General features: G+C 63.4%; 58 protein-coding genes and 3 tRNA genes (1 of these 61 cut by a window edge). 24 read left to right on the top strand and 37 right to left on the bottom strand.

Features of this window, described 5'->3' with window-relative positions; all coding sequences use genetic code 11:
* Positions 1 to 728: histidine phosphatase family protein (locus JWQ24_RS00510; protein WP_299803057.1), on the bottom strand; the 728-nt coding region annotated here is incomplete at its 3' end.
* Between the two features lie 130 nt (positions 729 to 858).
* Here JWQ24_RS00510 and JWQ24_RS00515 point away from each other — a divergent pair.
* The gene (locus JWQ24_RS00515) at positions 859 to 1,644 is read left to right on the top strand and encodes an SDR family oxidoreductase (protein ID WP_299803059.1); all 786 of its coding nucleotides are present in this window, start codon (positions 859 to 861) and stop codon (positions 1,642 to 1,644) included.
* Positions 1,645 to 1,778: 134 nt separating this feature from the next.
* Here JWQ24_RS00515 and JWQ24_RS00520 read toward each other — a convergent pair whose 3' ends face one another.
* The 3 genes from JWQ24_RS00520 to JWQ24_RS00530 all read right to left on the bottom strand — a co-directional run bounded on the left by JWQ24_RS00520 (position 1,779) and on the right by JWQ24_RS00530 (position 5,122).
* Positions 1,779 to 2,690, bottom strand: a complete 912-nt coding sequence (locus JWQ24_RS00520) for a DMT family transporter (RefSeq protein WP_299803062.1) — start codon at positions 2,688 to 2,690, stop codon at positions 1,779 to 1,781.
* Positions 2,691 to 2,802: 112 nt separating this feature from the next.
* Positions 2,803 to 3,864: a phosphotransferase family protein gene (locus JWQ24_RS00525; RefSeq protein ID WP_299803064.1), complete on the bottom strand. Its 1,062-nt coding sequence runs from the start codon at positions 3,862 to 3,864 to the stop codon at positions 2,803 to 2,805.
* A 19-nt stretch (positions 3,865 to 3,883) separates the two neighbouring features.
* Positions 3,884 to 5,122, bottom strand: coding sequence for an acyl-CoA dehydrogenase family protein (locus tag JWQ24_RS00530; RefSeq protein ID WP_299803066.1), 1,239 nt, complete (start codon positions 5,120 to 5,122; stop codon positions 3,884 to 3,886).
* Between the two features lie 234 nt (positions 5,123 to 5,356).
* On the opposite strand from JWQ24_RS00530, the gene JWQ24_RS00535 reads away from it, so the two are divergent.
* Positions 5,357 to 5,995: a TetR/AcrR family transcriptional regulator gene (locus JWQ24_RS00535; protein WP_299803069.1), complete on the top strand. Its 639-nt coding sequence runs from the start codon at positions 5,357 to 5,359 to the stop codon at positions 5,993 to 5,995.
* A 16-nt stretch (positions 5,996 to 6,011) separates the two neighbouring features.
* On the opposite strand, the gene JWQ24_RS00540 is transcribed toward JWQ24_RS00535, so the two are convergent.
* Positions 6,012 to 6,299, bottom strand: coding sequence for a hypothetical protein (locus tag JWQ24_RS00540; protein ID WP_299803072.1), 288 nt, complete (start codon positions 6,297 to 6,299; stop codon positions 6,012 to 6,014).
* Between the two features lie 183 nt (positions 6,300 to 6,482).
* On the opposite strand from JWQ24_RS00540, the gene JWQ24_RS00545 reads away from it, so the two are divergent.
* The 3 genes from JWQ24_RS00545 (at position 6,483) to JWQ24_RS00555 (ending at position 8,601) form a co-directional block, all read left to right on the top strand.
* Positions 6,483 to 7,169, top strand: coding sequence for a YkgJ family cysteine cluster protein (locus JWQ24_RS00545; protein WP_299803075.1), 687 nt, complete (start codon positions 6,483 to 6,485; stop codon positions 7,167 to 7,169).
* Positions 7,170 to 7,533: 364 nt separating this feature from the next.
* Positions 7,534 to 7,607, top strand: a tRNA-Gly gene (locus JWQ24_RS00550).
* A gap of 34 nt (positions 7,608 to 7,641) precedes the next feature.
* Positions 7,642 to 8,601 (top strand): glycosyltransferase family 2 protein, encoded by a 960-nt coding sequence (locus JWQ24_RS00555; RefSeq protein WP_299803077.1) that lies wholly within the window; start codon positions 7,642 to 7,644, stop codon positions 8,599 to 8,601.
* Here JWQ24_RS00555 and JWQ24_RS00560 read toward each other — a convergent pair.
* From JWQ24_RS00560 to JWQ24_RS00635, 16 genes are all read right to left on the bottom strand, one after another.
* A complete protein-coding gene (locus tag JWQ24_RS00560; RefSeq protein WP_299803079.1) occupies positions 8,576 to 9,244 on the bottom strand; it encodes a hypothetical protein in 669 nt (222 codons plus the stop codon). The two genes, JWQ24_RS00555 and JWQ24_RS00560, sit on opposite strands and share 26 nt — an antisense overlap.
* A gap of 37 nt (positions 9,245 to 9,281) precedes the next feature.
* Positions 9,282 to 10,448 (bottom strand): M20 family metallopeptidase, encoded by a 1,167-nt coding sequence (locus tag JWQ24_RS00565; RefSeq protein ID WP_299803082.1) that lies wholly within the window; start codon positions 10,446 to 10,448, stop codon positions 9,282 to 9,284.
* 102 nt (positions 10,449 to 10,550) lie between these two features.
* On the bottom strand, positions 10,551 to 12,131 hold the full coding sequence (locus JWQ24_RS00570) for a GMC family oxidoreductase N-terminal domain-containing protein (protein ID WP_299803085.1): 1,581 nt from the start codon (positions 12,129 to 12,131) through the stop codon (positions 10,551 to 10,553).
* A 163-nt stretch (positions 12,132 to 12,294) separates the two neighbouring features.
* Complete coding sequence (locus JWQ24_RS00575) at positions 12,295 to 12,705, bottom strand: hypothetical protein (RefSeq protein ID WP_299803088.1); 411 nt, start codon at positions 12,703 to 12,705, stop codon at positions 12,295 to 12,297.
* Complete coding sequence (locus tag JWQ24_RS00580) at positions 12,689 to 12,850, bottom strand: hypothetical protein (RefSeq protein ID WP_299803090.1); 162 nt, start codon at positions 12,848 to 12,850, stop codon at positions 12,689 to 12,691. Before JWQ24_RS00580 ends, JWQ24_RS00575 begins: the two co-directional genes overlap by 17 nt.
* A 16-nt stretch (positions 12,851 to 12,866) precedes the next feature.
* Positions 12,867 to 14,276 (bottom strand): amidase, encoded by a 1,410-nt coding sequence (locus JWQ24_RS00585; protein ID WP_299803093.1) that lies wholly within the window; start codon positions 14,274 to 14,276, stop codon positions 12,867 to 12,869.
* Positions 14,277 to 14,437: 161 nt separating this feature from the next.
* A complete protein-coding gene (locus JWQ24_RS00590) occupies positions 14,438 to 15,199 on the bottom strand; it encodes an ABC transporter permease (protein ID WP_299803095.1) in 762 nt (253 codons plus the stop codon).
* A 5-nt stretch (positions 15,200 to 15,204) separates the two neighbouring features.
* On the bottom strand, positions 15,205 to 16,020 hold the full coding sequence (locus tag JWQ24_RS00595; protein WP_299803098.1) for an ABC transporter ATP-binding protein: 816 nt from the start codon (positions 16,018 to 16,020) through the stop codon (positions 15,205 to 15,207).
* 16 nt (positions 16,021 to 16,036) lie between these two features.
* Complete coding sequence (locus JWQ24_RS00600) at positions 16,037 to 17,014, bottom strand: ABC transporter substrate-binding protein (RefSeq protein ID WP_299803100.1); 978 nt, start codon at positions 17,012 to 17,014, stop codon at positions 16,037 to 16,039.
* 135 nt (positions 17,015 to 17,149) lie between these two features.
* Positions 17,150 to 18,244 (bottom strand): ring-opening amidohydrolase, encoded by a 1,095-nt coding sequence (locus tag JWQ24_RS00605; protein WP_299803102.1) that lies wholly within the window; start codon positions 18,242 to 18,244, stop codon positions 17,150 to 17,152.
* Between the two features lie 44 nt (positions 18,245 to 18,288).
* Positions 18,289 to 20,172: a hydantoinase B/oxoprolinase family protein gene (locus JWQ24_RS00610; RefSeq protein WP_299803104.1), complete on the bottom strand. Its 1,884-nt coding sequence runs from the start codon at positions 20,170 to 20,172 to the stop codon at positions 18,289 to 18,291.
* Positions 20,172 to 22,253 (bottom strand): hydantoinase/oxoprolinase family protein, encoded by a 2,082-nt coding sequence (locus JWQ24_RS00615; RefSeq protein ID WP_299803106.1) that lies wholly within the window; start codon positions 22,251 to 22,253, stop codon positions 20,172 to 20,174. Before JWQ24_RS00615 ends, JWQ24_RS00610 begins: the two co-directional genes overlap by 1 nt.
* 596 nt (positions 22,254 to 22,849) lie before the next feature.
* A complete protein-coding gene (locus tag JWQ24_RS00620) occupies positions 22,850 to 23,743 on the bottom strand; it encodes a LysR family transcriptional regulator (protein ID WP_299803109.1) in 894 nt (297 codons plus the stop codon).
* A gap of 15 nt (positions 23,744 to 23,758) precedes the next feature.
* A complete protein-coding gene (upp, locus tag JWQ24_RS00625) occupies positions 23,759 to 24,388 on the bottom strand; it encodes a uracil phosphoribosyltransferase (protein ID WP_299803112.1) in 630 nt (209 codons plus the stop codon).
* A 14-nt stretch (positions 24,389 to 24,402) separates the two neighbouring features.
* Positions 24,403 to 25,638, bottom strand: coding sequence for a URC4/urg3 family protein (locus tag JWQ24_RS00630; protein ID WP_299803188.1), 1,236 nt, complete (start codon positions 25,636 to 25,638; stop codon positions 24,403 to 24,405).
* A 19-nt stretch (positions 25,639 to 25,657) separates the two neighbouring features.
* Complete coding sequence (locus tag JWQ24_RS00635) at positions 25,658 to 26,914, bottom strand: GTP cyclohydrolase II (protein WP_299803114.1); 1,257 nt, start codon at positions 26,912 to 26,914, stop codon at positions 25,658 to 25,660.
* Between the two features lie 358 nt (positions 26,915 to 27,272).
* Between JWQ24_RS00635 and JWQ24_RS00640 the strand changes: the two genes are divergently transcribed.
* The 6 genes from JWQ24_RS00640 to JWQ24_RS00665 all read left to right on the top strand — a co-directional run bounded on the left by JWQ24_RS00640 (position 27,273) and on the right by JWQ24_RS00665 (position 33,800).
* Positions 27,273 to 28,730, top strand: a complete 1,458-nt coding sequence (locus JWQ24_RS00640; RefSeq protein WP_299803117.1) for a GH1 family beta-glucosidase — start codon at positions 27,273 to 27,275, stop codon at positions 28,728 to 28,730.
* Between the two features lie 97 nt (positions 28,731 to 28,827).
* Positions 28,828 to 29,040, top strand: coding sequence for a hypothetical protein (locus JWQ24_RS00645; RefSeq protein ID WP_299803120.1), 213 nt, complete (start codon positions 28,828 to 28,830; stop codon positions 29,038 to 29,040).
* A 123-nt stretch (positions 29,041 to 29,163) separates the two neighbouring features.
* Entirely contained in the window at positions 29,164 to 30,243 is a 1,080-nt protein-coding gene (locus tag JWQ24_RS00650) for a BMP family ABC transporter substrate-binding protein (protein ID WP_299803123.1), read from the top strand.
* A 6-nt stretch (positions 30,244 to 30,249) separates the two neighbouring features.
* A complete protein-coding gene (locus tag JWQ24_RS00655) occupies positions 30,250 to 31,755 on the top strand; it encodes an ABC transporter ATP-binding protein (RefSeq protein WP_299803125.1) in 1,506 nt (501 codons plus the stop codon).
* A 31-nt stretch (positions 31,756 to 31,786) separates the two neighbouring features.
* On the top strand, positions 31,787 to 32,863 hold the full coding sequence (locus JWQ24_RS00660) for an ABC transporter permease (protein ID WP_299803127.1): 1,077 nt from the start codon (positions 31,787 to 31,789) through the stop codon (positions 32,861 to 32,863).
* 1 nt (position 32,864) lies between these two features.
* Entirely contained in the window at positions 32,865 to 33,800 is a 936-nt protein-coding gene (locus tag JWQ24_RS00665; RefSeq protein WP_299803129.1) for an ABC transporter permease, read from the top strand.
* Here JWQ24_RS00665 and JWQ24_RS00670 read toward each other — a convergent pair.
* Positions 33,797 to 34,582, bottom strand: coding sequence for an alpha/beta fold hydrolase (locus JWQ24_RS00670; protein ID WP_299803131.1), 786 nt, complete (start codon positions 34,580 to 34,582; stop codon positions 33,797 to 33,799). The two genes, JWQ24_RS00665 and JWQ24_RS00670, sit on opposite strands and share 4 nt — an antisense overlap.
* Before the next feature lie 336 nt (positions 34,583 to 34,918).
* Between JWQ24_RS00670 and JWQ24_RS00675 the strand changes: the two genes are divergently transcribed.
* Positions 34,919 to 35,004: transfer RNA gene (locus tag JWQ24_RS00675), tRNA-Tyr, on the top strand.
* A gap of 125 nt (positions 35,005 to 35,129) precedes the next feature.
* On the opposite strand, the gene JWQ24_RS00680 is transcribed toward JWQ24_RS00675, so the two are convergent.
* Positions 35,130 to 35,258: a hypothetical protein gene (locus tag JWQ24_RS00680; RefSeq protein WP_299803133.1), complete on the bottom strand. Its 129-nt coding sequence runs from the start codon at positions 35,256 to 35,258 to the stop codon at positions 35,130 to 35,132.
* A gap of 286 nt (positions 35,259 to 35,544) precedes the next feature.
* Here JWQ24_RS00680 and JWQ24_RS00685 point away from each other — a divergent pair, with 286 nt between their 5' ends.
* Positions 35,545 to 36,084 (top strand): MarR family transcriptional regulator, encoded by a 540-nt coding sequence (locus JWQ24_RS00685; RefSeq protein WP_299803136.1) that lies wholly within the window; start codon positions 35,545 to 35,547, stop codon positions 36,082 to 36,084.
* Between the two features lie 66 nt (positions 36,085 to 36,150).
* Positions 36,151 to 38,076, top strand: a complete 1,926-nt coding sequence (locus JWQ24_RS00690) for an FAD-binding monooxygenase (protein ID WP_299803138.1) — start codon at positions 36,151 to 36,153, stop codon at positions 38,074 to 38,076.
* Positions 38,077 to 38,157: 81 nt separating this feature from the next.
* Here the strand turns inward: JWQ24_RS00690 and JWQ24_RS00695 are convergent, their stop codons facing one another.
* Entirely contained in the window at positions 38,158 to 38,529 is a 372-nt protein-coding gene (locus tag JWQ24_RS00695; protein ID WP_299803140.1) for a TonB-dependent receptor, read from the bottom strand.
* A 72-nt stretch (positions 38,530 to 38,601) separates the two neighbouring features.
* Between JWQ24_RS00695 and JWQ24_RS00700 the strand changes: the two genes are divergently transcribed.
* Positions 38,602 to 39,006 carry a hypothetical protein gene (locus JWQ24_RS00700; protein WP_299803142.1) on the top strand — a complete coding sequence of 135 codons (405 nt, stop codon included), beginning with the start codon at positions 38,602 to 38,604 and terminating at the stop codon, positions 39,004 to 39,006.
* A 103-nt stretch (positions 39,007 to 39,109) separates the two neighbouring features.
* Here the strand turns inward: JWQ24_RS00700 and JWQ24_RS00705 are convergent, their stop codons facing one another.
* From JWQ24_RS00705 to JWQ24_RS00740, 8 genes are all read right to left on the bottom strand, one after another.
* Complete coding sequence (locus JWQ24_RS00705; protein ID WP_299803144.1) at positions 39,110 to 41,152, bottom strand: hydantoinase/oxoprolinase family protein; 2,043 nt, start codon at positions 41,150 to 41,152, stop codon at positions 39,110 to 39,112.
* A gap of 2 nt (positions 41,153 to 41,154) precedes the next feature.
* Positions 41,155 to 42,825 carry a hydantoinase B/oxoprolinase family protein gene (locus tag JWQ24_RS00710; protein ID WP_299803146.1) on the bottom strand — a complete coding sequence of 557 codons (1,671 nt, stop codon included), beginning with the start codon at positions 42,823 to 42,825 and terminating at the stop codon, positions 41,155 to 41,157.
* Between the two features lie 90 nt (positions 42,826 to 42,915).
* Complete coding sequence (locus tag JWQ24_RS00715) at positions 42,916 to 44,232, bottom strand: aspartate aminotransferase family protein (RefSeq protein WP_299803148.1); 1,317 nt, start codon at positions 44,230 to 44,232, stop codon at positions 42,916 to 42,918.
* A gap of 20 nt (positions 44,233 to 44,252) precedes the next feature.
* Entirely contained in the window at positions 44,253 to 44,960 is a 708-nt protein-coding gene (locus tag JWQ24_RS00720; RefSeq protein WP_299803149.1) for an ABC transporter ATP-binding protein, read from the bottom strand.
* Positions 44,947 to 45,684, bottom strand: coding sequence for an ABC transporter ATP-binding protein (locus JWQ24_RS00725; protein WP_299803151.1), 738 nt, complete (start codon positions 45,682 to 45,684; stop codon positions 44,947 to 44,949). The genes JWQ24_RS00720 and JWQ24_RS00725 overlap by 14 nt, the downstream gene beginning before the upstream one ends.
* Positions 45,681 to 46,649 carry a branched-chain amino acid ABC transporter permease gene (locus JWQ24_RS00730; protein ID WP_299803153.1) on the bottom strand — a complete coding sequence of 323 codons (969 nt, stop codon included), beginning with the start codon at positions 46,647 to 46,649 and terminating at the stop codon, positions 45,681 to 45,683. Before JWQ24_RS00730 ends, JWQ24_RS00725 begins: the two co-directional genes overlap by 4 nt.
* Before the next feature lie 4 nt (positions 46,650 to 46,653).
* A complete protein-coding gene (locus JWQ24_RS00735; protein WP_299803154.1) occupies positions 46,654 to 47,529 on the bottom strand; it encodes a branched-chain amino acid ABC transporter permease in 876 nt (291 codons plus the stop codon).
* Positions 47,530 to 47,594: 65 nt separating this feature from the next.
* On the bottom strand, positions 47,595 to 48,746 hold the full coding sequence (locus JWQ24_RS00740; RefSeq protein ID WP_299803155.1) for an ABC transporter substrate-binding protein: 1,152 nt from the start codon (positions 48,744 to 48,746) through the stop codon (positions 47,595 to 47,597).
* A 191-nt stretch (positions 48,747 to 48,937) separates the two neighbouring features.
* Between JWQ24_RS00740 and JWQ24_RS00745 the strand changes: the two genes are divergently transcribed.
* On the top strand, positions 48,938 to 49,744 hold the full coding sequence (locus JWQ24_RS00745) for an IclR family transcriptional regulator C-terminal domain-containing protein (RefSeq protein WP_299803156.1): 807 nt from the start codon (positions 48,938 to 48,940) through the stop codon (positions 49,742 to 49,744).
* Between the two features lie 180 nt (positions 49,745 to 49,924).
* On the top strand, positions 49,925 to 50,734 hold the full coding sequence (gene rlmB / locus JWQ24_RS00750; RefSeq protein WP_299803157.1) for a 23S rRNA (guanosine(2251)-2'-O)-methyltransferase RlmB: 810 nt from the start codon (positions 49,925 to 49,927) through the stop codon (positions 50,732 to 50,734).
* 64 nt (positions 50,735 to 50,798) lie between these two features.
* On the opposite strand, the gene JWQ24_RS00755 is transcribed toward rlmB, so the two are convergent.
* The 3 genes from JWQ24_RS00755 to JWQ24_RS00765 form a co-directional block, all read right to left on the bottom strand.
* On the bottom strand, positions 50,799 to 51,419 hold the full coding sequence (locus tag JWQ24_RS00755) for a hypothetical protein (protein ID WP_299803158.1): 621 nt from the start codon (positions 51,417 to 51,419) through the stop codon (positions 50,799 to 50,801).
* Positions 51,420 to 51,465: 46 nt separating this feature from the next.
* Positions 51,466 to 51,891, bottom strand: coding sequence for a hypothetical protein (locus JWQ24_RS00760; RefSeq protein ID WP_299803159.1), 426 nt, complete (start codon positions 51,889 to 51,891; stop codon positions 51,466 to 51,468).
* Positions 51,892 to 51,973: 82 nt separating this feature from the next.
* Entirely contained in the window at positions 51,974 to 52,129 is a 156-nt protein-coding gene (locus JWQ24_RS00765; protein ID WP_299803161.1) for a hypothetical protein, read from the bottom strand.
* A 21-nt stretch (positions 52,130 to 52,150) separates the two neighbouring features.
* Between JWQ24_RS00765 and JWQ24_RS00770 the strand changes: the two genes are divergently transcribed.
* Positions 52,151 to 52,438: a hypothetical protein gene (locus tag JWQ24_RS00770; protein ID WP_299803163.1), complete on the top strand. Its 288-nt coding sequence runs from the start codon at positions 52,151 to 52,153 to the stop codon at positions 52,436 to 52,438.
* A gap of 19 nt (positions 52,439 to 52,457) precedes the next feature.
* Here JWQ24_RS00770 and JWQ24_RS00775 read toward each other — a convergent pair whose 3' ends face one another.
* On the bottom strand, positions 52,458 to 53,891 hold the full coding sequence (locus JWQ24_RS00775; protein WP_299803165.1) for a pilus assembly protein TadG-related protein: 1,434 nt from the start codon (positions 53,889 to 53,891) through the stop codon (positions 52,458 to 52,460).
* A 286-nt stretch (positions 53,892 to 54,177) separates the two neighbouring features.
* On the opposite strand from JWQ24_RS00775, the gene JWQ24_RS00780 reads away from it, so the two are divergent.
* A tRNA-Thr gene (locus JWQ24_RS00780) sits at positions 54,178 to 54,252 on the top strand.
* 64 nt (positions 54,253 to 54,316) lie between these two features.
* On the opposite strand, the gene JWQ24_RS00785 is transcribed toward JWQ24_RS00780, so the two are convergent.
* Positions 54,317 to 54,739, bottom strand: coding sequence for an Arm DNA-binding domain-containing protein (locus JWQ24_RS00785; protein WP_299803167.1), 423 nt, complete (start codon positions 54,737 to 54,739; stop codon positions 54,317 to 54,319).
* A gap of 111 nt (positions 54,740 to 54,850) precedes the next feature.
* Between JWQ24_RS00785 and JWQ24_RS00790 the strand changes: the two genes are divergently transcribed.
* The 5 genes from JWQ24_RS00790 to JWQ24_RS00810 form a co-directional block, all read left to right on the top strand.
* Positions 54,851 to 55,324 carry a hypothetical protein gene (locus JWQ24_RS00790; protein WP_299803169.1) on the top strand — a complete coding sequence of 158 codons (474 nt, stop codon included), beginning with the start codon at positions 54,851 to 54,853 and terminating at the stop codon, positions 55,322 to 55,324.
* Entirely contained in the window at positions 55,324 to 55,563 is a 240-nt protein-coding gene (locus JWQ24_RS00795) for a hypothetical protein (RefSeq protein WP_299803171.1), read from the top strand. Before JWQ24_RS00790 ends, JWQ24_RS00795 begins: the two co-directional genes overlap by 1 nt.
* A gap of 22 nt (positions 55,564 to 55,585) precedes the next feature.
* Positions 55,586 to 55,801: a DNA-binding protein gene (locus tag JWQ24_RS00800; RefSeq protein ID WP_299803173.1), complete on the top strand. Its 216-nt coding sequence runs from the start codon at positions 55,586 to 55,588 to the stop codon at positions 55,799 to 55,801.
* Positions 55,798 to 56,211: a hypothetical protein gene (locus JWQ24_RS00805; protein ID WP_299803175.1), complete on the top strand. Its 414-nt coding sequence runs from the start codon at positions 55,798 to 55,800 to the stop codon at positions 56,209 to 56,211. Before JWQ24_RS00800 ends, JWQ24_RS00805 begins: the two co-directional genes overlap by 4 nt.
* Before the next feature lie 83 nt (positions 56,212 to 56,294).
* Positions 56,295 to 56,710: the beginning of a DUF2235 domain-containing protein gene (locus tag JWQ24_RS00810; RefSeq protein ID WP_299803176.1), read on the top strand. The gene runs 748 nt beyond the window's last position; the window shows 416 of its 1,164 coding nt (coding positions 1–416); its start codon is at positions 56,295 to 56,297; its stop codon lies beyond the right edge, outside the window.

A 56,710-nucleotide genomic window follows, 5' to 3' on the forward strand; every position in this document is an offset into this window, starting at 1 on the left:
GATGCGGTCGCGATCTCCGGTCCGGCCGGCTGATGCATCGCGGCGTGCGAGGCGTCCGCGATCCACGGCTGCTGGTTGACCATCGGAATCCGCCAGCCGGCGTGACCGTCGCTGGCGAGATGATCGAGCCGCGTCACCGAGCAATTGTCGATGGTGAAGGCAAGGCCCTTTTCCGGTTGATCACCCAGCGCTACGCCGATCGCGGCCTTGATTGTGCCGCCATGCGCCACGGCGATGATGTCCTTACCCGCGTGCGCGGCGGTGATGCGCTCGATCGCGCGGCGGACGCGGTTATACAGATCCATGAAACTTTCGCCGTTCGGCGACGGCTCGTCGATCGGCGCGAACCAGTAGCTGCCGACATTGATCGGGCGGCTGGCAAAGAACGCCGCGCGGTTCATGCCCTGCCAGTCGCCGAGGTGCTGTTCGGCCAGTTCGGGCTCGTGCTGCATGTTGTCAGGCTTGGGAAATCCTGCGGCCCAGATCGCGTCCGCAGTCTGGTGCGTGCGCTTCAGATTGCTGGAGAACCACGCGGCGTTGCGCGGCAGGACCCTGCTCACCGCGTTGAATACCACGCGGTCGCTGCAGTCGCAGTCCATGTCCTTCTGACCGTAGATGTTGCCGCCGTCACTGCGCACCGGTGCGTGTCGTACCCACCACCACCTGGTCGATACAACGCCGGTGGGAACAGTGTGCTGGGCCACGAACGGTTTTTCGGCGTTGGACATCGCAATCACCCTTCAATACTGTTTCATCCGCTGTACGTCAGTGCGCGCAACGTCTCAAGCCTCTTCAGAATGCAGACGCAGGCAAATTCCACGCGGCGGCAAGCCGCGCAAAAACAACGGGAGCAAACCTATGGGCCGTCTCGAAGGCAAATCCGTGATCATCACCGGCGCCGGCAGCGGCATCGGCCGCGCCGCGGCCCTGTTGTTCGCCAAGGAAGGCGCCCGGCTGATCGTGGTCGATCGTAGCGACTCCGTGCAGGAAACCGCAACGCTGGTCGGCAATGCCGGCGGCACCATCGAAGCGGTCATGGCCGACGCCGGTTCCGAAAGCGACGTGAAAGCGTTCATCGAGAAAGCGGTCGCCAAGCACGGCCGGCTCGATGCGATCTGGGCCAATGCCGGCGTGTCAGGCGGGCTGGTGCCGCTGGTCGACCAGACCGTCGAACAGTGGCAGGAAATCCTGCGCATCAACCTGATCGGCCCGTTCCTCGCCATCAAATATGCGATGCCGCACATGATCGCACAGAACTACGGTTCGATCGTCCTTACCGCTTCGGTGGCCGGGCTGAAGTCCGGGGCCTCCGGTCATCCCTATGCGGCGAGCAAGGCCGGCGTCATCAGCCTGGTGCAGACCACCGCTTATTCGCTGTCCGGCACCGGCGTGCGCATCAACGCGGTCTGCCCCGGCCTGATCGAGACCGGCATGACCAAGCCGATCTTCGACAACGCCAAGGATCGCGGCACCGAAGGCAAGATCGGCCAGCTCAACCCGCTGAAGCGCGCCGGACAACCGCACGAACTGGCGGCAATGGGACTGTTTCTGGCCAGCGACGACGCATCCTACGTCAACGGCCAGGCAATTCCGGTCGACGGCGGGCTGACCGCGTCGATGCCGTATTCGGGCAAGCCGATCTGAGCGCATAATCGGCCCTCAAGGCCGGCGTTGCGAGCAGCGATGTGAAGCAATCCGGAAGGCCGCAAGGGCCGACCCGATTGCTTTCGCTGCAACGGCTACTCGGAACGACGCGGCCGCTACCGCGCGGTCGCTTCTTACAATCCGTCAGGCGGCATGCTCGGCGCGCTGGTGGCCTGCATCCGGTTGCGGATGCGCTCGCGGTGGAAAGCGTAGAGACCGGACAACACGATCACCGAAGCGCCGAGGATCATCGGCGCGTCCGGTACGTCGCCGAACACGAGATAGCCGAGCAGCATGGCCCACAGCAGTTGCGAATAGCGGAATGGGGCCACCGCGGAGATATCTCCGGAGCGCAGCGCCATGATCACGCACTGATAACCGATCAGCACCAGCACGGCGGCCAGCGCCAGCAGGACCGACGCGCTGCCGGAGGGCGGCGTCCAGCCGCCGAGCGGCACCATGACGATGCCGCCGACGATGGTCACAACGCACGTCGTCAGCAGCGTCACGAACAATGATGGGATTTCCTTGGGAATCCGGCTCGTCGCCAGATCGCGGACGGTGCAGAAGGCCACCGAGATCAAAGCCAGCAGCGAAAACTGGTTGAAGCCCGCGACGCCCGGCCGCACCACGATGAGCACGCCGATGAAGCCCACCGCGATCGCCAGCCAGCGCCGCCATCCCACCGGCTCGCGGAAGATCAAGGCCGCGCCGAGCGTGATCGCCAGCGGCAGCGACTGGAAGATCGCCGACGTATTGGCCAGTGGCAGATAGGTGATCGAGGCGAGGAACGTCACGGTGCCGCCGATCTCGCCAAACACCCGCAGCGCCACCGGCAATTTGAACAGGATGGTCACCGGCCGCAATGCCCGCTGATGGTAAGCGAGCGCGAACACCAGTACGCCGGCGACGAGGCCGCGGACCAGCATCACCTGGCCAAAATTCATTTGGGCTGTGAGAAATTTGGTCGTCGCGTCGTTAAGGCTGAAGCCGGCCATGGCCACGGCCATCAGCAGGCTGCCACGAAGATTGGGAGAGAGCGCCAAGGGAAATCCTGGAAAGGCTGCGGACAGCGCCGGGCGGGATCAGCGTGAGCGACGACGCTCTATGTGGACCAAAAAAGAAGCGCGAGCCAGTTGGCCCGCGCTTCCCTGCCATTCATTTCGCGCCAGCCTTCAGCGCATATTCCCATGAGGCCTTGGCCAGCGGCACGGTGCGCTTGACCGACTCCATCGCCTTGGCGGATGACGCGGTGCCATCGCGGATGCGGCCGGCGATACCCTGCAAAATGCCCGCAAGGCGGAAAAGGTTGTAGGAGTAGTACCAGTTCAGGTTCGGCACGCTGCTGCGTCCCGTCGCCTTGCAATAGATCTCGGCGGCTTCATCCATCGTCGGGATGTTGAGCGCCTCGAAATCGAGACCGGAAAGGCCCGGCATCGTCCATTGCATCAGGAGATAGGTGAAGTCGGCCATCGGATCGCCCAAGGTCGACAGCTCCCAGTCGAGCACCGCCTGCACCTTGGGCTGCGTCGCATGGAAAACCATGTTGTCGATGCGGTAGTCGCCATGCACCACCGACACCCGCTCCTGGTCAGGCACCGAGGTCGGCAGCCATTCCATCAGCCGGTCCATCTCCGGAATCGACTGTGTTTCCGACGCCTTGTACTGCTTGGTCCAGCGATCGACCTGCCGGGCAAAATAATTGCCGGGCTTGCCGAAATCGCCGAGCCCGATGGCGACGGGATCATACATGTGCAGCTTCGCCAGCGTCTCGATCTTGTCGGTGAAGATCGGCCGGCGCTCTTCTCTGGAGAGCTGCGGCAGCGCCGGATCCCAGAAGATCCGGCCGTCTTCCATCGACATGATGTAGAACGCCGAACCGATCACGTTGTCATCGGTGCACAGCGCATAGGCCTTCGCCACCGGAAAACCCTGCTTGCCCAGCGCCGCGATCACCTTGAATTCGCGATCGACGGCGTGGGCGGAGGGCAGCAGCTTTCCGAACGGCTTGCGACGCATCACATAGGAGCGACCGGGCGTGTTCAACCGGTAGGTCGGGTTGGACTGACCGCCCTTGAACTGCAGGACGGTCAGCGGTCCCTGATAACCCTCGACGTTTTCCTTCATCCAGGCTTCGAGACGAACTTCATCGATCCGATGACGTTCCTCGACCGGCTTGGTGCCCGAAAAATCGTCGTCCTTGCGCACGCTTTCAGTCACGCTGCTACCTCGTCAGTGGTTAGTGCTTGGCCGGAGCATTGGCATACTTGCGAAGCTCAAGCCGCGCAATCGCGCGGTTGTGGACCTCGTCCGGACCGTCCGCGAGACGCATGGTGCGCATCGAGGCGTAATCGCGGGCAAGGCCTGCATCATCGGAGACGCCGGCCGCGCCGTAAGCCTGGATCGCGTTGTCGATGATCTTCAGCGCCATGTTCGGGCCGGAGACCTTGATCATCGCGATTTCGAGCTGCGCGGTCTTGTTGCCGACCTTGTCCATCATGTCGGCGGCCTTCAGGCACAGCAGCCGGTTCATTTCGATGTCAGTGCGGGCTTCGGCGATGCGCTGCTCCCAGATCGAGTATTCGATAATCTTCTTGCCGAACGCGGTGCGCGACGACAGGCGCTTGACCATCTTTTCCAGTGCCTCTTCGGCCTTGCCGATGGTGCGCATGCAGTGATGGATGCGGCCGGGACCGAGACGGCCCTGTGCGATCTCGAAGCCGCGGCCTTCGCCTAGCAAAATGTTGGAGGCCGGCACGCGCACGTTTTCCAGCAGCACCTGAGCGTGGCCATGCGGCGCGTCGTCGAAGCCGAACACCGGCAGCATCTTCTCCACGGTGACGCCCTTGGCGTCGCGCGGCACCAGAATCTGCGACTGCTGCTGATGCTTCGGCGCCGACGAATCGGTCTTGCCCATCACAATCATGATCGCGCAACGGGGATCGCCGACGCCGGACGACCACCACTTGCGGCCGTTGATGACGTATTCATCGCCGTCGCGCACGATCGAGGTTTCGATGTTGGTGGCGTCCGATGAGGCGACCGCCGGCTCGGTCATCAGGAAGGCGGAGCGGATCTCGCCGTTCATCAGCGGGCGCAGCCACTTCTGCTTGTGCTCTTTCGAGCCGTAACGCATGAACACTTCCATGTTGCCGGTGTCCGGCGCAGAACAGTTGAATACTTCGGAAGCCCAACCGATGTGACCCATCTGCTCGGCTAGCAGCGCGTATTCCAGATTGCTCAATCCCGCGCCGTGGAATTCCTCGTCCTCATGAGAAGACGGCGGCATGAACATGTTCCACAGACCCTCGGCTTTCGCCTTGGCCTTCAGCTCCTCGACGATCGGGATCACCTTCCAGCGCGCGCCCTCTTCATCCTGCTGCCGATAGATCGGCTGCGCAGGACGTACATGCTTGTCCATGAAGGAAGAAACGCGATCGAGCCATTCGCGCTGACGGTTCGAGAGAGTGAAATCCATGGGGTGTCCTCATCTTTTTTTTCAGGAAGAATTTGGCGGCACTGTTGTCCTGTCGTTCGTCGTCCGCAAGCATTTTTCTGTTGTTGCAGCTGCGAGCATGGCCGACGCAAACCCGACCACGACACGTCATACTGCCCACGGGACAATTGACATCGCGGCCGGTCAAACGATAGTTTCATACACGCGTTTGAAATGCAATCACCTCGTCCCGCGCCCGGCGCATAGGGCTCTCTCATGGCGGCAGACCACACCAGGACGGCGATCCTCGAAGCGGCCGAGCGGCTCTATGCCGCGCGCGGCTTTGCCGACGTCACGATGCGCGACATCGTCGCCGCGGCCGACGTCAACCTTGCCGCGGTGAACTATCATTTTGGCTCAAAGGACGAATTGATCGCCGAGCTGTTCGTGACGCGCGGCCTGGTGACCAACCGCGAGCGCCTCAACGAACTAAAGATCGCCGAAGAGGCCGGCGGCGGCCGGGCCGAACTGGCGGCGATCTTCACCGCACTGATTGGCCCGACATTGCGCGGCTGCCTCGGCCCGGAGAAGCAGCGTTCCGACGCCGCGCGCTTCATGATCCGCGCCTCGATCGAATCGGTGCCGCCGATCCGCAAGATCAAGAACCGCGAGGTTGATCATCTCCGCCGTTTCGCAGCAGCCATGCGCCGCACCCTGCCCGACCACGACGAGGCTGACCTTTTCTGGGGCATTCATTTCGCGCTGGCGATGGCACACCAGACCGTCCGGGACAGCGAACGGCTCGGCAAGATGTCCGACGGTGCCTGCGACCTCACCGACGTCGCGGGCATTGTCGCGCGGATTGTCGGGGTGTCAGTGCTGGCGCTGACCGGGCGAGCCAAACTGCGGGCGTGACGCGAGCTGTGTCGCGTCAACCGCTGCCACCGGTCTGGTTATCGCCATAACCATAGCCGAAGCTCGGACGGCTTGGCGGCGGGCTGACGATGTAGCCCGGATAGTCACGCACGGGCCGACGGCGCACGTAACGTCGCTTCCGCGCGGCGCCGAGATCGGTGACAGCCACATGGTCGCGCGTTGCACCCAACGGCTGTCGAAGGCCGGCTGCCTCCGCCATTGCCGGATAGCTGCCTGCGGCCAGACAGATCAGGGCGGCCAGCGCGATGGCGGGGCAAGGAGGGTTCAGGAAATGCAGCCGCATGTTCGATCCTCCACAACAGCTCGTAAACATCCCCTCCCCGAGATCGTGCTCAAGCGCCTTATTGCAACCGGCCCGCGATGACAAAGCTGTGAAACGCGTGCGATTCGACCAGGCGCAGGCGCATATAGTCCGTGACGGGGCGCCCTGGCGGGCCTATGCCGGGCGCGCAACCGGACGCGCTCTATGGATTCGCAACAGGCCAGCCGCCATGTCGCCGCGGAGATCGAATCCGTCGGCACGCTGATGCGCTCGCTGTCCGGGCGCTATGAAGGCATCTTCGCAGAACTCGCCACGACGCTGCACGCCACGCTGGCGCAGTCCGGCACCATGGTAGAGGCCGCGCGCGACGCCATCGCGATCACCGAGGCCGCGGCGAACAGTTTCCGCGATAACATCCCGAACCAGCCGGCCCCCGCCTGCTCCAGCGGTTGCAGTCCGTGCTGCCATCTTTACGTTCAGGTGCCGCCCGGTATCGCCGCGCTGATCGCGGATCATATCGAAGCCAGCTTCACGGCGGTCGAACGCGCTGCCCTGCGGGAACGGCTGCGGGTCGCCAGCGATGCCTTCCGCGCGGTGCCGGACCCGGCCCGGCTTCGGCTGCGCTGCGTGCTGCTTGGCGACGACAACCGCTGCACGGTCTATGAGGTGCGCCCGCTGTCCTGCCGCGCCTTCACATCACGATCGCTGCCGCGCTGCCAGCAGGTGGTGTTCGGCGATGCGCCCGATGGCGGCGTCGAACAGAACGCCGCGCATTTCCGGATTCACACCGAGGCGACATTTGCGCTCGAACAGGTGGCCAAGGCCCGCGGTCTGCCGTCAGCGCAGATCGGACTGGTGGTGGCGTTGCTGGAAGCGATGCATGAAGGATAGCGCTGGTCTAGAGATGGAGCTGCCAGACCAGTACGACTGCCAGCAAGGTCCCAAGGCCACTTAAGGCCCACCCGGTGGCATAACTGGCGTCTTCATTCCCCCGCGCATCCAGCCTCTCCGCCATACCGCGCGTCGCTCGCCAATGGGACATGACAACCTCCGGTCAGGATGAACCAGCGAGAAGATAACGTGCCGAAGTGCCCGGAGGTTGCATCGTTGCCGACCGCACCAAAAATAAACCTGCCGGGCGCGGCCGGCGCGATCGATCGGTATCCCCGTGAGAAACCAGGCCCCTCGCGACTGCGCGAAATGCCACGCCGGAGAGGTTGAGGCGAATCCGGCGACGTGATACCTGATCGCCAACGCGGGTGTAGCTCAATGGTAGAGCAGCAGCCTTCCAAGCTGAATACGAGGGTTCGATTCCCTCCACCCGCTCCAAAAACTCAATGACTTCAGTACACTAGAGAACTTCGTGTCGCTTTCACAGGACATCGATTGCGGAACGGCTGCCCGGCAGCCCGGCACGATCTCCGCAGCGCATCCCGATCGCTCGCCCGTCGCTGTGGCAAGCATCGTGATTCCCGTGTTCAACTCGAAAGCATCGCTGCCGCGGTTGGTCGACACGATCGCAGCGCTGCGCGCGTCATCGTCCATCCGGTTTGAAATTATCCTCGTCGACGACGCCAGCACCGACGGCTCGGCGGCGGCATTGCGCGATCTGCAGAAACAGGCGGCCGATGTGGTCGTTGTCGAGATGCCGATCAATCGCGGACAATCGAAGGCGACCACGACGGGAGTTCTGGCGGCTCGCCATGACGTCGTGATCACGCTCGACGACGACTTGCAGCATCAACCGGAAGATATCCTGCGCCTGCTCGAACAGCTTTTGAATGCCACGCCGCGGACTCTGGTTATCGGTGTCGCGGAGTCATTCAAGCGCCCGCTGTGGCGCGGACTGGCGGCACTCGGCTGCAACCTGATTTCCAACCTGTTTCTGGCAAAAGCCATTCCGCTGCAATTGACGACCTTCTGCGCATTCCGTCGGCAGCTGTGTTTCCACCTCGACCCGAAAGCCGATCCCGACTTCGCCTTGATTACCGAAATGGTCCAGGCGGCGGACCGCATCGTCGCAGTCCCCGTGCAGTTGAACCGATCGGCGCAGCGGAAAAGCCGTTACACGCTGCGAACATTGCTGCGGCTCTTCCTGAGCCGGTCGAGGTGTTACAGCCTGTCCCGGGTGCTGACCGGCCTCGTCGGCATTCTGTCTGTCATGACGGTCAGCGCCGCGCTTTGGGTCGCCGACGGAGCACCTGTGTATTCTATTGTCGGCTGGACGTCGGCGTTGATGTCGGCCCCCCTGGCAGGGCTGGCGGTCAAGGTGCAGCGCGATCGTCGCACGCTCGCCGTTACACGGGCTGATCGTCCGGTGTGATGTAGTCCGTCACCCGCGCCGGGACGCCCATGACGATGGCGAAGGGAGGAACATCCTTCACCACGACGGCTCCCATACCGACCACCGCATAACGTCCGACACTGATCCCATCGCGAATGACGGCCGCAGGAGCGATGTGCGCGCCCTCCTCGATCCGGCTATAGCCGCCAACGACGCAGGCCTGGCCGAGATAGGCGAAATCGGACACCTTCACGTCGTGCGAGACAATGGCGCCCGGCCGCAGAAAGCAATGCGAACCGACCGAGCTGTCCGGTCCAATATGCGCTGAGGCCGAGATCACCGATCCCGCCCCTGTCGGGACATCGTCCGCCGTGATGGCTTGCGGATCGATGAGGGCGGTCCAGCGCGAAAGCGGGATGCCCAGCTCGACGATCCGCCGCGCGTTAGCCTGCATGCCGCCCGCCTTGTGCAACGGCGCGACAAAGCAAACGTCGTCGTCAAACCGCTGCCAGTCGTCAAACCGGCCAACGACGTCGCCGCCATACAGCGATGTTCCAACCGCGAGCTGATCGTTCAAATAACCGATGCATTGATGCGAAGCATGGGCGCGCGACAGCGCCTGCACTGTCCGGGCGGCCAGCGTGCCGCCGCCCTTGCCGCCGAAAATCAGAACCTTGATCAACGCGAACTCCGTCGCCCGAAAGCGCAGCTCCCCATGGCTACGCCACCTCGGTGCGCAGGATCGCCAGCGCCAGCGTGGTGGCGCGAGGGACGATGCTGTCGAGGTCGAGCCATTCCAGGGGCGTGTGGACGTTGCCGCCGACCGGACCCAGGCCGCACAGAGTAGGCGTGCCGACGCTGGCGGTGAAGCCGGAATCGGCGCAGCCGCCGGCGAATTCGCCATCGAGGGTCGGCAGCCCGGCGTCGCCCGCCGCGGCTCGGTAGACGGCGAACATGGCCTTCGAGGCTTCGCTCTGCACCAGCGGCAGGAATTCGCCGTTGATGTGCAGCTTCGCCGTAGTGCCCGGCACCGTCGAGGTGGCGATGATCTGCTCGATCGCGGCCAGCGTGGTGGCGCGGTCGGCGGGATCGATATAGCGCAGGTCGATCTGGCCCTCGGCGTGCGGCGCGGTGGTGTTGACCGACTGGCCGCCCTGAACCAGCCCGACATTCAGCGTAATGCCCTTTGCCATGTCGGTCAGCGCATGGATCTGCACGATCTTGTGGGCGAGCTCGCCGATCGCGCTGATCCCATCGGCAAAGTTGTTGCCGGAATGCGCAGCCTTGCCGACGATCTCGAAGCGCATGAACACGCCGCCCTTGCGGCTGGTGGTGATGTTGCCGGTCGGCCGTCCCGGCTCGGAATTGTAGACGGCGCGGGCGGCGCGGCCCTCGCGCTCGATCACCGGGCGCGACGACGGCGAGGCGATTTCCTCGTCGGCCGTGATCAGCACTTTCACCGGGCACGGCGCGCCACCGAATTTCTGCAAGGCCGCGGCAACGAACACGTTGATGACGACGCCAGCCTTCATGTCCGCGATGCCGGGGCCAAAGGCGCGGCTGCCGTCGATGCTGAACGGGCGGCGCGCAGCCTCGCCCTTGGGAAACACGGTGTCGCGATGCCCCATCAGCAGGACCGGCTTCTCGTTGCTGCCGGGCTTGGCGACCAGCGCATGCAGCGCGTCGCCATAGACATCATGCGGCTCGCGCCAGCTCTCGATGCCGTGTTCGGCAAAATGCTGCTCGAACCGCGCCGCCACCGCATCGATGCCCTCCTTGTCGTAAGAACCGGAATCGATGTTCACGACGTCGCGCAGCAGATCGATCATCGGCTGCTTTTGCGACGCGATCCATTCGGTGACGGCGGCTTCGGTGCTGGTGGTCATGCGGATTTCCTTTGAAAGTAAAATTCTGATTTGCGGCAACCCCACCTCCCTCAACCCGCTTGCCGGGAGAGGTGAAGAACCCATCGTTGCCGTTCGCGTTTCTTAAACGGCCATCGCGGGCGCGGCCCGGGCGATGTTCTGCTGCTTCATCATCCGCGCAATGTGTTCGCCGATCACCACCGTAGTGAGATGGGTGTTGGCGCGGCAGTCCGAGGGCATGATCGAGGCGTCCGCGACGCGAAGCCCGGCAATGCCCTTCACGGTGCCGTCGGGATTGACCACACCATTGGCGTCGTTGAAGCCGCTCATGCGGCAGGTGCCGGCGGCATGCTGGATGTCGCCGGTATCACGGCGAAGGACGGCTTCCAGTTCGCTGGTCGGTAGCGCGGCGGCCTGCGGCAATGTCAGGTCGGTGTCGGTGAGGCGGATCCACTCGGTAATCCCGGCCAAAGCCGGCTGCGTGGTGAGCACCGCGAGGCGCTTCACTGCATCGACCATGCGCAGCATGTCGCGCGGATCGGCCAGCATGTTCTCCTCGACGGTTGGATCGATCGAGGCGTCGGCTGACGCCAACTTCAGCGTGCCGCGCGAAAACGCGTTGAACAGGCCCGCCGCCACGGCCCCGGGCACGCCAATGCCGCGGTGATTAAAGGCGATCAGGATCATGTCGCGCTTGCCGCCATTGGCGAGGCCCGACGAATAGGTCACGCAGCAATTGGTGTGGCGGGTGTCGGGATCGGTCGGGCGAAGCTCCTCGCGCAGTTGTACGGTGGCACGGAACAACGGGTGGTCGAAGAACTGCCGGCCGACCGGCAGATCCTTCTGCACCTCGATGCCCATCGCCTTGAGTTCGTCGGCCGGACCGATACCGGAGCGCAGCAGGATCGCCGGGCTATGAATCGCGCCGGCGCACAGCACGATTTCGCGCGCCGAGATTTCCGAAGTGCCCTGCCCCTCGACATGCACGACGACGCCTGTGGCCTTGCCGTTCTCAAGGATCAGGCGATCGACCAGCACCTTGCCGCGGATCTCCAGATTGGCGCGGCCGCGCGCCGGCTCCAGATAGGCCTCGTTGGTGGTGATGCGGCGGCTGTCGCGGCTGTTGATCGGGTAGCAGGCAGCCCCTTCGCCGTCCGGCCCGTTGACGTCGTCGCACCAGCCATAGCCGGATGCCAACGCAGCGTCGCGCAGGCCGCTATCGATCGGGCCCCATTTGTCCGGCGGCGCGCGATAGATCGGCAAAGGTCCGCCCTGGCCGTGGCCGGGACGGTCGCCGAATTCAAGATCGTCCTCGATCACCGAGAACAGCGGCATCACTTCTTTGGCCGACCAGCCGGTGCAGCCCAGCGCTTCCCATTCGTCGAAAGCGTCGGCAACGCCGCGAATGGCGATCTGGCCATTCATCATCGAGGAGCCACCGAGCCCCTTGCCGCGCCAGTAGAAGCGCGCGTCCTGCCCCGCCACCCGGCGCGTCAGAAGATGCGGCCACTGCCACTTCTCCTGAAATTCGCGGTTGTGAATGATCGGAATCGGATTCGGCGTGCGGATTTCCCACGGCGCCTCATCGGCGCGCCAGTCGAGACCGGCTTCGAGCAGCAAGACGCGCTTGGCGGGCTCTTCGGAGAGACGGGCAGCCACGGCGGCGCCGGCAGAGCCGCCGCCGACAACGATTACGTCATACATCAGTGATCACTTCCAGGCTCGGCCAGTATGCATTTCTAAAACCAGCCGGGCGCGAAGACTCGCCGCCGGTCGATCGTTCAGAAAACATTATGCGTCACGGCGTTGCCCGACGCCAGCTTGCGCGCCGCGGCTCCGATATGCAGCACCGCGGCGCTTGACCGGATTACTTCGCGGTCTTGTCGGCGTAGCTCGTGTTCATGAAGGTCCCGTCCGCAGGGATCGACGGCAGGTTGGCGAGATCAACCTGGATCTGCAACGCCGCCTTCATCACTTCCGGCTTGATCGCGACCGAGGCCGCGAAAACGTTGTCCCGAATCAGGCGCTCGACCGAAGCCTTGACCACCGATGCCGGCAGATTCGGAAACAGCTTGATGCCGCTGGCAACGGCCGCCTCGAGGTTGCTGCGGATGTCCTTCAGCGCCAAGTCCATCGCCGTCACGAATTTCTGCGCGATCGCGGGATCGATGTCCTTGCGGGTCGAGATCGCCGAGAAGGTGTAAGGCCCCGAAAGCTGAGGGAACGCCAGCACCACCTTGAGGCCCCTGCGCTTCCGCCTGCTAGGCGCCTGGCTCATATATAACGCCGCCTGCCGCCTGCCCCGCCAGCAGCGGACCGACCTCGTTGCTCATCGGCACTTCCATCACGGTGAGGTCCTGCTTTCTGGATTGCCGCGTCGCTTCGCTCCTCGCAACGACGTGGAGAGGCCTGAGCCAGGTCATGCACGCCACAGCCGAATCACCCGTGCGTCGGCCAGCCCAACGGGTGGAGCTGCTGCACGATCTTCATAGCGGAGAGGATCAGCGGCTCCTCGAAGCGCGGGCCGACGATCTGGATGCCGACCGGGAGGCCGTCCGATGTCATGCCGGCAGGCACCGCACCGCCGGGCAGGCTCATCAGGGTGATCAGGAACGAGCCAGCGATCCAGTCGGTGTAGTTGTCGAGCTTCTTGCCGTTGATCTCGGTCGGGAAGTTCATCTCGACCGGGAATTGCTTCACGGGGGATTGCGGCGTGATCAGGAGATCGTAGCTCTCGAAGAATTTCGCAAAACGCAGAAACAGTTCCTGCCGCTTCTGCTCTGAGGCTGCAAAATCCAGCGGTGTCACCTTGAGTCCGGCCTTGACGTTGCCCTTGAGGTTGACGCCGAACTCCTCAAGCTGGTCGAGATTGGCGTATTGCTGGCCGACCATCCACAGCCCGCGCCACGCCTGATACGGCTCCTTGCCGTCAGCGATATCGAACTTGATTTCTTCGACGCTGGCTCCGGCACTCGCCAGCGACATCGCGCAGGCGCGGCAGATCACGTCGATTTCGGGATCGACGCCGATGCCGGAAATGTCGGAGACGTAGGCGATACGCAGGCCCTTGAGATCTTTCACATCCGCCACGATAGCGCGCGCGCTCTTCCACGGCGGCGCGACCGAGATCGGCGACATCCGGCTGTAGCCGACCAGCGCGTCGAGCATCAAAGCGGCATCTTCCGCGGTGCGCGCCAGCGGGCCATGCACCTGCCCGGGATCCCACGCCATCGGCATCGGCCAGTTCGGCGTCAGCCCCGGCGTCGGGCGAATACCGACGATGCCGTTGAAGGATGCGGGCATGCGGATCGAACAGCCGAAATCGGTGCCCTGCGCCAGCGGCACCATGCCGGTGGCGACCGCAACCGCCGAACCACCCGACGAACCGGACGGCGAGAGCGCCGGATTCCAGGGATTGCGGGTGACGCCGAACACGTCGTTGAAAGTATTGGCGCCTGCGGCGAATTCCGGCGTGTTGGTCTTGCCGAGCACGATCGCACCATGGGCCCTGAGGCGGCGCACCGCTTCGGCATCCTCCGTCGGCACGTGGTCCTTGAAGCGCGGCGAACCGTAGGTGGTGCGAATGCCCTTGGTAGGCGTCACATCCTTGATGACGACCGGCAGGCCGTGCAGCGCGCCGAGCTTGTCGCCGTTCATCACGGCGGCTTCGGCCTGTTTCGCCTGTTCACGCGCGCTGTCCGCAACCAGCGTGACGATGGCGTTGAGCTTCGGGTTCACCCGCGCGATGGTCTCCAGATGGGCGTCGAGCACCTCGACGGGGCTGACGGCCTTGCTGGCAATCAGGGATGCGAGTTCACAGGCGGTCTTGCGGGAAAGATTGTCGGTCATGAAAGTCTCTCGTTCGTCATGGCGAGGAGCCCTTGCGACGAAGCAATCCAGCTCTTGCAGAGCTTGTGCTTTCTGGATTGCCGCGTCGCGGAGTTTATCATCGGGCAAGCGAAGCCGGACCCGTTGGCTCCTCGCAATGACGGGGTTAGGTCTGAGTGCTTCTACTTGCCGGCCCAGTGCACGAAGCGGCGTTCGATGGTGAGGAACAGCAGGTTGAGGCCGTAGCCCAGCGCGCCGGCGGCGAAGATGGCGGCGTACATGTCGGGCATCTCGAACATCTGCTGCGCCTCGAACACGCGCTGGCCGAGGCCATCGACCGAGCCGATGAACATCTCCGCGACCACGACGATCACCAGCGCCAGCGACACGCCGTTGCGCAGGCCGACGAAGGTCGCCGGCATCGATTCCATCAGCATCACGTCCCACAGCACGCGAACGCGCGAAGCGCCCATCACCTTTGCAGCAAGGATTCGCGTCTTGCGCGCGTTCATCACGCCGTAGGCGACGTTGAACAGGATCACCAGCGCGGCGCCGAAGGCCGCGACGGAAATCTTGGTACGATCGCCGACGCCGAACAGCACCAAAAACAGCGGGAACATCGCCGAAGCCGGCGTCGAGCGGAAGAAATCAATCAGGAATTCCACCGAACGATACAGCCGCTCCGACGATCCCAGCAGGATACCAAGCGGTATCGCGATGATCGCGGCAAAGAAGGTCGAGTAGATCGTGCGCTCGACGGTCTTGAGGAAGTCGATGCCCAGCTTGCCGTGGAACATGCCGGCCCACATCGCCTTGAAGGTGGCGAGCGGCGACGGCAGCAGCACAGGATCTACGATGCGCAGCCAGGTCGCGAACGACCAGATTGCCAGCAGCACGGCTACTCCGACCAGCGGCAACAGGAATTCGAGGCGCTTCCAGATCATCGCATTCACCCCTTGCGCACTTCGCGCTGGAAGATTTCCAGGCAATGCGCCTTGGTACTGATGAAATCAGCTTCCGTCATGGTCTTGTCGGTACGCGGCCTTGGTGCGTCGTAATGCACGAATTCGACGGCGCGCGCCGGATGGCGCGACAACAGCAGGATACGGTCTGACAGATACACCGCCTCCTCCAGATCGTGCGACACCAGTACCGTCGTGGTCTGCGTCTCCTGAAACACCCGCTGCAACTGCTCGCGCATGAACAGCGTCATCTCGTAATCCAGCGCCGAGAACGGCTCGTCGAGGAACAGGATTTCCGGATCGACCACCAGAGCGCGCATGATCGAGACCAGTTGCTGTTGCCCGCCGGACATCTGGTAGGGATACAGCTTGAGATCGATCTTGACGTTGAGGGAGGCCACGATCTTCTCGACCTGAACGACGCGATCCTTCTTCGGGATGCCCATCACCTTCAGCGGATAGGCGATATTGTCGAAGGCGCTCAGCCACGGGAACACGGCTTCGCGATAGTTCTGGAACACGTAGCCGAACTTGATCTTGTTCAGCGGCCGGCCGTCGAACAGAATCTCGCCTGTGTCCGCCGGAAACAATCCAGCGATCATATTGATCAGCGTGCTCTTGCCGCAACCGTTCGGCCCGAACACCGACATCAGCTTGCCGCGTGGAATGTCGAAGTCAAAATTGTCGTAGATCGTGGCGTCCGAGAACTTCTTGCTGAGGCCCCGGATCGTCACGTGCGGCGCGGTCCGCGTTGCTGCGGCCCGCGCATTGTCCGACAATTCGATCTTTGCAGCTGGCTGCAAGGCGTTCACTGCGACCTCAATACTTGTAGATGTATTTGGTGACGTCGAGCTTCTCGGGGACGACACCGATCGAGGTGCCGAAATCCGACAGCTTCTGCAGATCGCCGATCTGCTTCGGCGTCATGTCCTTGGCCATCGTGTAGCCGAGCATCGACACCATATCGACGACGTTGTCGGGGGTGAAGGTGTTCTTGGCGAGGTACTTGCGGGCGTCATCGGGGTTCTTGTTGATGTAGTCGATCGCCTTGGACCAGGCCATCGCGAAGCGCTTTGCCACTTCGGGGCGCTTCTGGATGAACTCGGTGGTGATCGCGCAGCCGGCGGCATAGGCGTCGGCCTTCTCGTCGCCGAGAATGTATTTCGAGATCACGCCGGCTTCCAGCGTGCGCGCGACGCCGGCCTTGATCATCATCGAGGCATTCGGCTCCAGCGTGTAGCCGCCGTCGAACGTGCCGGCGGTCATGGCGTTGACATGCTGGCTCATGTCGAGCTGGTCGATGGTGTATTCGCCGTCCTTGACGCCGTTCTTGGCGAGAATGCCCTTGGCGGTATTGAGATTGGCCGGGCCCGGCGCGGACATCAGCTTCATGCCCTTGAGGTCGGAGATCTTGTCGGCCTTGACGCCGTTGCGGACAACGAACTGCTCCATCTTCCACACCGGGGTCTGGCTGTTCAGCGCGATGTACATCGCGACGCCCGGCTTCTTGATGTTGGCGTTGAGGCCTTCCAGCGTCACCAGCACGACCGAAACCTCGATCTGGCCGGTGATCATCGCTGCCACATTGGCCGGACCGCCCATCAGCTTGGTCATTTCCGGCTCGATGTTCTGCTCCTTGAAGTAGCCCTTTTCCAGCGCCACGAAATAAGGCAGCGACGAGCTCAACGGAAACACGCCGACCGCGACCTTGTCCTGTGCGGCGGCCCGCTCCGGCGAAAAGCCGGCCAGCGCCAGCACGGTCGTAGCGGTCAACATCATCCGATTCAGCGAATTCATGCGTCGTGCTCCCAATGATTGCAGTTGGCGAGACCCCCTCGCCGCGAATTTCACCTGCCTTACCCCCGGCAGGTGATCAATTTTAGAGCAAGACTCGTGCCGTTTAATCGCCGGCCGGCCTGCTCGGTCCTTCACCTATTCGCCGACGTCGACGATCGCGATCACCGGGCCGCCGCCATGCGGGCCTTGATGCATCGCATCAACCGACACGAATACTGCGGGGTCGCCGATCGCCAGCGCGGCCACACCGCCGACCGCCGCCTTGGAGTGGCGGTGATGGTGAACGTCGGAATCGTCGAGCATGATCTGGCGACGTCCGCGCAACTGGCCGGTACGGTCGGCCTCGCACTTCATGAAGCAGTTGACGACGCGGCCCTTGAGGTCTTCCGAGCGCGGGCGCTCCGGCAGTTCGAGGCCGGCGTCGCGGATCGAGTCATAGATGCCATCGATATCGAGCGCATCCTTCATGACGGAATGGCCGATGCGATAGCGGCCGCCGGCGCCGGCCTTGTTGCCGAGGAGCACGATCTGCGCCTGCGTCAGCTCGACGCCGGACGAACATGATGCCACCGCGGAATACAAATCGAGATCCTTGCAGATCTGTTCGGCCTTCGGCATCGGCACTTCGCCGAGTGCGACGGCAATGCCGAGTGCGGTGGTACCGTTGGAGACGCCCATTGAATCGTGGACCTCGCAGGCCAGCGTCTGGCCACGGGATTCCGCGTCGCGGGTGGATTCGATGGTCAGCAAGGGCGTCTTGGTCTGCACGTAGTGCACGTCCTTGACGTCGGTGATCCCTGCATCCTTCATCGCCGCCTTGACGGCATCGGCGACCTTCTGGACCATCGCCAGACGGCCGATGTCTTCCGGCAACAACTCGGCGGAAAGCGCCGTGCCGATCACCAGCCGGGACTTGTCGGCCGGGCCGGTCTTGTCGTTGCGGGCGAATATCGTGGCGTGCGGGGTGATGACGCCGTCGCAACCGCCGGACCACACCATCGGCACATCGTGGATCGCCGTTTCGCTGCGGGTGCCGTGCTTGAGCAGCACGCGGCGATAGGCTTGGTCGGCAAGAATGCGGGTGAAGTCATTGACGCCGCCATTGCCCTCGGTCTTGCCGATCACGCCGATCACCTCGTCGGCGCCGAACTTGCCGGACGTAATCAATTCCTCGAGACCGCTTGCATCCTGCACGGTCTTCAGCTCGACCTTCGCCACTTCAATCGCCATAGTTCACCAATTCCATTATGTTTGTATTTTACGGTCGTATGGTCTCAGCGCATTCGCGGCAGATGTTCGCCGCGCAGCATTTTCTCGTAACCCTCGCCGCGGTCGATCATGCCGGCGGCGGGCCGCGTCATCCGGATCTCGTCACGTCGCGCCGCGGTCGCGGCCTCGTCGATGATAGGCTCATCCTGGCTGCTATCTGCAGTAAAAATCACGCCGTAATCTCGCGCCGCTGCGGCCAGAGAGACGCGGCCTTCGATGACGTCGCGCTGCACCATCGGCAGTTCGCGCTGCAGCGGATCGCCCCAGCCGCCGCCGCCGGTAGTGACGACGCGGACCACCTGCCCTTTCAAAACTTCCTCGCCGTCGACCAGGCCGCCGAGGTCTCGCGCTTCGCCCTCCGCGTCCACCGTGACGCAGAACGGTTCGCCGGCCTTTCCGCCGTTGAGGCCGTAGCAGCCGAGCCGAACGCGATCAGCGGTGACGATGGTGCGGCAATCGACCAGTGCGCGATAATGTTTCTCATAGCCCTGCCCGCCACGGCGCAGGCCGGCGCCGCCGGAATCGGTGCTTAGAGCGAGCTTCTCCACCAGCAGCGGAAACCGCGTCTCGGTGAATTCCGCCGGCTGGTTGCGCGAGTCCGGCACGATGTGGATGGCGTCGTTGCCGTCGGCGTAATAGCGCCCGCCCGATCCGCCGCCGAGCACTTCGCGCGACAGGAAGGATTTGCCTTCCGCGTCCTTGCCGAAGAATCCGGTGTAGCGGATGGTCTCCTGATCCGCCGGCATCCTTCCATCGACCGCCTGCGCGACTACACCGGCCAAAAGGCCGAGGCAGCGCAGCAGCACGAAGGAGCGGGCATTGGTCGCCGCCGGCCACTCCGGCGTCAGCAGCGTGCCCTTCGGCGGAAACACGATCTCGAAGACATCGCAAACGCCTTCATTGACGTGGATCTCGGCGGCGCGCTCCGGCGTGTCGGCGAGGTTGCGCAGGATCGGCGCGATCCATTTGATCAGGAAGGCGCCGTCGGCATAATCCGCGGGCCAGTTGATCGGCCCGGTGGACTGCGGATCGGTGCCGTTGAAGTCCAGCACGATCTTGCCAGCCTTCTTGGTCATCTTGATCGCGATCTTGTGCAGCTTGGGATCGGTAATGCCGTCGTGCTCGACGTAATCTTCCCAGGCATATTCGCCATCGGCGATCTTGCTCAGCAACTCATGGCGATAGATATCGCGGCACTTCTCGAGGATCGCCTGGAAGCAGGCTTCGACCTGGTCGCGGCCGAACCGCGCAAACAGCCCCTCCATCCGCCGCGCGCCCATCAGACAGGCCTGCACCTCGCTGTCGAGATCGGCCGACAGCATCTCGGGCACGCGGGTGTTGCGCTTGATGATGGTGAACACCGCGTCGTTCTTGACGCCCTCGCTGTAGATCTTCACCGGCGGAATCGCGATGCCTTCCTCGAACACCGTCGCGGCCGTGCCCGGCATCGAGCCCGGCACGCGGCCGCCGACGTCATCATGATGGCCGAACGCCTGGATGTAGGCGACGACAATGCCATCGTGAAACACCGGCACCGTGCTGCACAGGTCGGGCAGATGGCCGATCGAGCCTTCGGTGAGATACGTGTCGTTCATCAGGAAGACGTCGCCGGGCTTCATTGTCTCCGGCGGAAAGTCGCGCACCACGCCGTTCGGCATCGCCGAATAGGAACGGCCGGTGAGCTTGCGGCAGTAGCGATCAAACAGGCCGACACGGAAATCATGCGCCTCACGAATCATCGGCGAGCGCGCGGTGCGCTCGATGGCGTATTCGATTTCCGCCTCAATCGAGTTCAGCGTGCCCTCGACGATCTGCAACACGATCGGATCGACGAAGGTCGCTTCGCGCACCGGCGCTGTCGGCCACGGATGGGTCTTGTGCATGTTCATCACACGGCCTCCTTCGCAAGCTGCGGCCGGATGACGAGAATGCCGTGCGGATCGACCTCGACGTCCTGCATCGGAAACACCACCGTGGTCGAGCCGAATTCCTCGATGACGGCCGGACCGATCACGCGCGCTCCCGGTGGCAATGACGCCCGATCATAGATCGGCGTATCCTGAAACGAAGTGCCGAAATAGACAGGGCGGTGCCCCCTTGGCGCGACCCGGCCGTCGCCCGGCGCGAGCTTCGGCATCTGCGGCCGCTCAATGACGCCGAAACCGGAGACGCAGAGGTTGACCAGTTCGATCTTCTGCTGGCCGGCGTAATCGTAGCCAAACGTCTTGCGATGCGCCGCATTGAAAGCGTCGATCAGGCCGGACACGAAGGTAGCATCGACTACGCCCGAGGGCGCCGTGATGCGCACTTCCATCGACTGGCCCGCGTAGCGAACATCGGCCTCGCGCACCAGACGGATCTGCGCTTCCGCGATGCCGTCGCGCTTGAGATTGGCGACCGCCTCTTTCTCCAGCGTCGCATAGCGTGTCGCGATGTCGGCGAGATCGATAGCGTCCTCGTGCATCACCTTGGTGACGATATGATCAGTGCGCCAGTCCACCGCCAACAATCCGAACGCCGAGAGGTTGCCGGGGTTCGGCGGCACGATGCAGGCCTTCATGCCGAGCAGATCCATCACCGCCGGTGACTGCACCGGGCCTGCGCCACCGAACGACAGCAGCGCGAATTCGCGGGGATCGATGCCGCGCTGGATCGTCATCTGGCGGATCGCATTGGCCTGCGCCCAATTCGCGATCTCGATGATGCCGCTGGCGAGCTGTTCGGCTGTCATGTTGCCGGGCAATTTTGCTGCCAGCGCAGCGATGCCGGCGCGCGCGCGTTCGACGTCGAGCGCGATGCCGCCGCCGATCAGCGCCGGTGGCAACCGTCCCAGCACCAGATTGGCGTCGGTGATGGCGGGCTCATGGCCGCCGTTCGGATAGCACATTGGCCCCGGCACGGCGCCCGCGCTACGCGGCCCTACCTTGAGATGGCCTTCGCGGCTGATCCAGGCGAGCGAGCCGCCGCCGATGCCGATGGTGGTGATATCGATCATCGGAATTCGCACCGGAAACGCGCCGACCGAGCCGCCATTGGTGAGCTGCGGCCTGGCGCTTTCGATCAGGCAAAAGTCCGTCGAGGTGCCGCCGGCATCCAGCGTCACCAGATCGGGAAAGCCTGCGATCTCCGCGATCACCGCACTGCCGAGCGCGCCGGCGGCGGGACCGGACAGCGCCGTGGTGATCGGCTTGCGCAGGATCTGCTCGGAGCTTGCCACGCCGCCGCTCGACTGCATCACCAGGAACGGCACGCGCTGCAGCGGGCCCAACTCGTCATGCACGCGCTTGAGATAGCGATCCAGATACGGTTTCACGAAAGCATCGACCAAGGTCGTCACCGCGCGCTCGTATTCGCGGTATTCCGGCAGCACGATAGAGGACACCGACAAGGTCGCCTCGGGATATTCCTCGGCGACGATTTCGGCGACGCGACGCTCATGGCTGTCATTGGCATAAGAGTGCATCAGGCAGATGCCGATCGCTTCGATCTTGTGGGCGCGGAAGAAGCGCGCGGCATCGCGCACCATCGTCTCTTCCAGCGCCCGCAACTCGTTGCCCTTGAAATCCATTCGGCCGCCAACTTCGCGGACGAATTGCAACGGCACCAGCCGCTCCGGCTTCACCCAGAAATAGGAATTGCCGTAGCCGTCCGGCACCGATTGCCGCGCGATCTCAAGGATATGGCGGAAGCCTGAGGTAACGATCAGGCCGAGCGACGAGATGCCGCCCTGCAGCAGCGCGTTGGTGGCGACAGTGGTGCCGTGGGCAAGGCCTGCGACATCCGCGGGACCAGCACCAGCCTGCGCCAGAATGTCATTGACGCCGCGCACCAGGCCGATCGCCGGATTGGCTGGAGTACTCGACACTTTTGTCACCGACATCGCACCCGTCGTGGCGTCCACCGCGACAATGTCGGTGAAGGTGCCGCCGGTGTCGATGCCGATGCGAAAGCGAGGAGAAGGCTGGGACATGCACGCGCCATCCGGTTGAAGACGCATCAGCATGGGTCGGGGGCGGGCGGAGAGTCAAAAACGGAATAACGATGGGGGTATCGGAAAAACAGATTGGTCTTGGTGGAGTCAGATCTGTTAATATTCGATCGATTTTGAAGGTACCGGGGAAAGCATTAGATGATAATGGGTAGCCAGGCAGCAGGGCGAACTCAATGCATGAGACAATTGCCGTACTTTACGTACTAGCTCAACTTTCGTTGATCGTTGTTCCTTGGGTCATCGCTCTCGCGCTCGCAATGATTCCGGGCACCTTCATCGCCTGGCTTTTGCGGCGATCCGAGGCAGGACAGTGCGCAACATTTTGGTCTGCAGAAGCGTTAGCTCTAGGTCTTCTCTTTGTGCCAGCCTTGTTCGTTCATGTGTTCGTACTTCCTGTACCCCTACTTGAAGCATGTTTCAGGCCGTCCTTTTTGTTCAGTGAGGCTGGCTGCATGCTTTTTCTTTTTGTCAACTTGATAATGTTCGTTCCTGCTCGCCTGTCTATCGGGATTGGACACGCTATACATCGTTGCATGGCAAAGCGATCCGGTTACGCAGCTTAGCGCCAACTCGCCCTACCCCTTCAGCATATCCCTTAATTTCAGCAGCGCCGTTTCCTTGCGCCGCGACAACGGCTGTCGTCGGCGGAACAGGCTAAAGGCGACGTTGCGCGCGGGCGCGATCGGCAGCGCCTTCAGCAGGCCAAGCGCTACCTCGTTCTCGGCGCAGGCGCGCGGGACGATGGCGATGCCACCGCCGGACTGCACGATGATCTTGATGGTCTCGATATTGTCGACCACCGCCTGCACGTTCGGACGGATGCCCAGATCGGTGAACAACGACATCACCACCAGTCCGTAGCCGACGGTGAGCTCGCTCATGATGAACGGCTCAGGCACCAGCCGGCCAATATCCACCGGCTGCTTGGCACGGACCAGCGGATGTTTGGGCGGAATGATCAGCACCATCTCGGCCTCCACCAGCCGGTCGATCACCAGCCCGGCCGGCAACCGCTCCGGGTCGGACTCGATCGCAAGGCCAGCGTCGATACGCTCCTCATGCAGTTCGGTGAAGATGTTGCGCGTCGGCGCGGTCAGGATCTCCAGCCGGATGCCGGGCAGGTTTTTCTTCAGGTCGTTGAAGATCCGCGGAATGAAAAGCTGCGCCATCCCCGAGCCCATCGCGATGGTCAGCGTGTCGGACAGCGCGCCGCGCAGCCGGCGCGCTGTGTCGGTGAGGCTGAGCAGGTCGCCCATCACCCGCTCGGACTCGTAGAGAAAGGTGCGGCCGCGCTCGGTGGATTCGATGCCGCGCGGCGTTCGCGTGAACAGCTCGAAGCCGACCTCTTCCTCCAGCAGCTTGACCTGCTCGCTGACCGCGGATTGCGAGATGTTCAGCCGCTTCGCCGCTTGCGTGAAGCTGCGTTCCTTCGACACCGCAAGCGCGTAGCGTAGTTGCCGGAAATCCAATCTCAGATCCCGTCTCTATCGCGTGCCGTAAGCGCGGTCTCCGGCGTCGCCAAGGCCGGGCCAGATATAAGCGTGGTCGGTCAGCCGTTCATCGATCGCAGCAGTCCAGATCGGCACGTCCGGATGATAGCCGCGAAGCCGCTCGATGCCTTCCGGCGCCGCCAGCAGACAGACGAACCGGATATCCTTGGCGCCGCGCTCCTTGATGCGATCGATCGCCGCCACCGCCGTGTTGGCGGTCGCCAGCATCGGATCGATCACGATAACGAGGCGTTCTTCGAGATTGGTCGGCGCCTTGAAGAAATACTCCACGGCCACAAAGGTCTCGGGATCGCGGTACAGGCCGATATGCGCAATGCGCGCCGACGGCACCAGATCGATCATGCCCTCGACGAAGGACAGCCCGGCGCGCAGGATCGGCGCGAACACCAGCTTCTTGCCGGCGATCTCCTTGCCGGTCATTTTGGTCAGCGGCGTTTCGATCTCGACATCGGTGAGCGGCAGGTCGCGCGTCACCTCGTAGCACAGCAACATGCCGATTTCGTTGAGCAGCGTCCGAAATCCTTTGGTCGAGCGATGCTTGTCGCGGATCAGCGTCAGCTTGTGCTGCACCAGCGGATGATTAACGATCGTGACGCCGTCCATGTTTTTTCCTTGGGTTAGAAAACTGTACCGTCGCTGATGACCCTGACCGGCGGCGAAGAATCCGCGCGGCGTTCGCGCGCCAGCACGCGTCCGGCCGCCCACGTGCCACCTTCGAGAACTTTCGCCAGCGGCAGCGATTTCGCGTCGAGCTGCAGTTTCTCCCTAAGCCCTTCGGCTAGGCGATCGAGCAGCGCCACCGTCAGCGCGCGCCATTCGACAACGAGCGCGGACGACACGTCGTGTTCGCGTTCCGCGTCGGCGGGATCGCGGAAGCTGAGGATGCCGATATCAACGAACAACCCGCCATTGCGGTATTCCGCGAGTCCGGTGAGGCCGTCGATGTCGGTGACTTCGATACCAGCCGTCTGTAGCGGTTCGATCAACGAATAAGACAGCCACTGCGACAACTTGTGCAGCGGCATCAATTCGGAGGTCGCGTCGTCCGACTTCAGGGCGGGATGCATCCAGCAATCGCCGAGCACGATACCGCCAAGCGAAAGCCGCGACGGCCAGATCGGGCCGAGGCGTTGCAGCAGCGCCGAGAGGATGGTCGGGGCTGGAAGCTTGCCCTGGTGCGAAAGCATCACGAGCTGATCGAACAGCCCGCCCGGCCGCGGCGTATCGTTGATGCCAAACACCTCGGGCTTCGATGCCACCAGCGCTCCGAGACGGCGCAGCAGATCGGCACGGCCCCCGATGCCGACCAGCGGATTGCCGTCGGCGACCTGCATGCCCTCTTCCAGATCGGCCACGGTGAGCCTTTCCAGCGCGGAGGCGTCAGCGCGCAGCGGCTGTGCGGGATCCGCCGAGAACGCACCAGCCGCGAACATCGCGAGACTGGCGAGGCCAAGGCCTTCGGAGCGACCAATCGCCTGCCCGGTTTTGGGATCGTGATAGCGCCATGTCGGACCGGCGCCGGCATCAAGGAACACGCTGGTGATCGCGAGATCGAATTCGGCGCGGGCGCGCGCGGCTGCGTCCGCCCATGCGGTGCCGTCGGCCAGCGCCGCCCAGCGGTTGTCCCCACCGGTGACAAAGTGCCGCCAGCGCGAATGGAACGGCACGTCGAGCGACGGATAGGCCGCACGCGTCGTCGCCAGCACCAGATCGACCGCGGCGTCCATGCGGCCGAGATCAATGCGGAAATGTGGCAGCCCGTCGTCAAGTCCGATGGTCAGCAAGCGGTGGGCGCGCTCGCGCACTGCGCGGGCAGACAACAGGGACAGAGCGGCCGAGGTATCCGGATTCAGTGAACTCACCACGGCGCTCTCAATATTTATCGAGCGAGCGGCCGACGGAATCCTGCAGATCCTGATCGGTCACCGGCTCCGGCGTGTAGTAGCCGGCGGCCTTCTTGGCCGTCATTTCGACGTGGGCATCGGCGGGGATCATGTCGTCGGGGATCGAGACGCGTTCGACGATCTCGACGCCCTGGCTGGTCAGCGCGTCGTGCTTCATGTCGCTCATCGAGATGAAGCGATCGATGCGTTTCAGCCCGAGCCAGTGGATCACGTCGGGCATCAATTGCTGGAAGCGCGCATCCTGCACGCCCGCGACGCATTCGGTGCGTTCGAAATACTGCGCAGCGGCGTCGCCGCCCTCCTGGCGCTTGCGGGCGTTGTAGACGAGAAACTTCGTCACTTCGCCGAGCGCGCGGCCTTCCTTGCGGTTGTAGATGATAATGCCAAGGCCACCGTTCTGCCCGGCTTTGGCGCATTCCTCGATGCCGTGGATCAGATAGGGCCGGCACGTGCAGATGTCGGAGCCGAACACGTCGGAGCCGTTGCACTCGTCATGGACGCGGCAGGTGATCTTCGTCGTGTGATCCGGCAGTTTGGTCACATCGCCGAACAGGTAGGCGGTGATGCCGCCGATCGGCGGCAGGAATACTTGCAGGTCGGGCCGCGTCACCAGTTCCGGAAACATGCCCGCGGTCTGCTCGAACAGTTGACGGCGCAGATTGTTCTCGGTGGTGCCGAAGCGCACGGCCATGCCGGGCAGATACCAGACCGGATCGATCGCGATCTTGACCACGGAAACGCTACCATTGGCATGCACGACGTCGCCATCAACCTTGAGCCGGCCGGCCGCGATCGCAGCCTGCAGTTCAACCAGACCAAGCCGCGCGCGGGTGATCGCGATACTCGGACGGATGTCCATGCCCTCGGCGATTTCGGTGGCAAAGTTTTCGGCGACGAGATGGCCCCACGGATCGAGCGATATGATCTTCTGCGGGTCGATCCATTGATCGAACGGGCCGATGTTGGCCGCCGGAAATGTATTGGTGAGGTCTGGCCGGCGCAGCGGATCGAGCGCGCCGGACGACACCGCGAGTGCACGGTACACCGAATAGGAACCGCCATGAGTCCCGATGACGTTGCGGTCCTGCGGACGGGACACCGTGCCGATCACCGGCCCGCGTTCGCGCGCGCTGGCAGCGCCCCAGTGGATCGGGAAGTCGTGTTTTGCACCCGGCGCCGGGTGCGAGGTCAGCCGTATATGGTCGATCCGGTTGGAGCGAGTCATCGTAAAGGGCCCCCTGAAATGGCAACGGCCCGCCTAAGAAGACGGGCCCGTTACCAAGGATGCAATAGTAGTGCGGCGCGAGCCGAAGCAAAAAGTATACGCATGTCGCAACGAAAGACAACAACATAAAATGAGCATCGGTTAACGCCAGATGACGACGACGTCTGCGGCCAAATGTGTCGGTGCCGCGACGATCCGTGCCCTTGTCTGCCCATGACTCAAGTACAATGTCGCGCCCGACGGTTGCCGGACCACGTTCAATGCCGCCATCACGGAGCTTGACGATGGCGACGGCGCCGCCATCTGATGAATCCGCAACGGCCCGCTCGCTTCGGACCAGGCTGAACAAGGGGGGCCGGTGGCCAGTATTTTTACGCGACGAGATTTTGCCGGCGGCGCGCTGGCACTAGGTGCCGCCGCCGCTTCGTCACCGATGGCGTTGGCCGCGGTCGAGCCTGCCAGCGCTTCGAGCTTTCCCAAGGGATTCGTCTGGGGCACCGCGACGTCGGCCTATCAGATCGAAGGCGGGGTCAACGAAGAAGGCCGCGGCCGCTCCATCTGGGACACCTATTCGCACACGCCGAGCAAGATCCACGGCAACGCCAATGGCGACCGCGCCAGCGATCACTTCCACCGATACAAGGAAGACGTGGCGCTGATGAAGGCGCTGGGCACCACCGCCTATCGCTTCTCGATCGCCTGGCCACGGGTATTCCCGGATGGCACCGGCGCCGCCAACCCGCAGGGTCTCGACTTCTACAACCGGCTGATCGACGAACTGCTCGCCAACGGTATCGAGCCGTTCGCGACATTATATCACTGGGACCTGCCGCAGGCGCTGCAGGATCGCATGGGCGGTTGGGAATCCCTCGATACCGCAAAGGCGTTTGGCGATTACGCCGGCTACGTGGCGTCGCGCCTCACCGACCGCGTCAGGAACGTCTTCACCATCAACGAATCCTCGACCTTCATCGATTTCGGCTATGGCGCGGGTCCGGTCGAACTGGCGCCCGGGCTGAAACTGTCGCAAGCGCGGCTGAACCAGATTCGTCACCACGTCGCGCTCGGCCACGGCCTCGCCGTGCAGGCGATCCGCGCGCAGGGCCGAACCGGCACCAAGGTCGGACTTGCCGAGAACGTCGTGTCCTGCGTGCCGGCGATCGAGACGGCGGAAAACATCCGCGCATCGGAGATCGCCACCCGCGAGATGAACGCCGGCTATCTCACGGCGATCCTGGAGGGAAAGTACACCGACGCCTTCCTGGCCTATGCCGGCAAGAACGCACCGCGCTTTACCGCTGAAGAGCTGAAGATCATCTCCTCGCCTATCGATTTCGTCGGCCTCAACATCTACATGCCGCAGCACTACGTCAGTGCCAGCGACCACCCCAACGGCTTTTCGCTGCTGCCGTTTCCGACATCGTTTCCGCATATGGCGTCGGACTGGCTGCGGATCGGGCCGGAAGCGATGTACTGGGCGCCGCGCAACGTCGCCAAGGTATGGGACGTCAAGCAGATCTATATCAGCGAGAACGGCACCTCCGCCGCCGACAAGGTGCTCGCCGATGGCCGCATCATCGACCTCGACCGCATCATGTATTTGCGCAACTACCTCACCCAGTTGCAGCGCGCGACGTCCGAAGGGGTTCCGGTCGCCGGCTATTTCCAGTGGAGCCTGATCGACAATTTCGAATGGTCGGACGGCCTCGACAAGCGGTTCGGACTTTACCACGTCGATTTCGAAACCCAGAAGCGCACGCCCAAGCTCAGCGCGGAGTTTTACCGCCAGTTGATCGCGGCGAACGCGCTGAAGTAGTCCGCCGGACAAAAACGGCATGAATGTCGCAGGGAGATCGCTATCTGTCGCCGATCAACCGAAGCGAAGACTGATGGCAAGATCCAGGACGGCAGGCGTGGACCGGGCGGCGCTGGCTAAAGAGTGCCTCGAGGCGATCCGGCTGTGGCCCGGTTGCGAAACCGTGAAGGAAATCGGCATTCTGGCCAACGGACCAAGCGATTTTCTGGTCCGCGTGATCGAATATGGCGCTGCCGTCAAACGGAAAGCCGACCGGGCAGCGCTTTGCGTGCAGCGTGAAAAGTCACGCGCCTATCATCTCGCGCCGTAGGTCTGCCCATAAAATTGCCGGGAGAGTGCTAAACATTGAGCGTGCTATTTTACGTGGTAGTGCGATCATTTCGGTACCACGTGCCGGGGCGTCCGTACCCACGTGCAGCAAAAGGAAGATGGTATGCGCTGGTCTGCTGTTCCCGTTTTCGCCGCCGCCCTGACCGGCGGCGCGGCTATCGCTTATGCAGCAGGCTTCACGTTGCCGGCGCCGCCGAAAATCGCCTTCCTCTATTTTGCCGACAAGACCGACGGCGGCTGGACCCAGGCATTCGACGAGGCCCGCCCGAAGATCGAGAAAGCGGTCGATATGCAGATCCCCTTCGTCGAGAACGTCCCGGAAGTTGCCGGACAGATCACACCGGCGGCCGAGCGCTTCATCCAGCGCGGCTACAACGTCATCATCGGCACCGCTTTCGGCTATTCCGACACCTTCAAGGAACTGTCGCTGAAATATCCCAAGGTCGCGTTCCTGAATGCGTCCGGCACCACCAACGGCGCCAACCTCGAGTCGTTCTACGGCCGCACCTATGAGAGCCAGTATCTGTGCGGCATGGTCGCCGGTGCGATGTCCAAGACCGGCAAGCTCGGCTTCGTCGCCGCCCATCCGATCGGCCCGGTGAACTGGACCATCAATGCCTATGAGATGGGCGCGCTGAAGATGAACCCGAAGGCCACCGTGACGGTGATCTTCACCGGCGCCTGGAATGACCCGGTCAAGGAGCGCGCCGCCGCTTCCGCGATGGCCGACCAGGGCATCGACGTGATCGGCCAGCACGTCGATACGCCGACGCCGCAGATCGTGGCGCAGGAGCGCGGTATTTACGGCACCGGGCATCACCGCGACCTCCGCGAATTCGCGCCGAAAGCGACCTTGTGCTCCTCGGTCTGGACCTGGGACAAGTTCCTGTCGCCGGAGCTGAAGAAGGTCGCCGCCGGCAACTGGGAGCCGAGCCCGTACGGCGCCTTCCCCGGCATCAAGGATGGCGGCACCGACATCGCCTGCTGCGGCAGCGCCGTGCCGAAGGACGTCGTCGACAAGGTGATGGCCGAGCGCGACGCCATCATCGCCGGCAAGCAGATCTTCACCGGTCCGATCGTGGACACCGCCAAGGTGGAGCGCGTTGCGGACGGCAAGACGCTGGATGATGGCGGATTCTGGAAGATGGACTGGTATGTGCCGGGCGTCATCGCGCAGAAGTAGCCGCGCTTGACGCCCCCAGCCCTGAAACTCGCGGGCATCCGCAAATCCTTTGACGGCGCGCTTGCGCTCGACGGCGCCTCGTTCGAGAGCCACGCCGGCGAGGTCCATGCGCTGCTCGGCGAAAACGGCGCCGGCAAGTCGTCGCTGATGAACGTCGCCGCCGGCCTCTATGCGCCGGAGGCAGGCCAGATCCTGATCCACGGCGTCGCCACCTCGCTCAACGGTCCCGCCGATGCCCGCAGCCACGGCATCGGCATGGTGCACCAGCACTTCAAGCTGGTGAAGCCTTTCACCGTTGCCGAGAACATCCTGCTTGCGAACGCCCGGCCGCATTTCGCGTCGGGCATCAAGGACATCCGCGCCGCGGTGCGCCAGCAGGCGGCCGAACTCAAATTCGATCTCGATCCCGACCGCCGCGTCGATACGCTGACGGTCGCCGAGCAGCAGCAGGTCGAGATCGTCAAAGTACTGGTCGGCGGCGCCAACATCCTGATCCTCGACGAGCCTACCGCCGTGCTCACCTACGCCGAGGCCGAAGGGCTACTGGAAATCGTACGCCGGCTGGCGCGCGCTGGCACCGCGGTGGTGCTGGTGACGCACAAGCTGCACGAGGTCCGGCGCTTCGCCGACGCCGTCACCATCATGCGCGGCGGGCGGACCGTCGCCACGCTCGATCCGCGCCAGGCCAGCGCGGAAGAATTGACCGAACTCACGGTCGGGCAGACCGTGCCGCTGCCGCCACGTACCAGGCACGAGGGTGGGCCGACCCGGCTCAATGTCGGCGCGCTCTGTTATGCGCGCGGCGACGGCCGCGCGATGCTGAACAACGCCACCTTCCACGTCCGCGCCGGCGAGATCTACGGCATCGCCGGCGTCAGCGGCAACGGCCAGGCCGAACTCGCCGAAGCGCTGATCGGCGCGATCGAGCCGGACAGCGGTGAGATCTGGCTCGACAGCGCCGGTGATATCGCTCACGCCAGCAATGCGCAGCGCCGCGAGGCGGCGATCGCCGCGATCCCGGCCGATCGCTACGCCTTTGCGCTGGCAGGCGGTCTGTCGATATCAGACAATTTCGCCATCGCCCATATACGCTCAGGCCGCTACGGCAACATCGCCTGGGTCAATCGCGCGGCGATGCGCCGCGAGGCCGTTGCTGCCGTAAAGGACTACGACGTGCAGGGCGCACGCAGCGTCGGCCAGAAGGCATCGTTATTGTCCGGCGGCAATGCGCAGAAGCTGGTGATCGCCCGGGAATTCAGCCGCGCGCCGAATGTCGTCGTCGCGCACAGCCCGAGCCGCGGGCTCGATGTCCGCGCCTGCGCCGCCGTACACGAGCGCCTGATCGCGGCACGCGAGCGCGGTGCGGCAATCGTGCTTATCAGCGAAGACCTTGATGAGATCCTCAGCCTGTCGGACCGTATCGGCGTGATGACCAGGGGCGCCGTCGTCGCCGAATTCGAACGGCCAGCTGATCGCCAGGCGATCGGCCGTGCTATGGTCGACCACGCATGACCGTCTTGACCGTGTTGAGCAGGCGATCCCGTTGACCGATACTTCTGCCGCCCATCCGCGCCGCTTCGGCCGCATCACGCTCGACGTGCGGCAAAACCTGTCGGCGTGGAAACAGACTTTGTTCGTCGGCGGCTCGCTGCTGATCGGCCTCGCCATCTCCGTCGCCATCCTTGCCGTGGCCGGCATCGCGCCGCTGACGCTGGCTTCCGAACTCGCCAGCGTGCTGACCGCCGAAAGCCTGCGCGGCGTGCTGGTCCAGGCCGCACCTCTGGTACTGGTCGGGCTCGGCGCCAGCCTCGCGTTCCGGATCGGCTTCTGGAATCTCGGACTCGAGGGCCAGATGATCTTTGGCGGCATTTTTGCCGCTGCCATTTCCATTTGGGAGATCGGCCCGGCCTCCACCCGCCTGCTCTTGATGGGAATCGCGGCGGCAGTCGGCGGCGCGCTGTGGGTGCTGCTGGTCGCGTTCCTGAAGAACCGGTTTCGCGTCAACGAGATTATCGCCACGCTGCTCCTGAACTACGTCGCGATGTATTTCCTGTTTCACCTGTTGTACGGCGCCTGGCAGGATTCCAAGACTGCGTTTCCGCAATCGACGCCGTTCCGACCTTTCGAGCGGCTCGGCGATATCGGCTACGGCATCGATGGCGGGCTCTTGATCGCGCTGGCCGGCGTGCTGGTCGCCGGCTGGGTGCTGCATCTCAGCCGCGCCGGTTTCTACACCCGCTTCATCAGCGCCAATCCGAAGATGGCCCAAATTGTCGGTGTCCCCGTACAGACCATGACGTTGTGCATCATCGCCGCGTCCGGCGCCTGCGCGGGGCTGGCCGGCTTCGTCAACATCGTCAGCCAGGAGGGACGGCTGACGCAGTCCTTCTCCAACGGCTACGTGTTCTCCGGCGTGCTGATCGCGTTTCTCGCGCGCAACGATCCAATCCTTGTCGCCATCGTCGGCTTCCTGATCGCCGTGCTGTTCATCACCGGGCAGACGCTGCAGGTATTCTACCAGATCCCGTTTGCGATGGTGCAGATGATCGAGGCGATCATCGTCATCGCGGTGGCGTCGTCGGAATTCCTGATCCGCCACCGCATACGATGGATCCGCTGACGTGGCCGATTTCCTGATCAACTGGATGGCGAACGTCCCGGTCACTGCAGCGCCTTACGCGCTGGCCGCCCTCGGCCTGATCATCTGCGAACGCTCCGGCGTGCTCAACCTCACCGCCGAAGGGCTGATGCTGATCGGCGCGCTGGCTGGCGCCGGGACCTGCCTGGCGCTCGGCGGTTATCCCGTCGTGGCGCTGATCGTCGCGATGCTGGCCGCGAGTGTAGTGTCGCTGCTGTTCGCGGTGCTCGTCGTGGTGCTGCGCGTCAACCAGGTGATCGCCGGGCTGTCGGTCGTGTTCTTCTGCCAGGGCCTGACCGGGCTGATCGGCACGCTGGCGAAATGGCAGAACAAGCAGATCAGCGGGCTTGGCCGCATGGAAATCTGGCCGCTCTCGCAAATCCCTGCGGTCGGCAAGATCTTCTTCAACCAGGACCCGGTGGTCTATTTCGCCGTCATCATCTTTTTCGCCGTCAACTTCGTTCTGTTCCGCACCATGCTCGGGCTGCGGCTGCGTGCCGTCGGCGAAAATCCCGCAGCATCGGACGCCGCCGGCGTCAGCGTCTCGCTGCATCGTATTCTCGCGATCGTCGCTGGCTCCTCGCTGATCGGGCTGGCCGGCGGTTACATCTCCGTCGTCAGCGTCAAGCTGTGGGTGACGGGCATGGTCGGCGGCCGCGGCTGGATCGCGGTGGCGCTGGTGGTGTTCGCGCGCTGGGCGCCGTGGCCGGCGCTGTGGGGCGCGCTGTTGTTCGGCTGCATCGAGGCGCTGATCCCGCAGGTCGCGGCGGCCGGCATCCGCGTGCCGCAATATCTGATGCTGATGACGCCCTATCTTGCGACCATCGGCGTGATGATCTGGGTCGGCGCCAAGGACCGCCGCGGCAGCCAGGAGCCCGGCGCGCTCGGACAGCCACATGTCCGCGAGGAACGGCGCTAGTCTGTCCCTGCCGGCATGGCGCTGACCGGCAGGCGCGCATGCGTTGCCGCAACCTCGAGCAGCATCGCGACCAGCCCGTCCGGGTTCGACAGTTGCGGCGCGTGATCGCTGTCGAGGCCATAGACGGCATCGCAACCGGTGATCTCCTGCATCTTGCGCTGTAGCGGCAGATGTACCGAGCGATCCTGCAGCGTCTCGATATAGACCCGCGGCACCGAGCCGTAGTTCCCTTGCGTCAGATGCAGCTTGCCATGCCGCACGCCCTGCGGCTGCGGTGTCAACCGGGCAGCCGCGGCCTCCGCCTGCGCACGGTCGGCCTGCTGATAAAACACCTCGATCGCCGCCTCCGGGTTGATCATGGAAGTCTGCCCTTCCGGATCGTGAGTCAGCAGCGCATGCGCGCCGCGCATCCACGGCTCCAGATAGGTGTCGTAAAATTCCAGCACCGCCATGCCGTCCGGCAGCATGAAGGCGCACAGATAGATCGACAGCGCGATCCGGTCGGGGCGCAACTCGGCGGATTGCGACACGGTAATGCCGCCCATGCTGTGGCCGACCAGAACCACCGGACCCGCAACGCCGTCGATCACCGCCATAAGTTTGGCGACGTAGGCCGCCAGATCGACCGCATCGGGCGGCGTATCGTCATGGCCGTTGCCGGGCAGATCGACGGCGATCGCACGATGGCCGCCGGCCTGAAGCCGCGGCACCACATTGTCCCACGCCCAGGCGCCATGCCAGGCGCCGTGAACCAGAATGAAGGTAGCGGGTGCAGCAGCCATGAAGCGATCCATTTGGGGGAACCGGCCGGTATCGGCCAACTGTTGCGAGGATAGCGCGGCGCTGCGCGGTTCGCCGCGCCGAAAGATTCGGCACCGCGTGACCGAAAAGATGCGGCCGTCAGCGGCCGGCGCACGCCGACGCACTGCGGGCCCGCGGATTTCCCGGCGAATTAAGGCGTTTCCGCGTGCTGTGAGATTCATTGCCCGCTTGGTTGACTTTGCCCCGCCCTTCCCCAATAAACGCGCCAACCGGGAGCCCTTCATTGGGCATTCGTTTTAACGTCATCTATGGCCGTCCAGCCACTTTATGGTGGGTTGAGGTCAATGGCGTGGAGCGGGGGAGTGTCCCGAGTGGCAAAGGGAGCTGACTGTAAATCAGCCGTCTTATGACTTCGAAGGTTCGAGTCCTTCTTCCCCCACCATCCTGTTTTCGTTGAAGAAATAGCCCTGCGGGGCGAGCCGAAATTGCCTCTGTGCGACTTCGTGCGACATGCTTCGTTCACGCTCGCATCCCGACGTTGATTCCCAATGCGTTCATGGCGCCCGCTCACTTCACCTTCACGGTGAAAAACTCGCCGAAGGCCTTCCACAGCTGCACCGCGCCGATGCCAATGGCGAAGGCCGTACCCAGCTGCTCCCGAGTGAGGACGGCGACAGGGATTGGCCCGGCAGCCATTGGGACACGCCCGATCGACGAAGGGTTTCGCCAATCGCGGCACAGGGCACGCGCCTCTCATCCGCCATTGCACCTGAGCCAGACGTTCGACGTCCTGCCCTTGCAATATTGACAGTACACATATCGACCGCATACTGTCAGTTAACCGCCCTGAACGGGTGCGAGCTGAATGGGGAGAATCGAGTGCATTTGCCCGGATACCGCAGCCCTTCGTGCCGGCCGGCCAACGCCCTTCATGGCGAGGCACAGGCTCCCCTGCCCCATGCCGTCCCCGGAAAGCCGCGCGATGCCGCGTAAACCGAAAATGGAAGATGCGCCCCCGTCAGCTTCTCTGGCAGCCGCGATGGATCACGTCTATGCGATGCCCGGGCATCTGTTCCGCCGGATGCAGCAGATCGCCGTCGCGGTCTTCATGGAGGAATGCAAGGCGTACGATATGACGCCGGTGCAATACGCGGCGCTGGTTGCGATCCGCGCCCATCCGGGAATCGACGCCACCCGTCTTTCGGCGGTGATCGCCTTCGATCGCTCGACGCTCGGCAGCGTCATCGAGCGTCTGGAATCCAAGGGCCTGCTGGAACGCAAGGCGGGAGCCGGCGACAAGCGGGTCAAGCTGCTGCATCTGACGACACCGGGCGCCGCCGAATTGCGCGAGGTCGAACCGCTGGTCGCGCAGGCGCAGCTGCGGATGCTGCAGCCCCTGAAGCCCGCCGACCGCAAGACCCTGCTCGCGCTGATGGCGCAGCTGGTCGATCTCAACAACGACGCCTCACGCGCGCCACTGCGCGCCGAAGATGCGATCCAGCATCTGCACAAATCGAAATAACCAAGGCCAGTCACCCGATCAAAGAATGGCGTCACAGCCGAACGGCCACATCTTCAAGGAGCTCTCGTGCAATTTCATCTGAATGGATTCGAGCCCGGCGACCCTTCGATTGCCGATCCTGAAAAGCGCAGCGCCGAATCCGGCGCTTCCGGCAGTGTGCCGCAGGAGGTCGATGTCCTGATCATCGGCTGCGGCCCCGCGGGCCTGACGCTGGCGGCGCAACTCTCCGCCTTTCCGGACATCAAGACCTGCATCGTGGAACAGAAGCCCGGCCCCCTGCTGCGCGGCCAGGCCGACGGCATCGCCTGCCGAACGATGGAAATGTTCGAGGCCTTCGGATTCAGCGAACGCGTCCTGAAGGAAGCCTGCTGGATCAACGAGACGACATTCTGGAAACCGGACGACAGCCAGCCCGACCACATCGTCCGCAGTGGGCGCGTGCAGGATACCGAGGAGGGACTTTCGGAATTTCCCCACGTCGTTCTCAATCAGGCGCGCGTGCATGATTTCTATCTCGACGTGATGCGCAAATCCCCCACCTCGCTGGAGCCGTATTACGCACGCAGCCTGCTGGATCTACAGGTCGATGAGGCCTCACTTTATCCCGTGACCGCAAGGATACAGCGGCTCGACGCCGCCCACGAAGGTCAGATCGAGACGATCCGGGCCCGCTATGTCGTGGGCTGCGACGGCGCGCGCAGCACCGTGCGAAAATCCATCGGACGCGAGCTGCACGGCGACTCCGCCAATCACGCCTGGGGCGTGATGGACGTGCTGGCCGTGACCGACTTCCCCGACGTTCGATTCAAGTCGCTGATCCAGTCCGCCCACGAAGGCAGCATCCTGATCATTCCGCGCGAGGGCGGCTATCTGTTTCGCCTGTACATTGAGATGGAAAAGCTCGACGTCGGCGAGCGCGTGTCCCATCTCCACATCACCTCCGACGATCTGATTGCGAAGGCGCGGAGGATTCTCAGCCCCTATACGCTCGACGTGAAGGAAGTGCCGTGGTGGTCGGTCTATGAGATCGGCCAGCGCCTGTGCGACAGGTTCGACGACGTGCCGGGCGACGACACCGCGCGCTTGCCGCACGTCTTCATCGCCGGCGACGCCTGCCACACCCACAGCCCGAAAGCGGGCCAGGGCATGAACGTCTCCATGCAGGACGGCTTCAACCTCGGCTGGAAGCTGGCCGCCGTGCTGCGCAAGCAATGTCCACCGCAACTGCTGCACAGCTATTCAGCGGAACGCCAGACCATTGCGAAAGAGCTGATCGACTTCGACCGCGAGTGGGCCGCCGTCCTCAGCTCGGCGTCAAAGCCGGCAGATGAAGACGGCAAGGCCTTCGATCCCGCGGAGACGCAACGATATTTCGTCCAGCACGGCCGCTATACCGCGGGCACCGCGGCGCACTACCGCCCCGCGCTGCTGACCGGCGAAGCGACCTATCAGCATCTGGCCGCGGGCCTCACGATCGGCATGCGGTTTCATTCCGCGCCGGTCATCCGCATCACCGACGCCAAGCCGCTGCATCTCGGCCACACCGTCAAGGCGGACGGCCGCTGGCGCATCTTCGCCTTCGCAGGCTCCGAAGATCCCGACGCGTCCGGTTCCGGCATTCGCGCACTGTGCAATTTTCTGGCGGACTCACCGGAGTCACCGGTGCGCAACTACACGCCGGAAGGCGCCGACATCGACTCGGTGATCGATGTTCGCGCCATCTTCCAGCAAAGCCACCGCGACCTCGCCATTGAGGCGATGCCGACGTTTCTGCTGCCTGCGAAGGGACGGTTCGGACTTCGCGACTACGAAAAACTGTTCTGCGCTGATGGCGAGGGCGACCGCGACATTTACACGATGCGCGGCATCGATCGCGAACGCGGTTGCATGGTGATCGTGCGGCCCGACCAATATATCGGGCACGTTCTGCCGCTCGATGGCTATGCGCAACTCGCGGCCTATTTCGGGAATTTCATGACGCGCGAACAATAGACATCGGAAGATGCCAGACGCGCGTCGGTCGCGATCCCCGCAACACATGGCTGCGGGGATCGCGACCGGGAACGCGGCCTATCAGAAGGTGTGCTGTCCCCTCATGGTGAAGTTGCGGCCGACTTCAACGAGCGGATTCGTCAGGGTCGTGGCATAGAACATGTTCACGAATGTCGAGGCATCGACATAGGCGGTGTTGAAGACGTTCTCGACGCCGAGGATCAGCTTGGTGTCACCCCACGCTGGGGTCACGAGCTGACCGAGCCGGAAGGTCGCGTAGAGTTTCGGGATCGCATAGCCGCTGGTCTGGCGTTCCTGCGCCGTATCGATCCGGCTTTTCTGGCTGGCCCAGTCGACCACCGCCATGAGCGAATAGCTTTCGTCCAGCGCGGCATATTGCACGCCGATGCGGCCGCAGCGGACGGCGTCGAGGTTCTGATCGTTCCCGATCACATCAATCCCGTCCAGCTCCGCCGCTCGCGACAAATCCTGATCGACTTCGCCGCACGGGGAAAGACTCTCGTCGTGTTCGGCGAGAACAAGGCCGAAGCCTGGTTGCCCGGTGTGACGTGGTTACCGCGGCCGACGAATTTCTGGTGGTGGCTCGACAGGGACGTCCGACCCGAACAACGGCTCGTCAGCCCCGACCACGAATTGTTCAAAGCGGTGCCGTTCGCCAACACCATCTGGCACTATCACGGCATTCTGCAGCCGCCCGCATCGGCCGAGACGCTGATCGACGTGCCGGCGCCAATTGACGGAAGTGATAGCGGCGGCGCCCTGCTCTATGACGACCGCACCACCCTGCCGGGACGCCTGATCGTCTCGACGCTCGATCCGTTCTATCATCACGGCAGCAACTTCATGCCGGCCACGACGAAGTTTCTCGACGGCTTCCTGCCCTGGGCGCGCGAACTGGCGGGAAGCTAGATCTTTCCACAGTCGCGTTCGCGGATGTCCGCTTCGCTTTAAAGCCGACATCTCAGCAAAGGCGACGACGAATTCGCCGTCGCCTTTGTCAATTGATCGCCGGTCAGGCGAGCTGGATATCCAGCCATCCCAGCGCATTGACGGTCACGCGATCGCCGGCATTGATGACCACCGTGGTGGTCTCGGCGTCGATGATCGCGGGGCCTTCGATGCAATGACCGGGTGCAAGCGTGTCGAGGCCGTAGACCGGGACATCGCGCCATTCGCCGAAGAACGCCTTGCGCGTGGTGCGCGGCTTGGCGGCAGCATCAGACGGTGCCGGCTTGATATCCTGCCCGCTTTGCGACACTGCGCCGATGGCCGAGACGCGGGCATTGACGAAGACGACTTCCTGATCCCGCGAGGCGTAAGTGTAGAGCTCCTCGTGACGGCGGTGAAACAGCTCGTCGATCTGATCGACCAGCGTCGCGGAATTCCAGTCTACGTCGTTGAGCGGCACATCGATTTCAAAGATCTGCTCGCCGTAGCGCATCTCGGCGGAACGCTCGATGGCGATGTCCCCGCCGAACCAGGCCCGCAGCCGGCCGGTGGCCTGCTGCGCCAGCTGCGCGAAGATATCGCGCATCGCACCTGCGTCGATACGCGGCGCGGCGCCCAACTGGGTCTGGCTCACCTCGAAGCGCAGATCGCTCGTCAGCATGCCCCATGCCGACAGCACCGATGCCGCCGTCGGCACGATGATGCGCTTGATGTCGAGTTCACGGGCCACTTCCGCCGCATGTATGCCAGCAGCGCCGCCGAAGCTCAGCATCGCGAAGCGCCGGGGGTCGACGCCGCGGCGCAAGGTCATCAGACGGATGCCATCGGCCATCTTCAGGTTGATGAGGCGATAGATGCCGGCCGCAGCCTGCTCGCGCGACAGGCCGAGCGACGTCGCCAGCCGATCCACCGCGGCTTCGGACGCCGCGCGATCGAGCGGACGTCGTCCGCCCATGAAGGCATCGGCATCGAGATAGCCAAGAAGGACATTGGCGTCGGTGACGGTTGCCGCCGTCCCGCCATTGCCGTAGCAGGCCGGCCCCGGTACCGAGCCGGCACTTTCAGGGCCAACGCGGAACGTCCCGCCGGCATCGACGCTTGCGATCGAGCCGCCGCCTGCCGCGATGCTGGCGATATCGAGGCTGCGCAGCGCGATGCGTTGTTCCGCCAGCATGCCGTCGGCCGAGAGCGACGCGCGCCCCTCGGAGATCAGCGAGATGTCGGTGCTGGTGCCGCCCATGTCGAACGGCACGATATCGGGAATACCGAGCAAATCGGCGCAACGCTGGCAGCCGGACATGCCGCCGGCCGGACCGGACAGAACCGTGCCGGCCGCAAGGCGTGCCGCCTCCTCGATCGGCGCCATGCCGCCATGCGAGAGAATGATGAACAGGCTGGAGGCGAAGCCGGCCTCCTTCAGGCGCTGTTCGAGGTTGGTGAGATAGTGACGCACTGCGGGCGCGACATAGGCGTTCACGACGGTCGTCGAAACCCGCTCATATTCCTTGATCTGCGGCAGCACGTCACTGGAGCGCGACAGGTTGATGCCGGGCAGTTCGCGCACCAGGCGCTCGGCTACCGCAATCTCATGGACCGGGTTGCGATAAGAATGCAGGAAGCAGATCGCCACCGACGTTGCGCCGGAGCTGCGGATGGCCGCGATGGCCTCGCTGACGGATTGTTCGTCGAGCGGCGTCAGCACATCGCCATTGGCCTTGATGCGTTCGCGAATGCCGAAGCGGCGTTCGCGCGGCACCAGCGGTTCGGGCGGCGGCGAGCGCAGGTCGTAGCGGTCGCCCTTGAGGCCTTCGCGCATTTCCAGAACGTCGCGATGACCTTCCGTGGTCAGCAACGCTACTTTCGCGCCCTTGCGCTCGAGCAGGGCGTTGGTCGCCACGGTCGTGCCATGCACCAGACGATCGGTCGCTGCCAACAGTGCCGCACGGGACAGATTTACCCGGCGCGCCAATTCCTCAAGGCCCGTCATCACACCGATGGACTGGTCCGTCGGCGTCGATGGCGACTTGGCGAACACCGTGTGGCCGGCCTCATCGATGGCGACGAGGTCGGTGTAGGTACCACCGACGTCAATTCCGATTGTAAACATCGTCAAGCTTCCCGAACCGTCGTTGAATTGTTCTGCGTGAGCCCCTGCTCCGCGTCGCGTTGGCGCGCCTCTGCAGAGCGCTCCGCGGGATTGCCCCAGCCGCCGCCGCCGGAGGAGCGGACTTCAAGGCAATCGCCCGGCATGATCTCGATGCCGACTTCCTTGGTGCGCAGCACGCGCGGCGCACGTCCGTCCGACATCAGGCGGTAGTGATGCGGCACGCCGTCGTCGCCGCCGAGCAGCCCGCAGGCGCCGTGGCGCGCGCCGTCGCCGGCCGTGTTGGCAAGCGCCGGTTTCTTCGTCTCGACCACGAGATCGAGCGCGACGCCGAGGCCGCCGCGGAACTTGCCGTCGCCGCCAGAGCCCGCGCGGAATTCATGGTGACGGAAGTGCAGCGGAAACCGTACTTCGGCGACTTCGATACTGCCGAACTTGATACCGCCCACGGTGTGCCACTCGCCGATCGACGACCAGCCGTCGCCGCCGGAGGATGCACCGCCGCCCGGACGAGCCTGGAACATGTGCCAGATGAAGCCGCGGCCATTGCGCGGATCCTCGCCCTGGATGGCGATGCGGAAGCGACGGCTCCAACCGGCCATCGCGCGGTCCGGGCAGGATTTCGCCAGCGCCTTGATGATAGCCTCGACGATTTCGTTCGAGGGGTGGCTGGTACACATGGTGACCGGACGATCCGGATCGGCCCAGACGATCGTGCCCTGCCTGGCGATTACGGTCAGCGGCCGCAGCGAACCGGAATTCTTCGGGATGTCGGCATCGATCAGATAGGCAAAGGCCATCACGACCGCGGCCTGCATATTGGCGTGTGACGAATTGACGAAGCTCGTCGACTGCGGATCGGAGCCGGACAGATCGACCTCGATATCGCTGCCGCGCTTGGTGACCTTCGCGGCGATCTTGATATCGCTGCGGCCGTGGCCGTCGTCGTCGAGGAAGGCTTCGCCGTGGAACACGCCGTCTTTCCAGGTCGCGACCACCGCGCGCGTCTGCTGCTCGGCGGAATCCATAATGGCTTCGACGGCGGCCTCTACAGTTACCCCGCCGAACTCCGCGAACAACCGCGCCACGCGGCGCTCGCCGAGATGCGCGGCGCCGACCATGGCGGCCAGATCGCCGCGGAAGTCGCGTGCATTGCGCACGTTCAGCGCCAGCAGATCGAGCAGATCGTCGCGCAGTTCGCCGGCCTCGTAGAGCTTGATCGGAGGGACACGAAGTCCTTCCTGCCAGATCTCCGTCGCCATTGGATTGTAGCCGCCATGCGTGGCGCCGCCGATATCGCTCTGATGCGCGCGCACGATGGTCCAGTACAGACGGCGCTCACCGTCGAACACCGGCACGAAGGCCGTAAGGTCAGGCAGATGGCTTCCGCCGTGATAGGGATCATTGAGCAGGATCACGTCGCCCGGCTTGACGTCCTTGAACCGCTCCTCGACGGCCAGCGTCGCCCACGGCAATGCGCCGACGTGAACCGGGATGTGATCGGCCTGCGCGATCAGGCGACCCTTGGTGTCGCAGATCGCCAGCGAGAAATCGCGGCTCGAATTCAAAATCTGGGAATAGGAGGTGCGAAGCATCGCCTCGCCCATTTCCGCCACGATCGAACTGAGCCGATGCTGGACGACGGACCGTGTGATGGGATCGATCTTGGTGGACATCGCACACCTGCTTGCAAAAGAGTTGGGCTTCCGCAGCGGCACAGCCGCCGCGGAACAGTTTGGAATATTTCGTCGGGTCGAAGGGTAACGTCAGGCGGCAGCGGCCACGTCAGCCAGCGCACCGGATGCCGCTGCGACGATCGCATCGACATCGGCATCGGTCATCGCCGTCGACAACGCCATCAATCCATAGCCGGCCGCGAGAACGCCGCGGTTGAGCAGCCCCGTATTGAAGATGCCCTGGCTGCGTACTTCCGCCGGGGTCATATAGGCCGAGCGATAGTCGCGGATCGGGCGATCCGAAAAATGAACTTTCAGCAGCGAGCCGAGACCGACGGTCGCGCCGGCCACGCCGTGCTGGCCGAACGCCGCATTGATGCCGTCGCGCACCGCATTGCCGATCGCATCGAGACGGGCGAAGGCGGCCTCGTCGAGTAATTCCATCGCGGCGATACCGGCACGCATCGTCACCGGATTTGCCGAGAACGTTCCGCCGTGCGGCAGTGCCGGTTTGCCGGAGCGCGGATCGAACACCGCCATGAACTCGGCGCGACCACCGATCGCACCGACCGGAAAGCCGCCGCCGATGATCTTGCCGAGCGTGGTGAGATCCGGCTCGATGCCCCAAATGCCCTGCGCGCCGTGATAGCCGAGGCGGAAAGTGATCACTTCGTCGAAAATCAGCAGCGCGCCGACTTCGCGCGTCACGGCGCGCAGCGCTTCCAGATAGGCCTTGTCGGCCGGCGCCAGTCCGGCGCGGTTCGGCATCGGATCGACCAGCACGCAGGCCAGTTCACTGCCATGCTCGCGGATCAAGCTGACCGCAGCCTCGATGTTGTTGAAGGGGATGGTGACGACATCCGACAGCACATTGTCGGGCGTCCCCTTGGCGTAAGCGACCGACACCGGCGCGTTGCGCCCCCAGGCTTCCGGCGTCGGGTCGAGGCTGACTTCGGCGTAATCGTAGGAGCCGTGATAGGCGCCTTCGCACTTGGCGATCTTGTGCCTACCGGTGAAAGCACGCGCCGCCTTCAGCGCCATCATCACCGCTTCGGTGCCGGAGTTCGCAAAGCGCAGCTGATCGACCGACGGCAGCCGGGCGGCCAGCAGTTCGGCCAGATCGACTTCGGATTCCGTGGGAAGGCCGAACGCCGATCCCAGCGCCAGTTGCTTGGTCGCGGCATCGATCAGTGCCGGGTGGGCGTGGCCGTGGATCAGCGAGGTGAAGTTGTTGATGCAGTCGATGAACTCGTTGCCGTCGATGTCCCAGACCCGGCAGCCGGCGCCATGCGCCGCATAGATCGGATAGGGCTTCATGAAGACGGTCGTGCGCGTATTGCCGCCGGGCAGACTGGTCAGAGCGCGCGCGTAAAGCGCCTGGGATTTGGACTTTGGATCGGGATACATATCTTTTCCTTCAGCGATATTCAGCGGCCGAGATAGGCTTCGCGCACGCGCGAATTGTTTTTCAGCTCGTCGGCCGTGCCTTCGAGGACGATGCGGCCGGTTTCGAGGACGTACGCGCGGTCTGCGACAGCGAGCGCGAGCACCGTGTTCTGTTCGACCACGAGGATGGTGAGGCCCGCTTCGGCGATCAGCCTGACGCGCTCATAGACTTCCTCGGCGAGGCGCGGCGCGAGGCCGAGCGACGGCTCGTCGAGCAGCAGCAGGCGGGGACGCGCCATCAAGGCCCGCCCGATCGCCAGCATCTGCTGCTCACCGCCAGACAACGACCAGCCGAGCTGCTTGCGGCGTTCCTTCAGCCGCGGAAACAGATCGAACACGCGCTCGAAGTCCGCCGCGATCGATTCACCCCAGCTCCGCCAGCTCACGGTGGCGAGCGACAGGTTTTCCTCGACCGTCAGTCCCGGGAAAATGCGACGGCCTTCCGGCGCCTGCGCGATGCCGCGCGCAACGCGGCGATCGGACGAGCATTTCGCCAGCGAAGCGCCCTCGAACAGGATGTCACCGGACACGATCTCGTTGAGACCGGAGATCGTGTGCAGCAGCGTCGTCTTGCCGGCCCCGTTGGCGCCGATCAGCGCTACGGTTTCGCCGGGACGAACCGACATCGAGACACCATGCAGAGCGACGTTGTCACCATAGGCGACGACGAGATCTTTACACGCCAGCATGAACGTATCCTTCGCCGAGATAGGCCGACAGCACCGCCGGATCGCTCTGGATCTGCGCTGGCGTTCCTTCGGCGATCTTGCAGCCGAAGTTCAGCACGAAGATGCGCTCCGCGAGCCGCATCACCATGCCCATGTTGTGTTCGATCAGGATGATCGCGAGCTTGTGCCGGTTGCGCAGGTCGGACAACCGGTCGATCAGCTGATCGACCTCGCCGGAGTTCAGACCGGCAGCCGGTTCGTCGAGCAGCAGAACGCGCGGCCCACAGGCCAGAGCCCGGCACATCTCGACCATGCGGCGACGGCCATATGACAGCGATCCGATCGCGTCATGCGCTTCATCGGCCATTCCCATCTGTTCGATCACCGTCATCGCGGCCTCGCGCAGCGCCCGTTCGCCGAGTTCGGGCCGGATAGCCGCGCCGGTCATCACGTTTTCCAGCACGCTGAGGCGCTCGAAGGTCCGGCCATGCTGGAAGGTACGGCCGAGGCCAGCGCGAATCCGCCGATGCGTGGCGGCGCGGGTGATATCCTTGCCGGCGAGAGCGACCTTGCCGCTGTCGGGCAGCGCCAGCCCGGTCAGAACGTTCAGCAGCGTCGATTTGCCGGCGCCGTTAGGGCCGATCACCGCGACGAATTCAGCTTCCGCGACATTCAGATGGATGTCGGACAGCGCCTGCAATCCGCCATAGCGCTTGTTGATGCCTGTGGCTTCGAGGACACTCATTTCACAGGGGCTCCCAAGGTGGCGGCCTGCGCCGCCGTCCGCTTGCGCCGGAAATAGCGTCCAAGTCCGACAATGCCGGTCGGCAGGATCACCAGGATCACCAGCAGCATGATGCCGAAGAAGGCGAGATAGGCGGTGCCGAGGAAACGCAGCCATTCCGGCAGGAACGTCAGCACGATGGCGCCGAGGATCGCGCCGATGAGGGTGCCTTCGCCGCCGACGATCAGCATCGCGAGATAGGTGATCGAATGCGCGTAGCTGAAGTCTTCCGGCGATACGAAGCGCACGTGATAGGCAAACAGGCAGCCGGCGATGGCGGCGCAGATCGCCGAGGCGACAAAGGCCGCGATCTTCGTCACCGTGGTGTCGATGCCGGTCATGTCGGCGGCCAGTTCGTCGTCGCGGACCGCGATCATCGCACGGCCATGACGCGACGCATGCACCATGGCGGCGACGGCGGCGACAATGGCCAGCACCACGATGGCGAACCACAGGAAGCTGCGCTCATCGGTCAGCGCATGGCCCGCGATCGACAATTCGGGAATTCGCGCAATGCCGTTGGTGCCGCCGGTCAGCTCTATCCAGTTGGAAGCCACGATAAAGAACGACACGTTGAAGCCCAGCGTGGCGAGCGCCAGATAGTGACCTTTCAGGCGCAGCAGCGGAAATCCGATCACCGCAGCAACCAGCGCCGTGATCGCCACCGCGGCCGGCATCGCCAGCCACGGCGACCAGCCGAGCCGCGTGGTCAGGATCGCAACCGCATAGGCGCCCATCCCGACGAACGCGGCATGCCCGAGCGATATCAGGCCGGCGTAGCCGAAGGCGAAGTTGAGGCCGATCACAGCCACCGCAGAGATAACCGCGAGGTTCATCAACCGCAGCTGATATTCCGGAAGGACGATCGACAGGATCGCGCCAACGACCAGAATGCCGGCCGAGAGAGTGAGAGGCGTGCGCATCATCGGACTAACCCCGATCCTGGATGCGTTCGCCGAACACGCCCTGCGGACGCACCAGCAAAAACACGATCATGATACTGAATGAGATCAGATCCTTGTAGGCCGAGGAAATATAGGAGGCGCCGAGAACCTCGGAGAGCCCGACGAACAGGCCGCCGACGATCGCCCCGGGAAGACTGCCGAAGCCGCCGATGATGGTCGCGGCAAACGCCTTGAGCGCGATGGGATCACCCATGCTGACATCGGCGAACCACATTGGTCCGAGCATCAGTCCTGCAATTCCGGCGAGCAATGCTGCGAGAATCCACGACAGCGCCAGGAGTCGGTTGACCTTGAGGCCCATCAGGCGCGCGGCCTGGATATCCTGCGCCACGGCACGCATGCCGATGCCGACCGAGGTGCGGTAGAACAGCAGCCACAGCAGCCCGACCATGATGGCGGTCACCGCCACCACGCCCAGCGCATGGACAGAGATGATCGCGCCGCCGAGCGTCACCGTCAGGCCTTCGACCGGCGACGGCAAACGAAACGGCCACGACCCGAAGGTCAGCAACGCGGCATTCTGCATCGTGATGCCGACCGCGACGGTGCCGATAATGATGGTGACGATCGAACTTTTGCGCAGCGGCAGGTAGACCGAGATGAAAAACAGCACGCCGAACAGCGCCATCAGCGCCAGCGATGCGCCATAGGCGAATGGCCAGGGCATCTGCGCATTGATCAGGGTCGCAACCCCGGCGAAGGTGCCGAACATCACGAACTGCCCTGCGGCGAAGTTCACGACGCCCGTGGCGGAATAGACGATCACGAACCCGATCGCAGCCAGCGCATAGACGCTGCCGATCGCCAGGCCGTTGATGAAGAGCTGTATGAAATCCGCCATGGGTCCCGTCTGTGGTTTCGTCCGCGAGCCACGTCGGCTCGCGGACAGATGTCGCTGGACGTCGATCAGTTCGTCTTGACGGCCCGAACGAACTCGAGCGTCTTGGTGCCGGCCTTGGCCTTAACCACGGCGAGATCGAACACGCCGTTGCCCTTGGCGTCATAGTCATAGACGTGACCGATGCCCTGCCACTTCTTTACGCCGGCGAGCCACTCGCGCAGCGCCTTGGCGTCGGTCCCGACCTTGCGCATGCCTTCGGCCATCAGCATCGCGCCATCGTAATAGGCCAGACCGTACGGATCCGGCTCGGTGCCGAACTTGGCCTTATAGCGCTCGACGAAGTCCTTCATCGTGCCACCGGCGCTGGGATCCATGAAGGCATCGACGACGCCCCACACGCCTTCCAGATCGGACGGCGACAGCAGCTGCAGGGCTGCCGGCACCAGAGCGGCCGATGAACTCACCAGCGGGATCTTGAAGCCCAGCATCTTCGCCTGGCGAAGCACCAGCGCGCCGTCCTGCGGATAATTGAAGATCAGAATAACGTCGGCGCCCTTGCCGCGCAGGCTGAGCAATTGCGCGGAGAAGTCCTTGTCATTCTGGCCGTAGGCTTCCATGCCCGCGACCGGCACGCCGGCGGCTTCAAACGCCTTGGCGGCGGTCTGCGCGCCGCCCTGCCCGAAGTCGTTCTGGATGTAGAGGATGCCGGGCTTCTTCGTGTTCAGCACCTGCAGCGCACATTGTACCATGCCGGCTGCGGAGACGCTGTCGGCCGGCCGGATGCGGAACATCCATTCGTTGCCGCCCTCGGCGACAACGTCGGCGCCGCCGGCATACATCGCCGGAATTTGCGATTTCTTGACCTCAGGCGCGACCGCAAGGTTCTGCGTCGAATAGCTCGACAGGAAGAAGAACGACGGCTTGGTTTCCTGCGCCAGCTTGACGTAGGCGTTTACCGCAGTGCCGTTCGAGGCCTGGGTATCTTCGAACACGATCTTCAGATTGCGTCCGCCGATGCCGCCGGCCTTGTTGATGTCTTCCTCGGCCATCATCAGCGAGTTGTAATACTGCTTGCCGGTCAGCGACAGCGGCCCGGTGATCGGGACCGTCGCCCCGACAAGAATCGACTCCTTCTGCTGCGCATGGGCCAAGCCGACGAAAGGCAGTGCGGTCGCAGCCAGCATGCCCTTCAGAAAGTCCTTCCTAGAAACGCGCATCAAGTCCCCCAAGTCGCCCCAATCGATTACGCGCCAGGACCGTCGGAGCAGAAACCGGCCTTGACATTCGTTCCGTTTTCCGGAACTATATTCCGGAATATGAAAAGCGTAGATGCAGGGTTTTGCTGAGTCAAGCCGCAGACTTTTGCATCAGCCGCCCAAGAATTAGCCCTGCGGTGTCGAGATCAGCCATGACAGCGAAGAACGTTTCCGTCGGCCCGCTGGGCCGCTACATCGAAGTTCTCGAGCTGGTGGCGGCCTTCAGGGGCTCGCTGACTTTGGCGGACGCGTCTTCGATGCTGGATATGCCGAAGACCACGGCGCACCGACTACTCAAGGGTCTCGTCAAGGCAGGACTTGCGAAAGATGCCGCCGGCGGACGCTCCTACGATATTGGCGAACGCCTGGTGCGACTACTGCACGCCAGCGCCGACGACGGCTGGCTGGTGGCGCTCGCCGAACCGCATCTGCGCGCCGTTACGGAAGCCTCCGCGGAAACCTGCTACCTGACACGCCTGCTCGGATCGCGCGTCGTGGTGGCCGTCTCGCTGACGCCCGACGTGCGGTGGCGAGGTCACATCCAGCCGGGCGTCGACATGCCCGTCAACGCAGCCGCGACAGCGAAAGCGATCATGGCCTATCAGAACGAGGCGCTTGTGGCTGAAGCCCTCTCGCACCCGCTACCGATGCTCACGGTCAACACCCGCAACGATCATGCATGGATCAAGGAAGAGCTGGCCGAGGTGCGCCGCCGCGGCTACGCGACCTGCGTCGGCGAAATCGACGACGGCCTCGCCGCGATTGCCGTGCCGATCGTGCTGTCCGACGGCAGCGTTTTCCACTCGCTCGGCATGACGGGTCCGCTGCAGCGGATCATGAATGACCGGCTGGGCGAACGCATCGCAGCCCTCCATGAAACCGCGGCGAATCTGACGAAGGTGCTTTCCATCGGCAGCCGGATTCTCGAGCGCGACGCGCAACAACTCCGATCCGTGTAAGGCGCCGAACCATTTTCCAGTTGATCGCGCCCACGTAGCCGCTGCGACTTTGCGCAGCGGCTACGCACGAACAGGAAGCGCGCCTTGAACGAGCTACAGTCCCTTCCGGGCCAAAAATACCTTTGCCGCCGTCCGCCATCCGAAATTGCCATTCGCCGGCCCGCGTGAGACAAGCCGGTCATGAATGATCGAGATCGAAAACCACGCTTTCCGCGCGGGGGCGGCAAGGGCCGCGACCGTGGTCCGCCACCGCGCCGCGGGCGCGAATCGGGCGATGGCCCGGCCATCCTCTATGGCTGGCACAGCGTAACCGCGGCGCTTGCCAATCCGCAACGCAATATCCGCAAATTGTACCTGACCGAGAACGCCGCAAGGCGGCTGGCCGACGACAAGATCGACACCAGGGTCGAGCCGTTGATCGTGCCGCCGCGCGAGATCGACGACCGGCTGGGACCCGACGCCGTGCATCAGGGCCTGCTGGCGGAAGCCGATCCCTTGGAGTCGCCGGACCTGGATTCGCTGACCCAGGACGGCATCGTGCTGGTGCTCGACCAGATCACCGATCCGCACAATGTCGGCGCCATCTTGCGTTCGGCCGCCGCCTTTAACGTCAAGGCGATCGTCACCACCGCGCGGCACAGCCCGGAAGCCACCGGCGTGCTGGCCAAGTCCGCCTCCGGCGCGCTCGAACTGGTGCCGATCATCACTGTGACCAACCTCGCCCGCGCGCTCGATGAGCTGAACGACCTCGGCTTTTTGACCGTCGGCCTCGACAGCGAGGGCAGCGAGACGTTGAGCGCGGTGCCGCTGCGCCAGCCGCTGGCGCTGGTGCTCGGCGCCGAGGGCAGCGGCCTGCGCCGGCTGACGCGCGACACCTGCAGCGTGGTCGCCCGGCTCGACATGCCCGGCGCGATCAAGAGCCTTAACGTCTCCAACGCCGCCGTGCTGGCGCTCTATATCGGCGCCAGCCAGCTCGGCCTGATGCGCTGACATCGACAAACGAAAACGCCCGCTCGCATTGCTGCGAGCGGGCGTTTTTTGTGGCCTTCAGGGATCAGTACATCCGGCGCTGCGGGCGCTGGTTGTAGTGCGGATAGGCATGGCGCGGCGCGGCGTAGCGCGGGGCGTACATCACGCGCGGTCCGGCGAAGTGACGGCGCTGCTGGTGATAGCCGTAGCGCGGAGCGTAACTGCGTGGCGCATAGCCGTAGCGAACGCGCGGCTGCATGCTGTAGCCGTAACGATAGCTCGGCCGCACGCGCGGCCGGTAGCTGTAGACGGCCGGCGCACGGTAAGCCGGCTCGGCGTAGGAATAGTGGTTGGTGGCGTTGCTGTAGGGACCGCCATCGTAATAGCCGTAGTTCGGACGACCGTAGCCACGCGGGCCACTCAGCGCGGTCTCCTGATAGGTCGGGACCGGCGCGTAGTTGCCGGGGCCGCTGAAGCTCGGGCCGCGATCGGCGTAAAAATAGCGGCTCGGGTCGGGAAGCCGCTCATAAGACGCGCCGCCGGCATAGCCGTAGCCCGCGGTCGGGCCGCAGGGGCTGACATAGGCCTGGCCGCAAGGCGAGCAACCGCCGCCGAACAGACCACCGCCGCCGCAGGCCAATGCCGGCGCAGCGCTGGCGGTCACCAGGGCCACGGCCGCAACCAGTTTCGAAATCACGTTACGCATTTACGCTCTCCTGTTGGGGTGTATTTTCTTGGTTGGGATCATCGCGTTATCGACGCCGGTTGTCCGGCGCGACAATCACCGCCGGCGGATTGAACGGAATGGCATCCTGTTGCACCGGTGGCGGCGACGCCGCCGACCAGTGCTCGTGGAAGCTCTCGGCGGGCTTCGGTAGCTTGCGGTTTTTCGGTGGTTCGACCTCGAGCCGGCCGTAGCCGGGCTGGCGACCTGCGCTGGGGTAATAGTGACCGACGTTCGGCAGGGGATCGACATAGCGCCCGCCATATACCGTCGGCTGAACGTGGACGCCACGCTTTAGCCCCCAGTCGCCCTCGACCACGGCGTAGGAAGCATCAATACCGTTGATGATGACCGGCACGCCCGCGCGGCCGGGAATCACGATGTTGTACCCGTCCGCGGCGATCGCCGGCAGGCTGGTCCCGATCACAATCAACAGGGCTGAAATGACGCGCATGGCAATGTCCTGAATTCCGGTGCTACGATAATCGAGGCCGTGGCCGGATGGGTTAAAACGCCGTCCTAAACTGCGGGTAAGCCTAACGCGCCAGTGTTTTCGGAAGTTCAATTGCGCGAAATCGCCAGATGATATCGTTAACGAAACCCGCGACTGCCCTGCTTGCACCGGCCAATTGCCAGGCCTGACCGCAGCTGATCTGATCGGGGAACAGATCGAACAGACGATAGTTGCCCATCGCCCTTTCCGGAGAAGCCCGATGAAACTGCTGAGTGCTGTCCTCGTTATTTCCGCCCTGGTGGCAACGCCGGCGCTGGCCCGCCACGCCAAGCACCACCACACGCATCACCACCGGCATCACGCCAGCCACGGGCCGATGTACTTCGCCGCGCCGGGCAAGCCGTACCGGCTGAGCTACAGCCACAATTACGGACCCGGCGTGCTGCCCGGCACCTACGCTTACTATGATGGTCCACTACGCGTGCGCTGCGACCAGTCTGCCGCCGCCTATCGCGGCCAGGACGGCCGCGCTTATCCCTGCAACTGACGATCGGTCGTGCGTACCGTCAGTTGGTGACGCGCGCCGACACCAGCGCCTGCTTGAACATCGCGTTCAGCGCGGTGGTGATATCGTCCGGGGTATTTGCCGTGAAGAAAAACCCCGATGACGCGCACTGCGTGAGGGCGCCCGGGATCGAGGGGATGATCGCGTTCACGAAGTAATCTTCGTTGTTGCCGAAGCTGGTCGGATTCTGGATCGGCTGATACGGAATGTAGAGTATCGAAATCGTCACGCCGCGGTTTTTCAGTGTCGTGCACAGCGACTTGTCAATCACCGTGGCGTGGTTGTCGCCCGACCATGAGCCGCCCCACTGGATCTGATTATTCTGCGCGCCGTCGGTGACCAGGAACACGAAGGGTAGCGGATCGGACGCGGTTGAGCCGGTGCCGACGGTGTTGATCAGCGTATTCATCTTCGGAAATGCATTTTCGAAATGCGTGCCGCCGGAGCCGAGTGCCGCATTCTGCCCGGTATCCAGCAGCGTCGCCAGATTTGCCGCGGCATAATTGATAGTGCCCGAATTGGTAGATGATCCCGAGATCGCACTGGTCAGTGGAAAATACGCATAAAGGTTCTGGATGTAGGGATAGAGCCCGATCCTGAACTGGTTCGCGACCTTTGCTGTGGCGTTTGCCGTCTGCAGCAATTGCACCACGGCATAGCCGACGGCGTCAGCGCGCAGCTGGATGCAGGCGGAGGTGCCTGGTGTCGAGCACGCATTCACTGGCGTGTTGGTTGATTTGCCGGCCGTGCGCGACAGTGAAAATCCCATGCACTTGCCGCCGGTGGAGTATTTCTGGTCAGAATCGGAACAGGCATCGGTGGCCGTAAAATGGCAGGCGAAGGTGCAGCCGTTCGGGTACAGTTTGTAATTGTCAGGATTGATCGCGGCCAGACGGGTCTGTTCGGCGTTGGTGGACGGCAGTCCCATCGAGCCCGAGACGTCGAGCATCAGATAGAAATCGAGAAAGGTCGGCAGCGACGCCTCCGAGCTCGAGCTTCCCGAAACGGTCATGTTGCGCCAGCCGGCAATCGCCATGAAGGTGGTCGCCACTTTGGCGGTGAACTGGACCGAAGCCCTTACGAATTTGCCGTCCTTGACCACGGTGATGGTCGGCGTCAGCCCGGTGATGCCACCGATCGTCGAGGCCCTGCCGTTGAAGAATTTGGTGGCGTCGCTGATGCCGACACTGACCGAACCGTCGGTGGTCATCGCCTGCGCGGCGAGGAAGCCGACCGATTTTGATGAAACCGCGGCAACGCCCGCAGCATCCGCGGCGCCTTGCAGCGCCGTACGGGCGCTGGCGGCGCGGGCATAATCCACCGCGCACCCGATGCAAATGATCAGCGGGACGACGGTAATGCCAAAGAGCAATGCGACGCTGCCGCGCTGATCGCTGCGAAAGCGGCTGAGCAGCCGAAGCCAGGATATTCCCACCAATTGCCCCTACTGGTCGTCAACCGAACCGGGCGCCTCTGCGGGCGCCTCACCGCGCAGCTCGTTTTCTGGCTGCATGATACGGACAAGAGTACCATTTAGGGATTAGCAGATACCTAATCGCACAGGCCGACGTTGGACCCGGCGGATGTATATACCGGAGCGCCGGACGTTGGGGAGTAGCCCTCGCAAGCGGAGTCTGTTATCTGACGCCGTGACGCCGCCCGACCACTGTCGCCGGCACTCTGCCAGGACCCCAAGTCTCGTGTATGTTATTGAAGTTATTGCCGGTTTAGCTCAGCGGTAGAGCAGCGGTTTTGTAAACCGAAGGTCGGGAGTTCAATCCTCTCAACCGGCACCAACAAAATCAACTACTTAGCTGAAATCCGGCTCATCGAATTTATTCCGGGGTTGTCGGCGGGGTATCATGGACGCCAGTTTTCGCCCTGCTCACGAAGCTCGCGGAGCAGGCGAGGCAGCATGCCATCCTGGACGTCAATGCCCTTTGCCGCCAACGCCCTGACCGTCTTCGTGATCTTCCGTGCCTCGGCGATCGTGGAGCCAGGAAGGTCGCCGACTTTGAGCATGGGCCGGCTTTCCCCGATTTCATAATGCGCATGCAATGTGATCGTCCCGGTCTTCCTGACGATCGCGCGCAGCCCGTGTTGGACATCGTCCGAGAAAGCCAACTTATCCACCTTGAGGCGCCCGGTCTTCAACGCGGCCGCCATCCCCAAAAGCATCGTCTCGGTGAATTCAGATTGAGCTACCGGCAGCGTCAACTTTGCCAATGAGTTGGCCGTAAGGCCGCGCTTCTTCTTCGGTTTCGGTGGATCGATTTTTACCATGCCCCACGCTATCTCCTTAGCGTGGATTGTCAACATTAAACCGCAGGGCGTATTTCACTTGCTCTCGCCCGCAGGTTGCGATTGGATGCGACCAACTTGAGGATGCCAACTATGCGACTTAATCTGATAGTTTCGATTCTGATAGTAAGCATCACGCCGGCTGCAGCCGATTGGCAGTATACGAAATGGGGCATGACGGTGGCCCAGGTACAGGCCGCGTCCAAGGGCAAGCTCCGGCCGTGCGACGCGCAGTGCGCTGGTCACAGCACCAGCAACGCAACGGTGCGGCTCCGCGGTGAGTATAACGCCGGTGAGTTTGCATTCAGCACATGGGCGGCGTTCGACAACCAAGGACGCCTCAATGGCATCCGGCTTGGCCTGCTCGACCCCAGCCAGGTCACACCCCTGATCGGCTCCGTACGTGCGAAATATGGAGAGCCTGAATCCGGCAGCCGCGGCAGTTCGATTCTGAACATCAGCACATGGCGCGATCGAACTGACCAGATTTCGTTGACTGTCATCGGAAGCAGCAATGCTGAACTGATGTACTCACCGCGTGTGACACCTTCCAATGCAGGCCTCTGATGATCCCGCTATTCCCAAACGAATCCCAGATCGCAGTGCTCGTGCTCGGTGAGAAGCGCTCCCGCGACTGGCCAGCCATAGCCAAGCACCTGGAATTGAAATCCGGATTGCCGCCTGTGGAAGCCTATTTCCACGAGCGTCAGAAGACAGTTCGACCTTACCCGGTAAGGGCCGAGCCGTCGATCACTCCGCGGATCCCAATCATACGCGCCCGCAAGTCCGGTGCCGAAAAAGAGTAGTTGCGAGGATCCGGTGGTCGCTTTGAACGAAGACCGCTCGTTCGCCGATGACCTCTTAGAGGGCGCGGACGCCATCGCGGCGTTCCTTTACGGCGACAAGACGAAGCGCCGCAAGGTCTACCATCTGGCGGCCATCAACGGCCTTCCGACCTTTAACCTTGGCGCACTCGTTTGCGCTCGCAAGAGCACTCTGCTTGACTGGGTTAAGGCGCAGGAGGCGCGTGGCATGAAACCATGAGCGTGACCAACCCGCGGGACGGCTTTGAGGACCTGATCGCAGGTTGGGAAATGTCGGTTACAATGCAACTACGCACGCCGCTCAAGTGGCTTCAGCGCCACCGCGAATTCCACGTCGGCGCTGCACCACCCGCCGAAGCATTGCCACCAGAACATGCTTGCTGGGTCCCGGTACTCAAAACGTGGCGCGAACTGGGTATCGACGAAGACGAAATCCCGCACACGACGATGGCGTCAGAAATCGGACAGATACCAGTCGACGGAGGCGACTTTCTGCCGTTTCTTCTGGAGTACCGCATGATCGTCGAAGGCGCCGCCGAAGCCATGGCGTCCCTTGCGGGTAGGCAACCCCGGTACGCGCATTTGCTTCAAGCGCCACCTCCGCGGAAGCGCACTCGAAAAGGGAAATAGGTCGCGGCATCTTCCAATCTCACATGCACGCTAATGAGCGCACTTTACTCGACGACTAAAGTGCTCAATCCAATGGAGCGATAATGTCCGATAAAACAAAGCCCGGGAAGCGCCTCGCTCTATTCCTGGACGGAACGTGGAACACGGTTAGCGACAACACGAACGTGTGGCGCCTGCGATCGCTTTTCCTTCCTGTCGGACCGGATGGCATTGAGCAGCGTGCCTACTACAGCACGGGCCTGGGCACCAAATTTGGCGAGAAGGTTCGCGGCGGGATGTTCGGCAGCGGAATCGACACTGCAATCACCAGTGCATACGAATGGCTAATCGAGAACTTTGAATTCGGTGACGAGATCTTCATCTTGGGATTTAGCAGGGGCGCATACACTGCGCGCAGCCTCTCTGGCTTTATCTCAAAATGTGGCCTCGCCAAGCGAGGGGCGCCGCTCGGCGTCAACCAGCTCTACAAGAGATACCGCAATAAGGAGGCAAGGACGAT

It is taken from the genome of Tardiphaga sp., assembly GCF_028290495.1.
In the GTDB taxonomy this organism is placed as follows: Bacteria; Pseudomonadota; Alphaproteobacteria; order Rhizobiales; family Xanthobacteraceae; genus Tardiphaga.

Coding starts and splice junctions, on each gene's coding strand:
- JWQ24_RS00515 (WP_299803059.1), top strand. CDS start 859: ATGGGCCGTCTCGAAGGCAAATCCGTGATCATCACCGGCGCCGGCAGC.
- JWQ24_RS00530 (WP_299803066.1), bottom strand. CDS start 5,122: ATGGATTTCACTCTCTCGAACCGTCAGCGCGAATGGCTCGATCGCGTT.
- JWQ24_RS00535 (WP_299803069.1), top strand. CDS start 5,357: ATGGCGGCAGACCACACCAGGACGGCGATCCTCGAAGCGGCCGAGCGG.
- JWQ24_RS00540 (WP_299803072.1), bottom strand. CDS start 6,299: ATGCGGCTGCATTTCCTGAACCCTCCTTGCCCCGCCATCGCGCTGGCC.
- JWQ24_RS00545 (WP_299803075.1), top strand. CDS start 6,483: ATGGATTCGCAACAGGCCAGCCGCCATGTCGCCGCGGAGATCGAATCC.
- JWQ24_RS00565 (WP_299803082.1), bottom strand. CDS start 10,448: ATGACCACCAGCACCGAAGCCGCCGTCACCGAATGGATCGCGTCGCAA.
- JWQ24_RS00570 (WP_299803085.1), bottom strand. CDS start 12,131: ATGTATGACGTAATCGTTGTCGGCGGCGGCTCTGCCGGCGCCGCCGTG.
- JWQ24_RS00575 (WP_299803088.1), bottom strand. CDS start 12,705: ATGAGCCAGGCGCCTAGCAGGCGGAAGCGCAGGGGCCTCAAGGTGGTG.
- JWQ24_RS00580 (WP_299803090.1), bottom strand. CDS start 12,850: ATGACCTGGCTCAGGCCTCTCCACGTCGTTGCGAGGAGCGAAGCGACG.
- JWQ24_RS00585 (WP_299803093.1), bottom strand. CDS start 14,276: ATGACCGACAATCTTTCCCGCAAGACCGCCTGTGAACTCGCATCCCTG.
- JWQ24_RS00590 (WP_299803095.1), bottom strand. CDS start 15,199: ATGATCTGGAAGCGCCTCGAATTCCTGTTGCCGCTGGTCGGAGTAGCC.
- JWQ24_RS00600 (WP_299803100.1), bottom strand. CDS start 17,014: ATGAATTCGCTGAATCGGATGATGTTGACCGCTACGACCGTGCTGGCG.
- JWQ24_RS00605 (WP_299803102.1), bottom strand. CDS start 18,244: ATGGCGATTGAAGTGGCGAAGGTCGAGCTGAAGACCGTGCAGGATGCA.
- JWQ24_RS00610 (WP_299803104.1), bottom strand. CDS start 20,172: ATGAACATGCACAAGACCCATCCGTGGCCGACAGCGCCGGTGCGCGAA.
- JWQ24_RS00615 (WP_299803106.1), bottom strand. CDS start 22,253: ATGTCCCAGCCTTCTCCTCGCTTTCGCATCGGCATCGACACCGGCGGC.
- upp (WP_299803112.1), bottom strand. CDS start 24,388: ATGGACGGCGTCACGATCGTTAATCATCCGCTGGTGCAGCACAAGCTG.
- JWQ24_RS00635 (WP_299803114.1), bottom strand. CDS start 26,914: ATGACTCGCTCCAACCGGATCGACCATATACGGCTGACCTCGCACCCG.
- JWQ24_RS00650 (WP_299803123.1), top strand. CDS start 29,164: ATGCGCTGGTCTGCTGTTCCCGTTTTCGCCGCCGCCCTGACCGGCGGC.
- JWQ24_RS00670 (WP_299803131.1), bottom strand. CDS start 34,582: ATGGCTGCTGCACCCGCTACCTTCATTCTGGTTCACGGCGCCTGGCAT.
- JWQ24_RS00680 (WP_299803133.1), bottom strand. CDS start 35,258: ATGGCTGCCGGGCCAATCCCTGTCGCCGTCCTCACTCGGGAGCAGCTG.
- JWQ24_RS00685 (WP_299803136.1), top strand. CDS start 35,545: ATGCCGCGTAAACCGAAAATGGAAGATGCGCCCCCGTCAGCTTCTCTG.
- JWQ24_RS00705 (WP_299803144.1), bottom strand. CDS start 41,152: ATGTTTACAATCGGAATTGACGTCGGTGGTACCTACACCGACCTCGTC.
- JWQ24_RS00710 (WP_299803146.1), bottom strand. CDS start 42,825: ATGTCCACCAAGATCGATCCCATCACACGGTCCGTCGTCCAGCATCGG.
- JWQ24_RS00715 (WP_299803148.1), bottom strand. CDS start 44,232: ATGTATCCCGATCCAAAGTCCAAATCCCAGGCGCTTTACGCGCGCGCT.
- JWQ24_RS00720 (WP_299803149.1), bottom strand. CDS start 44,960: ATGCTGGCGTGTAAAGATCTCGTCGTCGCCTATGGTGACAACGTCGCT.
- JWQ24_RS00725 (WP_299803151.1), bottom strand. CDS start 45,684: ATGAGTGTCCTCGAAGCCACAGGCATCAACAAGCGCTATGGCGGATTG.
- JWQ24_RS00730 (WP_299803153.1), bottom strand. CDS start 46,649: ATGATGCGCACGCCTCTCACTCTCTCGGCCGGCATTCTGGTCGTTGGC.
- JWQ24_RS00735 (WP_299803154.1), bottom strand. CDS start 47,529: ATGGCGGATTTCATACAGCTCTTCATCAACGGCCTGGCGATCGGCAGC.
- JWQ24_RS00740 (WP_299803155.1), bottom strand. CDS start 48,746: ATGCGCGTTTCTAGGAAGGACTTTCTGAAGGGCATGCTGGCTGCGACC.
- JWQ24_RS00745 (WP_299803156.1), top strand. CDS start 48,938: ATGACAGCGAAGAACGTTTCCGTCGGCCCGCTGGGCCGCTACATCGAA.
- rlmB (WP_299803157.1), top strand. CDS start 49,925: ATGAATGATCGAGATCGAAAACCACGCTTTCCGCGCGGGGGCGGCAAG.
- JWQ24_RS00755 (WP_299803158.1), bottom strand. CDS start 51,419: ATGCGTAACGTGATTTCGAAACTGGTTGCGGCCGTGGCCCTGGTGACC.
- JWQ24_RS00760 (WP_299803159.1), bottom strand. CDS start 51,891: ATGCGCGTCATTTCAGCCCTGTTGATTGTGATCGGGACCAGCCTGCCG.
- JWQ24_RS00765 (WP_299803161.1), bottom strand. CDS start 52,129: ATGGGCAACTATCGTCTGTTCGATCTGTTCCCCGATCAGATCAGCTGC.
- JWQ24_RS00770 (WP_299803163.1), top strand. CDS start 52,151: ATGAAACTGCTGAGTGCTGTCCTCGTTATTTCCGCCCTGGTGGCAACG.
- JWQ24_RS00785 (WP_299803167.1), bottom strand. CDS start 54,739: ATGGTAAAAATCGATCCACCGAAACCGAAGAAGAAGCGCGGCCTTACG.
- JWQ24_RS00790 (WP_299803169.1), top strand. CDS start 54,851: ATGCGACTTAATCTGATAGTTTCGATTCTGATAGTAAGCATCACGCCG.
- JWQ24_RS00795 (WP_299803171.1), top strand. CDS start 55,324: ATGATCCCGCTATTCCCAAACGAATCCCAGATCGCAGTGCTCGTGCTC.
- JWQ24_RS00805 (WP_299803175.1), top strand. CDS start 55,798: ATGAGCGTGACCAACCCGCGGGACGGCTTTGAGGACCTGATCGCAGGT.